This window comes from Planococcus beijingensis (genome assembly GCF_016820615.1).
Lineage (GTDB): Bacteria > Bacillota > Bacilli > Bacillales_A > Planococcaceae > Planococcus > Planococcus notacanthi.
The window spans coordinates 115343-173013 of sequence record NZ_JADHDZ010000002.1 but is presented as its reverse complement, the minus strand read 5'-3'; the positions used below and the strand labels follow the sequence as shown (position 1 = coordinate 173013).

Annotated in this window: 56 protein-coding genes, 1 other RNA gene, 1 pseudogene and 1 other annotated feature (2 of these 59 running past the window's edge); of the genes and pseudogenes, 5 read left to right on the top strand and 53 right to left on the bottom strand. The window is 46.8% G+C overall.

The window, feature by feature from the left end; translation table 11 throughout:
* The 15 genes from IRE19_RS07050 to lepA all read right to left on the bottom strand — a co-directional run.
* Positions 1-389, bottom strand: partial view of an HD family phosphohydrolase gene (locus tag IRE19_RS07050; protein WP_203339820.1) — the beginning only. 1735 nt of this gene lie to the left of the window's left edge; 389 of the gene's 2124 nt are visible here — the first part of the coding sequence; it begins with the start codon at positions 387-389; its stop codon lies off the left edge, out of view.
* A gap of 185 nt (positions 390-574) precedes the next feature.
* Positions 575-1534, bottom strand: coding sequence for a PhoH family protein (locus IRE19_RS07045; RefSeq protein ID WP_191715897.1), 960 nt, complete (start codon positions 1532-1534; stop codon positions 575-577).
* 244 nt (positions 1535-1778) lie between these two features.
* The gene (locus IRE19_RS07040) at positions 1779-2273 is read right to left on the bottom strand and encodes a YqfB family membrane protein (RefSeq protein ID WP_203339819.1); all 495 of its coding nucleotides are present in this window, start codon (positions 2271-2273) and stop codon (positions 1779-1781) included.
* A gap of 30 nt (positions 2274-2303) precedes the next feature.
* Complete coding sequence (gene floA, locus IRE19_RS07035; protein ID WP_191715899.1) at positions 2304-3290, bottom strand: flotillin-like protein FloA; 987 nt, start codon at positions 3288-3290, stop codon at positions 2304-2306.
* A gap of 4 nt (positions 3291-3294) precedes the next feature.
* Positions 3295-4620 (bottom strand): NfeD family protein, encoded by a 1326-nt coding sequence (locus tag IRE19_RS07030; RefSeq protein ID WP_203339818.1) that lies wholly within the window; start codon positions 4618-4620, stop codon positions 3295-3297.
* A gap of 230 nt (positions 4621-4850) precedes the next feature.
* Positions 4851-5024, bottom strand: coding sequence for a 30S ribosomal protein S21 (gene rpsU / locus IRE19_RS07025; RefSeq protein WP_008431605.1), 174 nt, complete (start codon positions 5022-5024; stop codon positions 4851-4853).
* A 95-nt stretch (positions 5025-5119) separates the two neighbouring features.
* Complete coding sequence (gene deoC, locus IRE19_RS07020) at positions 5120-5788, bottom strand: deoxyribose-phosphate aldolase (protein ID WP_203339817.1); 669 nt, start codon at positions 5786-5788, stop codon at positions 5120-5122.
* Positions 5789-5910: 122 nt separating this feature from the next.
* Positions 5911-6648: a 16S rRNA (uracil(1498)-N(3))-methyltransferase gene (locus tag IRE19_RS07015; RefSeq protein WP_203339816.1), complete on the bottom strand. Its 738-nt coding sequence runs from the start codon at positions 6646-6648 to the stop codon at positions 5911-5913.
* Positions 6649-6660: 12 nt separating this feature from the next.
* Positions 6661-7602, bottom strand: coding sequence for a 50S ribosomal protein L11 methyltransferase (gene prmA / locus IRE19_RS07010; protein WP_191715903.1), 942 nt, complete (start codon positions 7600-7602; stop codon positions 6661-6663).
* A 122-nt stretch (positions 7603-7724) separates the two neighbouring features.
* Positions 7725-8843 (bottom strand): molecular chaperone DnaJ, encoded by a 1119-nt coding sequence (gene dnaJ, locus IRE19_RS07005; RefSeq protein WP_203339815.1) that lies wholly within the window; start codon positions 8841-8843, stop codon positions 7725-7727.
* Positions 8844-8956: 113 nt separating this feature from the next.
* Positions 8957-10783, bottom strand: a complete 1827-nt coding sequence (gene dnaK / locus IRE19_RS07000) for a molecular chaperone DnaK (RefSeq protein ID WP_203339814.1) — start codon at positions 10781-10783, stop codon at positions 8957-8959.
* Positions 10784-10805: 22 nt separating this feature from the next.
* The gene (gene grpE, locus IRE19_RS06995; protein ID WP_238943115.1) at positions 10806-11411 is read right to left on the bottom strand and encodes a nucleotide exchange factor GrpE; all 606 of its coding nucleotides are present in this window, start codon (positions 11409-11411) and stop codon (positions 10806-10808) included.
* 17 nt (positions 11412-11428) lie between these two features.
* Positions 11429-12463, bottom strand: a complete 1035-nt coding sequence (gene hrcA, locus IRE19_RS06990; RefSeq protein ID WP_203339813.1) for a heat-inducible transcriptional repressor HrcA — start codon at positions 12461-12463, stop codon at positions 11429-11431.
* Between the two features lie 90 nt (positions 12464-12553).
* A complete protein-coding gene (gene hemW, locus IRE19_RS06985) occupies positions 12554-13693 on the bottom strand; it encodes a radical SAM family heme chaperone HemW (protein ID WP_203339812.1) in 1140 nt (379 codons plus the stop codon).
* 60 nt (positions 13694-13753) lie between these two features.
* Complete coding sequence (gene lepA / locus IRE19_RS06980; protein WP_203339811.1) at positions 13754-15583, bottom strand: translation elongation factor 4; 1830 nt, start codon at positions 15581-15583, stop codon at positions 13754-13756.
* A 215-nt stretch (positions 15584-15798) separates the two neighbouring features.
* Here lepA and rpsT point away from each other — a divergent pair, with 215 nt between their 5' ends.
* The gene (gene rpsT / locus IRE19_RS06975) at positions 15799-16047 is read left to right on the top strand and encodes a 30S ribosomal protein S20 (RefSeq protein ID WP_191715909.1); all 249 of its coding nucleotides are present in this window, start codon (positions 15799-15801) and stop codon (positions 16045-16047) included.
* 52 nt (positions 16048-16099) lie between these two features.
* Here rpsT and holA read toward each other — a convergent pair whose 3' ends face one another.
* Complete coding sequence (gene holA, locus IRE19_RS06970; RefSeq protein ID WP_191715910.1) at positions 16100-17128, bottom strand: DNA polymerase III subunit delta; 1029 nt, start codon at positions 17126-17128, stop codon at positions 16100-16102.
* A 156-nt stretch (positions 17129-17284) separates the two neighbouring features.
* On the opposite strand from holA, the gene IRE19_RS06965 reads away from it, so the two are divergent.
* Positions 17285-17419 carry a YqzM family protein gene (locus tag IRE19_RS06965; protein ID WP_008431587.1) on the top strand — a complete coding sequence of 45 codons (135 nt, stop codon included), beginning with the start codon at positions 17285-17287 and terminating at the stop codon, positions 17417-17419.
* Positions 17420-17482: 63 nt separating this feature from the next.
* Here the strand turns inward: IRE19_RS06965 and IRE19_RS06960 are convergent, their stop codons facing one another.
* The 12 genes from IRE19_RS06960 to IRE19_RS06905 form a co-directional block, all read right to left on the bottom strand.
* Entirely contained in the window at positions 17483-19627 is a 2145-nt protein-coding gene (locus tag IRE19_RS06960; protein ID WP_238943114.1) for a DNA internalization-related competence protein ComEC/Rec2, read from the bottom strand.
* 128 nt (positions 19628-19755) lie between these two features.
* Positions 19756-20328 carry a ComE operon protein 2 gene (locus tag IRE19_RS06955; protein ID WP_203339810.1) on the bottom strand — a complete coding sequence of 191 codons (573 nt, stop codon included), beginning with the start codon at positions 20326-20328 and terminating at the stop codon, positions 19756-19758.
* Between the two features lie 81 nt (positions 20329-20409).
* Complete coding sequence (locus IRE19_RS06950; RefSeq protein ID WP_238943113.1) at positions 20410-20994, bottom strand: helix-hairpin-helix domain-containing protein; 585 nt, start codon at positions 20992-20994, stop codon at positions 20410-20412.
* Positions 20995-21171: 177 nt separating this feature from the next.
* Positions 21172-21894: a class I SAM-dependent DNA methyltransferase gene (locus IRE19_RS06945; protein WP_203339809.1), complete on the bottom strand. Its 723-nt coding sequence runs from the start codon at positions 21892-21894 to the stop codon at positions 21172-21174.
* Complete coding sequence (rsfS, locus tag IRE19_RS06940) at positions 21891-22229, bottom strand: ribosome silencing factor (protein WP_142827773.1); 339 nt, start codon at positions 22227-22229, stop codon at positions 21891-21893. Before rsfS ends, IRE19_RS06945 begins: the two co-directional genes overlap by 4 nt.
* Entirely contained in the window at positions 22226-22801 is a 576-nt protein-coding gene (gene yqeK, locus IRE19_RS06935) for a bis(5'-nucleosyl)-tetraphosphatase (symmetrical) YqeK (RefSeq protein ID WP_203339808.1), read from the bottom strand. The genes rsfS and yqeK overlap by 4 nt, the downstream gene beginning before the upstream one ends.
* Positions 22770-23357, bottom strand: a complete 588-nt coding sequence (locus IRE19_RS06930; protein WP_203339807.1) for a nicotinate-nucleotide adenylyltransferase — start codon at positions 23355-23357, stop codon at positions 22770-22772. Before IRE19_RS06930 ends, yqeK begins: the two co-directional genes overlap by 32 nt.
* Positions 23354-23653, bottom strand: coding sequence for a ribosome assembly RNA-binding protein YhbY (gene yhbY / locus IRE19_RS06925; protein ID WP_191715915.1), 300 nt, complete (start codon positions 23651-23653; stop codon positions 23354-23356). Before yhbY ends, IRE19_RS06930 begins: the two co-directional genes overlap by 4 nt.
* Entirely contained in the window at positions 23640-24467 is an 828-nt protein-coding gene (gene aroE, locus IRE19_RS06920; protein ID WP_191715916.1) for a shikimate dehydrogenase, read from the bottom strand. Before aroE ends, yhbY begins: the two co-directional genes overlap by 14 nt.
* Before the next feature lie 11 nt (positions 24468-24478).
* Positions 24479-25582: a ribosome biogenesis GTPase YqeH gene (yqeH, locus tag IRE19_RS06915; RefSeq protein WP_191715917.1), complete on the bottom strand. Its 1104-nt coding sequence runs from the start codon at positions 25580-25582 to the stop codon at positions 24479-24481.
* Complete coding sequence (locus IRE19_RS06910) at positions 25579-26100, bottom strand: YqeG family HAD IIIA-type phosphatase (RefSeq protein ID WP_191715918.1); 522 nt, start codon at positions 26098-26100, stop codon at positions 25579-25581. Before IRE19_RS06910 ends, yqeH begins: the two co-directional genes overlap by 4 nt.
* Positions 26101-26138: 38 nt before the next feature.
* Positions 26139-26912, bottom strand: coding sequence for a phosphatidylserine decarboxylase (locus tag IRE19_RS06905; protein ID WP_203339806.1), 774 nt, complete (start codon positions 26910-26912; stop codon positions 26139-26141).
* A gap of 95 nt (positions 26913-27007) precedes the next feature.
* Between IRE19_RS06905 and pssA the strand changes: the two genes are divergently transcribed.
* Positions 27008-27547, top strand: coding sequence for a CDP-diacylglycerol--serine O-phosphatidyltransferase (pssA, locus tag IRE19_RS06900; protein WP_203339805.1), 540 nt, complete (start codon positions 27008-27010; stop codon positions 27545-27547).
* A gap of 57 nt (positions 27548-27604) precedes the next feature.
* On the opposite strand, the gene mtnN is transcribed toward pssA, so the two are convergent.
* The 15 genes and pseudogenes from mtnN to cymR all read right to left on the bottom strand — a co-directional run bounded on the left by mtnN (position 27605) and on the right by cymR (position 42614).
* Positions 27605-28309, bottom strand: a complete 705-nt coding sequence (gene mtnN, locus IRE19_RS06895) for a 5'-methylthioadenosine/S-adenosylhomocysteine nucleosidase (RefSeq protein WP_191715921.1) — start codon at positions 28307-28309, stop codon at positions 27605-27607.
* Positions 28310-28387: 78 nt separating this feature from the next.
* Positions 28388-29119, bottom strand: coding sequence for a DUF1510 family protein (locus IRE19_RS06890; RefSeq protein ID WP_203339804.1), 732 nt, complete (start codon positions 29117-29119; stop codon positions 28388-28390).
* Between the two features lie 132 nt (positions 29120-29251).
* Positions 29252-29728 (bottom strand): transcription elongation factor GreA, encoded by a 477-nt coding sequence (gene greA / locus IRE19_RS06885; RefSeq protein WP_203339803.1) that lies wholly within the window; start codon positions 29726-29728, stop codon positions 29252-29254.
* Positions 29729-29808: 80 nt separating this feature from the next.
* A pseudogene (gene udk / locus IRE19_RS06880) lies at positions 29809-30453 on the bottom strand (uridine kinase); the annotation flags it as partial.
* Between the two features lie 16 nt (positions 30454-30469).
* On the bottom strand, positions 30470-31075 hold the full coding sequence (locus tag IRE19_RS06875; protein ID WP_203339801.1) for an O-methyltransferase: 606 nt from the start codon (positions 31073-31075) through the stop codon (positions 30470-30472).
* 91 nt (positions 31076-31166) lie between these two features.
* Positions 31167-32291: an endolytic transglycosylase MltG gene (gene mltG, locus IRE19_RS06870; protein WP_203339800.1), complete on the bottom strand. Its 1125-nt coding sequence runs from the start codon at positions 32289-32291 to the stop codon at positions 31167-31169.
* A 125-nt stretch (positions 32292-32416) separates the two neighbouring features.
* Positions 32417-32725, bottom strand: coding sequence for a DUF1292 domain-containing protein (locus IRE19_RS06865; RefSeq protein WP_191715927.1), 309 nt, complete (start codon positions 32723-32725; stop codon positions 32417-32419).
* Between the two features lie 13 nt (positions 32726-32738).
* On the bottom strand, positions 32739-33155 hold the full coding sequence (ruvX, locus tag IRE19_RS06860; protein WP_191715928.1) for a Holliday junction resolvase RuvX: 417 nt from the start codon (positions 33153-33155) through the stop codon (positions 32739-32741).
* A gap of 2 nt (positions 33156-33157) precedes the next feature.
* Entirely contained in the window at positions 33158-33424 is a 267-nt protein-coding gene (locus IRE19_RS06855) for an IreB family regulatory phosphoprotein (protein WP_191715929.1), read from the bottom strand.
* A gap of 89 nt (positions 33425-33513) precedes the next feature.
* Positions 33514-36138: an alanine--tRNA ligase gene (gene alaS, locus IRE19_RS06850; protein WP_203339799.1), complete on the bottom strand. Its 2625-nt coding sequence runs from the start codon at positions 36136-36138 to the stop codon at positions 33514-33516.
* Between the two features lie 661 nt (positions 36139-36799).
* A complete protein-coding gene (recD2, locus tag IRE19_RS06845; protein ID WP_203339798.1) occupies positions 36800-39217 on the bottom strand; it encodes an SF1B family DNA helicase RecD2 in 2418 nt (805 codons plus the stop codon).
* Between the two features lie 24 nt (positions 39218-39241).
* Entirely contained in the window at positions 39242-39901 is a 660-nt protein-coding gene (locus IRE19_RS06840) for a tetratricopeptide repeat protein (RefSeq protein ID WP_203339797.1), read from the bottom strand.
* Positions 39902-39915: 14 nt separating this feature from the next.
* On the bottom strand, positions 39916-41034 hold the full coding sequence (mnmA, locus tag IRE19_RS06835) for a tRNA 2-thiouridine(34) synthase MnmA (RefSeq protein WP_203339796.1): 1119 nt from the start codon (positions 41032-41034) through the stop codon (positions 39916-39918).
* A 14-nt stretch (positions 41035-41048) separates the two neighbouring features.
* On the bottom strand, positions 41049-42182 hold the full coding sequence (locus tag IRE19_RS06830; RefSeq protein WP_203339795.1) for a cysteine desulfurase family protein: 1134 nt from the start codon (positions 42180-42182) through the stop codon (positions 41049-41051).
* 15 nt (positions 42183-42197) lie between these two features.
* Positions 42198-42614, bottom strand: a complete 417-nt coding sequence (cymR, locus tag IRE19_RS06825; protein WP_191716070.1) for a cysteine metabolism transcriptional regulator CymR — start codon at positions 42612-42614, stop codon at positions 42198-42200.
* A gap of 273 nt (positions 42615-42887) precedes the next feature.
* Here cymR and IRE19_RS06820 point away from each other — a divergent pair, with 273 nt between their 5' ends.
* Positions 42888-44177, top strand: coding sequence for a replication-associated recombination protein A (locus IRE19_RS06820; RefSeq protein ID WP_203339794.1), 1290 nt, complete (start codon positions 42888-42890; stop codon positions 44175-44177).
* 107 nt (positions 44178-44284) lie between these two features.
* Here the strand turns inward: IRE19_RS06820 and IRE19_RS06815 are convergent, their stop codons facing one another.
* The 4 genes from IRE19_RS06815 to hisS all read right to left on the bottom strand — a co-directional run bounded on the left by IRE19_RS06815 (position 44285) and on the right by hisS (position 48449).
* Complete coding sequence (locus IRE19_RS06815; protein WP_191715936.1) at positions 44285-45049, bottom strand: tRNA threonylcarbamoyladenosine dehydratase; 765 nt, start codon at positions 45047-45049, stop codon at positions 44285-44287.
* A 102-nt stretch (positions 45050-45151) separates the two neighbouring features.
* Positions 45152-45334: non-coding RNA, 6S RNA (ssrS, locus tag IRE19_RS06810), on the bottom strand.
* A 44-nt stretch (positions 45335-45378) separates the two neighbouring features.
* The gene (gene aspS, locus IRE19_RS06805; RefSeq protein WP_191715937.1) at positions 45379-47163 is read right to left on the bottom strand and encodes an aspartate--tRNA ligase; all 1785 of its coding nucleotides are present in this window, start codon (positions 47161-47163) and stop codon (positions 45379-45381) included.
* A gap of 2 nt (positions 47164-47165) precedes the next feature.
* Positions 47166-48449 carry a histidine--tRNA ligase gene (gene hisS, locus IRE19_RS06800; protein ID WP_203339793.1) on the bottom strand — a complete coding sequence of 428 codons (1284 nt, stop codon included), beginning with the start codon at positions 48447-48449 and terminating at the stop codon, positions 47166-47168.
* 52 nt (positions 48450-48501) lie between these two features.
* Positions 48502-48741: a binding site (T-box leader), on the bottom strand.
* 299 nt (positions 48742-49040) lie between these two features.
* Here hisS and IRE19_RS06795 point away from each other — a divergent pair.
* The gene (locus tag IRE19_RS06795) at positions 49041-50612 is read left to right on the top strand and encodes an N-acetylmuramoyl-L-alanine amidase family protein (protein WP_203339792.1); all 1572 of its coding nucleotides are present in this window, start codon (positions 49041-49043) and stop codon (positions 50610-50612) included.
* A gap of 290 nt (positions 50613-50902) precedes the next feature.
* Here the strand turns inward: IRE19_RS06795 and dtd are convergent, their stop codons facing one another.
* The 6 genes from dtd to recJ form a co-directional block, all read right to left on the bottom strand.
* Positions 50903-51343, bottom strand: a complete 441-nt coding sequence (dtd, locus tag IRE19_RS06790) for a D-aminoacyl-tRNA deacylase (RefSeq protein WP_203339791.1) — start codon at positions 51341-51343, stop codon at positions 50903-50905.
* Positions 51344-51352: 9 nt separating this feature from the next.
* Positions 51353-53545, bottom strand: coding sequence for a RelA/SpoT family protein (locus IRE19_RS06785; RefSeq protein ID WP_203339790.1), 2193 nt, complete (start codon positions 53543-53545; stop codon positions 51353-51355).
* 80 nt (positions 53546-53625) lie between these two features.
* On the bottom strand, positions 53626-54150 hold the full coding sequence (locus IRE19_RS06780) for a type 1 glutamine amidotransferase domain-containing protein (RefSeq protein ID WP_203339789.1): 525 nt from the start codon (positions 54148-54150) through the stop codon (positions 53626-53628).
* 25 nt (positions 54151-54175) lie between these two features.
* Entirely contained in the window at positions 54176-55729 is a 1554-nt protein-coding gene (locus tag IRE19_RS06775) for a glycoside hydrolase family 55 protein (protein WP_203339788.1), read from the bottom strand.
* A 93-nt stretch (positions 55730-55822) separates the two neighbouring features.
* Positions 55823-56335, bottom strand: coding sequence for an adenine phosphoribosyltransferase (locus IRE19_RS06770; RefSeq protein WP_191715944.1), 513 nt, complete (start codon positions 56333-56335; stop codon positions 55823-55825).
* A protein-coding gene (recJ, locus tag IRE19_RS06765; protein WP_203339787.1) for a single-stranded-DNA-specific exonuclease RecJ crosses the window boundary here: on the bottom strand, positions 56326-57671 show its 3' portion. Its footprint extends 997 nt past the window's final position; 1346 of the gene's 2343 nt are visible here — the last part of the coding sequence; its start codon lies off the right edge, out of view; the stop codon is at positions 56326-56328. The genes IRE19_RS06770 and recJ overlap by 10 nt, the downstream gene beginning before the upstream one ends.

The following is a 57671-nucleotide window of genomic DNA, read 5'->3' as shown; positions in this document are numbered from 1 at the left end:
CGAAGGTCTTCTCTCAACTGAGAGACCATGGCATCCGGAAAACGTTCCTCTTTTTCATTTTCAGGCGCAGCTTTTGCGTCCAGGATATAGCCGAACAGCGATTCGATCAACGCCACCTGATTGGCGGCAATTTCATCTATAAACTGATAGCTTGGCGCAACTTCTTCTGCCAAACGCTGTTTTTCCAATTCTGTTTTAATCGGATCTTCCACTGTTTTTTCTGAGCGAATCGTTTCCGATGACAATTGAAAAAGGTTGATGTCGTATGTATTGCCCTGAACCGATTCCACTAAAGCGGCATATAGGATTAGCCCGGTCAATAAAATGGCCACCACCATTATTTTTCGGTAGCCTAATTTATCAAAGATTTTCTGTGCCCGTTGACGCATGCCTCCACCCCGCTTTTCTACTTCCATCATAACAACTTAAGAAATAGATTTCACCGTGTATTTCTAAAAATTTGAAATTATCTCTATCCTTATGACAACAGATTGAACAGAGCTATCCGAGTCTGCAGCTATCACATAAAAAAGCACACAGGATTTTCATCCCGTGCGCCTTTATTCCACATCAGTCAGCTTGGCTGATTTTCATAAGCTTCAATTATTTTGGCTACCAATGGATGGCGGACAACATCCCCGCTTTCAAGGTACTGGAAGTGGATGTTGCGGACTCCTTTCAAAATTGTTTCTGCCGCAATCAATCCGGATTCCGCTCCACGCGGCAAATCGATTTGAGTTTTGTCTCCGGTAATGATCATTTTCGATCCGAAACCAAGACGCGTCAAAAACATTTTCATTTGTGCTTTAGTCGTATTTTGCGCTTCGTCGAGAATAACAAAAGCTTCATCCAGTGTCCGCCCTCTCATATAGGCCAGAGGAGCGATTTCAATGGTGCCGCGTTCGATAAAACGATTGGTTTGCTCAAGGCCGAGTACATCGTGCAGGGAATCATAGAGCGGACGCAGGTATGGATCCACTTTTTCTTTCAAGTCGCCCGGCAGAAAACCAAGGCTTTCTCCCGCTTCTACAGCAGGCCGTGTCAAAATGATCTTTTTCACATGGCCGTTTTTCAGTGCCTGGACAGCCATCACTACAGCTAAATAGGTCTTGCCTGTCCCAGCCGGTCCGATCCCAAATACCAGGTCCTTGCTGCGTACAGCATGGATGTAATGCCGCTGGCCAATGGTCTTCGCCCGTATCGATTTGCCGTTTGCATTGCGTGCCACTTCTTCGTCGTATAATTCCGCGAAGTATTCAATCGTTCCGTTTTTGGCCATCTCGATGGCAGAGACGATATCGCGTTGATCGATATTGATATTTTTGCGAATCACCCGCAATAATTGTTCAATCAATAATTTCCCAGTCTGCTTGCCCTCTTCGGAACCTGATAATTTAATAACGTCACCACGGGTAATAATATGGATGTCGAACGCTTCTTCAATTAAAGTTAAGTGGTTATCTGATATCCCGAGCAGCTGAACCGCTTCATTTGGGTCTTTCACATGTAATTCTAGTAGGTTGTTTTCTGTCATGTGGACGCTCCTTGGAATCGAGTATTTACTGCTATTTTTACTCTATCATTAAAGATTATCCTTTGTAAAATATTTGTATTAGATAATTCGAACTATAGGATTTTGTTTTCTCGGAATGCGTAAATTTCGCTGGAGTTTGAATCGATTTTCTGTGTAAACCAAAGTTTTATTCCAGCTCTTTTTGTTTACATAATAAAGTTATTAGAAACATAAAAAGGTCGGCCAGTAAAAACTGGCCGACCTTTTATCTTTTGGATTTGGGCGGCATCAAAATCTCCGCCATGATGATCCCTCTTCTGACATCCTCATCAGTCAACGGCAGGAAGTCATCTGCGTCTTTTTCTTTCTGTGCAACGGATGGCTGATTTCTCACTGACCGTAAACCGCCGGTAGTGATGCGGTCTTCTATTTCATCTTGCACTTCACGGGACGACACTCGGCGTTGGACTTCCTGGCGCGCTTCCCGGAGAGGCGTTCGATTTACCGCTTCTTCCACTTGTTTTTTCACTTGCTGTGTTCGTTCAGGTCGCTGGGTTTGCTGTTTCTGCAGTTCCCCGTAAATCTCTTTGGCATAATCTTCTACTCGCTTAAACGTTTTTTGACCAGAACGCCTGTCATCACCAGTGGATGATCTTGTCGGGACGGGGCGTTTCGGAACATCGTCAGCCGAGTCTTTTTTGTTCTTATTGAAAAAAGCACTAATCGCCATGATTACAAGCCCAAATATGAGAGCTTCCATACGAAAAACCTCCCTTATGGTTATCGCCGATTATTTATCGTCGGATTTGTCCATACCGGTTTTTGAAATGGACTCTCGCATACCTGTATCTGCTTGAACATTTTTATAGTTGATATAATCCATAACACCGATATTTCCTGAACGAAGCGCTTCGGACATCGCAAGCGGCACTTCCGCTTCCGCTTCGACAACTTTCGATCTCATTTCCACAACTTTCGCTTTCATTTCCTGTTCACTTGCAACAGCCATCGCTCTGCGTTCTTCAGCTTTAGCCTGGGCAATTTTCTTATCTGCTTCAGCTTGTTCAGTCTGCAGTTCCGCGCCGATGTTTTTGCCGATATCAACGTCAGCAATATCAATCGATAGGATTTCAAAGGCCGTACCTGAGTCCAAGCCTTTTGAAAGAACAGTTTGAGAAATCAAGTCCGGGTTTTCAAGAACTTTTTTGTGGCTTGTGCTTGAACCGAGTGTTGATACGATACCTTCACCAACACGGGCAACGATCGTTTCTTCACCCGCACCACCGACTAGACGGTCGATGTTCGCACGAACCGTGATACGCGCTTTCGCTTTCACTTCGATTCCGTCCATCGCAACACCGGCGATAAATGGTGTTTCAATAACTTTCGGGTTAACCGACATTTGAACAGCTTCCAACACGTCACGCCCTGCCAAGTCAATTGCAGCTGCACGTTCAAATGGCAATTCAATGTTTGCGCGATGCGCAGCAATCAATGCGTTAACTACACGGTCAACGTTACCGCCTGCCAAGTAATGGCTTTCCAGTTGGTTGATGCTGACTGTCAAACCTGCTTTTGACGCTTTGATCAACGGATTTACAATCCGTGATGGAATAACACGGCGCAATCTCATCCCGATCAGTGTAAAGATACTGATTTTAACGCCTGCTGCCAATGCTGAAATCCATAATGTAATTGGCACAAATGTGAAGAAAATTGCCAAAACAATGATGATACCTATTATCGCTGCGCCTAAACCAATTGCTTCAATTCCCATTCTCTTATTCCTCCTCTTGTTTTTCAAGTTCGCGAACAACTATGCGCGAACCCTCTACCTTGATTATCTTAACATCTTTCCCATTGTCGATAAACCTGCCCTCCGAAACGGCGTCAATGCGCTCGTCATCCAGCTTGATTGTGCCTGAAGGGCGAAGCGCCGTTACAGTCCGGGCAATTTTGCCGACAAGTTCCGGGCGATTTGTAGTCGATACATATCCACTTTCTGTATCGGTGGCATCCGTCAAGATAATCCGTTTGAACAAATCCAGCCGCTTACCAAAGAATTTCACTACAATCACCATCCCTACTGTTGCTACTATCATTGCAATAAGTACCGCTATGGCGGTGGACTTTAAATCGCCTCCAGCCAATAAAATGCTGCCAAGAATAGCGGCGATCCCCAGGAATCCGGCAACACCGCCCGGAATAATGAACTCGGCCACCAAAAGCCCGAAGCCGATGACCAATAAAATGATGGACTCGTATCCTGCCAAGCCTGCCACCAAGTGACCATAAAAAAACAGCAACAAGGAAGCCAGCCCAATAATCCCAGGAATCCCGACTCCTGGTGTAAACAGTTCAAGCAACAAACCCAAGCCTGCAATTGACAAAAGGATCGGTACAACGATCGGATTGGTCAGGAAACGAGCTAGACTTTCTGAAAATGTTTCATCGACTGTAACAACCGATGCATTTTCATAGCCTTTTAACGCCAGCAACTCGTCAAGAGAAGATACAGTCCCTTGCGAATAGCCAACCTGTTCAGCTTCCTGCGCTCCCAACGTCAGCAGCTCACCTTCTGCAACTCCCAGCTCCGGGAGAGCCATTGAAGCATCAGCCATTGCCAATGCATACTCAGGATCCCGACCGGCTGTCTGAGCTGCATTCTTCATAGAAGCGAGCCATGCGCTGTTCGCCTTATCCGCAGCCGCATTCCCCGCCTGGTCGATCACCTGAGCAGCGCCCATGCGGCCGTTTGGATGCATATAGATTTCATCGTTATGCAAGGCCAGGAAAGCACCAGCTGATAAAGCATCTTGGTTGACGAATGCCATTGTTTCCAGCTGTGTTTTATTGAGCAGCCGAGCAATGCCATCTGCCGCATCCACAAAACCGCCTGGCGTATCGATTTCAAAGATGATGGCCTCTGCTCCAGCATCTTCAGCTTCTTCAATGCCCCGTTCGATAAAAGCTTGCAGTCCTCGTTCAACTTCATCTTCGATCGGAATTACATACACTGTCGAAGTGTCCGCCTGGATCGCCGGGAGCATGAGCAGAAAAGATAACAGTAAAAGTCCAAATCCTGTATAGACTTTGACTCTGCTCAATGGGATCTCTCCTTTCGCAAGTTAAATTTACTGTTTGTATATATACGGATGAAACTGGATTCGGTTTCATTTTTTTGAGCTATTTCCATTATAAATGATTGGCTGCCCAATAACGAAAGAATGCGCTTACAAATATGACAATTAGAAAAGCCGCCAACACATTTACTGTGTTGGCGGCTTAGGCTGGTCGTTCATATTTTTTAAAAGTCGATTATACTTCTTAATGTCAATTAAAATTTACGTTTACGCGCAGCTTCTGATTTTAATTTACGTTTCACGCTCGGCTTATCATAGTACTCGCGCTTTCTTACCTCTTGCATTGTTCCAGATTTAGAAACAGTGCGTTTGAAGCGGCGAAGAGCATCTTCAATCGATTCGTTTTTACGAACTGTAGTTTTTGTCATCTCTTTTTCCCTCCCTCCGAACACACGTTGAAGCGAAGAACAACAAGTGTTATATACTCAAAAATTATATCGTATTCTCAAAGAAAGGTCAATAGTTAATAATCGGAATCTGAAGTTAAGCCCTGCATAATTTTTACGCCTGAGCTTGCACCGATGCGCGTTGCTCCTGCTTCGATCATCGCTTGAACATCTTCCAGACTGCGAACGCCGCCTGAAGCTTTAACACCCAGATCAGGACCTACTGTCTCGCGCATCAATTTTACGTCTTCGACAGTCGCTCCACCAGTTGAGAAACCGGTTGAAGTTTTAACAAAGTCAGCTCCTGCTTCTTTAGACAGCCGGGAAGCCGCCGCTTTTTCTTCGTCGGTCAGCAGGCATGTTTCAAGGATCACTTTCACGATTGCTTTTCCTTTTGCCGCATTGACAACCGCTTCGATATCTTTTTTCACATGGTCCGTGTTGCCGCTTTTAAGGGCGCCTATATTCAACACCATGTCAATTTCGCCTGCACCTTTTGAAATAGCGTCAGTTGTTTCGAAAGCTTTTGTTTCCGGAGTCGATGCACCAAGCGGAAAGCCGATAACTGTACATACTTTGACTTCAGTTCCTGCCAATTCAGCTGCAGCAGCTTCAACCCAAGTCGGATTGACACATACAGAAGCGAACTTGAATTCAGCAGCTTCTTTGCAAAGCTGGATAACTTGGCTTTCGGTCGATTCCGGTTTTAGTAATGTGTGGTCGATATATGATGCAATGTTCGTCATAATAGAAAATCTCCATTCTTGTTTAAAGTCAGTTACTCATCAGGCCAGTTCCCCCAACCGGGAAATGCCGCCGATCACTGTTCTGAGCGTTTTGGATGCCTTGTACAGGCATAGCCCCATTCCTATTCAAACTCACAGGAAATAGCGGCCAGTGCGTACAAAGGCGCAGTTTCTGTCCGCAGAATCCGCGGGCCAAGCGAAGTGAAAACCGCCCCGAAGTTTTTCAAAGCAGCCACTTCAGACTCTGAAATCCCGCCTTCCGGGCCAAAGACAATCAGGACTGAATCTTTATCATACAACGCTTTTAAAATTTCAGCAAACCGCGTCCGGTTCCCGTCCCGCGCCTCTTCTTCATAAGCGACGATAACGGTGTCATAGGTTTCAGCTTGGACCATCAATTGCTTGAAACTGTGGACGGGATGGATTTCAGGGATGTGGGTTCTGTGAGATTGTTCAGCTGCCTCCTTAGCGATTTTTTGGAGCCTGCCGATTTTTTTCCCGCTTTTGGAACTGTCCCATTTGACAATCGAACGCTCTGCTGCAAATGGCAGCAGCGCGTACATTCCCAGCTCTGTTGCTTTTTGTGTAATCAAATCAAGCTTATCGCCTTTCGGCAACCCACAAGCAATGGTCACTTTTTTTGGCAATTCAACTTGCGTTTCCAATTTCTCGCCAAGCTCCACTTCCACATCGAAATCCGCCGTGACGATTTTTGAAAGGTGCGCTTCGCCTTCCATTACTGCGATCAAATAATCTCCTGCAGTTTGGCGCATAACTTTGGCGATGTGCTTAGCATCATCGCCGGTTATTGCCACTATTCGATTTTCAGGAATTTTGCCTTCTATAAAATATCGTTGCATCGTGGCACCCCGTTATTCAGGTTTTTTGGAAATGATGGTGACCCAATCTTCCATCATCATGACGTCTTCAATGACAAAGCCAGATGCTTCGAGCGCTTCTTTGACATTGTTCTTTTTCGCTGCAATGATGCCGGATGTGATGTACTGGCCACCTGGTTTCACGACCTTGAACGCATCATCTGTAAAGGACATGATGACTTCCGCCAGAATATTGGCGACGACCACGTCACCCGGTTCCTTGATTTTATCGACCAGGTTGCCTTCTTCTACGGTCACAGTGTTTTGAACTTTATTCAGCTTGACGTTGATTGTTGCTGATTTTACAGCAATGTCATCCAAATCCAGCGCATAGACTTCTTTGGCAGAAAGCAAAGCCGCTCCAATCGCCAGCACTCCTGATCCCGTACCTATATCAATGACTCGGTCTCCCGGCTTAACTGTCTTTTCAAGTGCCTGTAGGCTCATAACAGTAGTTGGATGCGTGCCTGTACCAAAAGCCATTCCAGGATCCAATTCAATGATCAATTCATCGCTTGATACCGGATTATAAGTTTCCCATGTCGGCACAATTGTGAAACGTTTGGAGATTTTGACGGGATGATAATATTTTTTCCATGAAGTCGCCCATTCCTCTTCGTTCACTTCGCTGATGGTCACTTCGTTTTTGCCCAAATTAATATCAAATGCCACCAGGTTATTGATAGCCAACTTAATGGCCTCAACCGTTTCGCCTAAAAAACTATTGACCGGCAAATAAGCTTTTAAGATCACGCCGTCCACCGGAAAATCTTCCGGATCCAACGAATAGATTTCACCAAAACGATCTTCCCGTTCTTTCGTCAAATCTTCCGAATCCTCGATGACTACTCCGCTGGCACCTGCTTCGTGCATGATATTGGAAACTGCTTCAATCGCTTCATTCGTGGTATGGATTGCTAATTCTGACCATTTCAATTCCGTCCAGCTCCTTTTTCGCTTCCACAATCAGCAAGACTCCCGCATTACGCAAGAGTCTACTGGTTGCAAAAACTGGATTAATTACTGACAGCAACTTCCCCATCAGTCCAGGTTCTCACTTATTCGCCTTTAATGGTCCGTTTGATTTTATCAAACAGCGAGCTGCTGTGTTCTTCTGGAATATCCCCGCTGATTTCAGCAAACTCACGCAGCAGCTGTTTTTGCTTCTCGCTGAGTTTTGTTTGTGTTTTGACGCGCACAATGACATGTTGATCTCCGGTTCCATAGCCATGAACGTTTTTGACGCCTTTGCCTTTCAGTCGGAAACGGGCTCCACTTTGTGTACCAGCTGGAATCTTCAACTTCACTTTACCTGAAATTGTCGGAACTTCGATTTCATCCCCTAATGCGGCCTGTGGATAGGTGATGGAAATATCCAGATAGATATCGTCCCCTTCACGCTGGAACTGTTTATGCGGTCTGACGCGGAATACAACATAGAGATCCCCTGCTGGTCCTCCGTTGATTCCCGGTCCACCTTGTCCAGTAACGCGCAATTGCTGGCCATCGTCTACACCGGCTGGAATCGTGACTTTGATTTTCTTGACTTTACGCACTTTTCCTTCGCCGTGGCATGTCTGGCATTTTTCTTCGATGATTTGGCCAGAGCCTTCACAATGATGGCAGGCACGGCGGTTGACCATACGGCCAAATGGCGTATCCTGCGTCACATTCAGCTGGCCGGAGCCTTCACAATATGGACATGTCTTCTTCTTCGTACCTGGCTTAGCGCCAGAACCGTCACATGTTCCGCATGTTTCGTCTTTCGGCAATTCAACTTCCGATTCCTTGCCGAATACGGCATCCATGAAATCGATGGTCATGGAGTACTGAAGATCATCGCCTTTACGTGGTGCGTTCGGATCGCGGCGTCTTGAACCTCCACCGAAGAAAGTGCTGAAAATATCATCGAAACCGAATCCCTCAGCTCCGCCGAATCCGCCGCCAAAGCCTTGGTTCGGATCCTGATGGCCAAACTGATCGTATTGTGCACGTTTTTGCTCATCGCTTAATACTTCATATGCCTCTTTAACTTCCTGGAACTTAGCAGAAGCATCTTTATCTTTATTGATGTCCGGATGAAACTTTTTGGATAAGGTCCGGTATGCTTTTTTAATTTCTTCTTTAGAAGCGGACTTGGATACGCCCAATACTTCATAATAATCTCGCTTATTCATAAGTCACTCTCCCTCTAGCAATCAACTGTAATTGTACACGGTTTAAATCACTGATGCAAAGACATTGAAAAAGCCAAAGCATGTTGCTTTGCTTTGACTTTTCAAGTTCTTGCTTATTTTTTATCGTCGTTAACTTCTTCAAATTCAGCATCGACTACATCGTCGTTGCCTGGAGCTGCGCCTTCTTCTTGGGCAGCTTGTTGAGCTGCTGCTGCCTGCTCGTACGCTTTCATGGAGAGGCCTTGAAGAATCTCCTGCAATTTATCTTTTTTCTCACGGATGTCTTCGATGTTGTCAGACTCCAATGCCGCTTTTAGTTCGTCGCGCGCATCTTCCGCTTGTTTTTTCTCTTCTTCAGAGACAACTTCACCAAGGTCAGTGATTGTTTTGTCAGTTGTGAAGACAGCTTGGTCCGCTTCGTTGCGAAGTTCAACTTCTTCTTTTACTTTAGCATCCGCTTCAGCGTTTTCTTCTGCTTCTTTGATCATGCGTTCGATTTCATCGTCCGTCAAAGAAGTGTTGGATTGAATTGTAATTGTCTGCTCTTTTTGTGTCCCAAGATCTTTCGCTTTAACGCTGACGATACCGTTTTTATCGATATCGAAGCTTACTTCGATTTGCGGCACGCCGCGTGGAGCTGGCGGAATATCTGCCAATTGGAAACGGCCAAGCGTTTTGTTGGCTGCTGCCATCGGGCGCTCCCCTTGCAATACATGAATATCTACAGCCGGCTGGTTGTCAGCAGCAGTTGAGAATGTTTGCGATTTTGAAGTCGGGATTGTCGTGTTGCGTTCAATCAATTTAGTGAATACGCCGCCCATTGTTTCAATACCAAGAGATAATGGCGTTACGTCCAATAGGACAACATCTTTAACGTCACCAGTCAATACGCCGCCTTGGACTGCTGCACCCATAGCTACAACTTCATCCGGGTTAACGCCTTTATGCGGGTCTTTGCCTGTTTCTTTCTTAACAGCTTCCTGTACGGCTGGAATACGAGTAGATCCACCGACAAGGATAACACGGTCAATTTCAGAAGCAGAAATGCCAGCATCTTTCAACGCCTGGCGAGTCGGCCCCATTGTGCGTTCAACTAATGAAGAAGTCAATTCATCGAACTTCGCACGGCTCAATGTAACTTCCAAGTGAAGAGGTCCAGCTTCTCCTGCTGTGATAAACGGCAGTGAAATTTGAGTTGACGATACGCCAGACAAATCTTTTTTCGCTTTTTCAGCCGCATCTTTCAAACGCTGTGTCGCCATCTTGTCTTTCGACAAGTCAACGCCGTTTTCTTTTTTGAATTCCTGCACCAAGTAATCGATGACCAATTTATCGAAGTCATCGCCACCCAGACGGTTGTCGCCGGCAGTTGATTTTACTTCAAAAACGCCGTCGCCCAGTTCAAGGATCGATACGTCGAACGTACCGCCGCCAAGGTCATAAACAAGGATTGTTTCATCTGTCTCTGTTTTGTCCAAACCGTATGCAAGTGCTGCAGCAGTAGGCTCATTGATGATGCGTTCCACTTCTAAGCCTGCGATACGCCCAGCATCTTTTGTTGCCTGGCGTTCTGCATCGTTGAAATAAGCTGGAACTGTGATAACCGCTTTTGTTACTTTTTCGCCTAAGTATTCTTCAGCATAGCCTTTAAGATATTGAAGAATCATTGCAGAAACTTCTTGTGGCGTATATTCTTTGCCTTCAGCTGTTACTTTTTGCTGAGTACCCATCAAACGTTTTACGGATTGGATGGTGTTCGGGTTTGTGATCGATTGGCGTTTTGCCACTTCGCCGACTTGGCGTTCACCATTTTTGAAAGCGACAACAGAAGGTGTTGTACGGTTGCCTTCTGGGTTTGGAATGATTTTTGGCTCGCCGCCTTCTAATACTGCGACTGCTGAGTTTGTTGTACCTAAGTCAATACCGATAATTTTGCTCATTATGAATTCCTCCAATAATTTTTTATTCGTTTACTTTTACCATTGCCGGACGGAGAACCCGTCCTTTTAAGATATAGCCTTTTTGCAATTCCTGCAGGACAGTTCCCGGTTCAGCGGAATCATCTTTTTCCTGCATGACTGCCTGATGGAAGTTCGGGTCGAAAGGTTCGCCAACCGCCTTGATTTCTTCCAAGCCTTCGCGGCTGACAGCTTCAATCAAGGATTTTTGGACCATTTCGACACCCTTCATTACAGAAGCCGATTCTTCGCTGGTGGTTTGAAGCGATAATGCACGCTCGAAATTATCCAAAACTGGCAGGATATCTGATAGCAGGGATTGAGAGCGGAATTTATTGGCTAAATCTTTGTCTATTTGCGTACGCCGTTTGAAATTATCATAATCGGCAAGCAGGCGCAAATATTTGTTCTGTTCTGCTTCCAACTGTTTGCGCAGCTCTTCAGCTTCGTCAACCGTTTCTTCCTCTTGCTCAGCGGAAAGGTCGACTTCCGGAGTTTCTGTATCCGCGAATTCTGTTTCCTCTTCAGCAACAGGCGCTTTCGCTTTTTCTTCCACTTCTTCAGCCATATCTTGTTTTTCAGTTTTTAATGGTTCATTTTTTTTTGACAAGTCTATTCCTCCTTTGTTCACGTTCCTTTAAACATGCGGGTCAACTCTTTCGATAAATCACCGCTTAATAGGTCCAATATGGAAACAATACGTTTGTAATCCATTCGTTTTGGTCCGATTATGGCAATTGACCCTGTTTGTTCTTCACCGATATCGTACGACACCGTAATGACACTGCAATCTTCCATTGCCGACAGCGTATTTTCCGAGCCGATGCGGATGTGGAGGCCTTGGCTTCCCACTGGCAAGATCATCGGAATATGCTTGGCTTCTTCCATAACATCCATCAAATTTCTGATTTTCTGGAGATCGTGAAAATCAGGTTGCTTGAGGATGTTCAATTTCCCACCGTAAAAGACGTTTTCATCTTCATGCGGCAATAAAACCGCTTTTCTGAACGTATGGAATAATTCTCCATAGTGTTCAACATGCTGTTTCAAGATCATCAGCGTTTCCTGTTCCAACCGCAGATGCAGGTTGTTCAGCGAGACGCCAACCAGCCGTTCATTGAGGATATTGGCCATCTTCTCAATATCTGATGGGTTAAGACCAGGCGGAATGGAAAACACGCGATTCTCCACATGCCCCGAATCGGTTACGATAATCGCAACCGCAGCATTTTCCGTCAACGGCACGATCGACAATTTCTTAACGATATGCATGCGCACATCAGGCCCCAAAAGAATGGATGTGTAATTGGTCAACTCCGAAAGAATCATCGCCGAGCGCTTAATGATTTCTTCAGTCTCTGTCAATTTTTCTTCAAAGATGGAACGCAATTGCACGATATCCTGTTGCGGCAATGGCCTTGGCGTCAGCAGGTGATCGACATAATAGCGGTACCCCTTTTCGGAAGGAATGCGTCCGGAAGACGTATGGGTTTTTTCCAGGAAGCCCATTCTTTCAAGCTCGGCCATCTCGTTGCGGATGGTTGCCGAACTATAGGAAATCCCAGGCTTCTTGGAGAGTTGGTTCGATCCTACCGGCTGAGCTGATTGAATATAATCATCCACTGTCACCTTTAAGATGAGCAGTTGCCGTTTAGTTAACATGATCATCACCTCTGTTAGCACTCTAAGTACCCGAGTGCTAATACTACATTAAAATTAACAAATATAACGACCCTTGTCAACGCAAGACCCCTATGCCAATAAAAATTGTTCAAATACTTCGTTGCCGACAAACCGGCCTTTTCTGGTCAACCGGACAAAGTCTCCGGCGATCTCCAAATTTTTCTTTTCGATTTCCTTTTCCAATATGCTGCCGTATACATCCTGTATCGGTTTTTGGAACTTATCCTGGAAATGCAGCAGTGATACACCGTTTGTCTTCCGCAGCCCTAAAAACATTTCCTCTTCCATTTTTTCATGGACTGGCACTTCATGTGTATTGAGGATCGGGCGCTGGCCTGAATCCAGCGGTTCCATGTATTTTTTCAACGGTCCGGCATTCGAATAACGGATACCGTCTACATAACCATGCGCGCCTGCTCCAACACCAATGTATTCAACATTGTCCCAATACAGGAGGTTATGCCGGGACTCATGGCCTGGGCGCGCGAAGTTGGAGATTTCATACTGTTTCAGTCCCCGGCCGTCCATTTCATTCATCAATCGTTCGTACATATCCGCTTCCAAATCTTCTGTGACAGTATTCAACTTGCCTTTTGTCATCAAGTTGTAGAAGACCGTCTTCGGTTCAATGATCAGCGAATATGCGGAGAAATGCGGCAAGTCGAAAGCGAATGCCTGTGCGAGCGTATCTTCCCATTGCTGCATGCTCTGGCCCGGCAGCCCGTACATCAAATCAAAACTCAAGTTTTTGAAGCCGACTTGGCGCGCCGATTCGACCGCCCGCCCAACATCGGTATTGCTGTGTGTCCGGCCAAGCCGTTTCAGCAGGTCTTCATCAAATGACTGGACGCCCATGCTCAAACGGTTGACGCCTCCGTCAAACAACACCTGCATTTTGTCGCGTGTCAGTTCATCCGGATTGGCTTCTGAAGTCCATTCCAAGTCGTCTGCCATCGGCACATAGCGGTGGATATAGGACAACAGCTTCTCCAGCTGAACAGGTGTCAGCGAAGTTGGCGTGCCGCCTCCCAGAAAAATCGTTTCAAGCGGCTGGTCAAGTGCTCCTTGTTCTTTCCATAAAGCCAGCTCCTTCCCGACAGAATCGATATAGGCATCTACGGGCTGGTCTTTGAAAAAGACTTTATTGAAATCACAGTAAAAGCAGATCTGGTGGCAGAATGGAATATGGATATACAATCCTTTAACCATTTTTATTTCCTCTTTTCTAATAAGAAAAGGAGGCTGAAATTCCCGCCCCCTTTTTTCCGTTTATTTTGATTGGTCATCCATTTTCAGGATCGCCATGAATGCTTCTTGTGGAACTTCAACAGATCCAACTTGCTTCATGCGTTTTTTACCTTCTTTTTGCTTGTCCAAAAGTTTGCGTTTTCGGGAGATATCCCCGCCGTAACACTTGGCAAGAACGTTTTTGCGCATGGCACTGATGGTCTGGCGTGCAACAATCTTCTGGCCGATGGCGGCTTGGATCGGCACTTCGAACTGCTGGCGCGGGATCAGGCTTCTCAACTTATCAACGATCACTTTGCCGCGTTCATAGGCAAAATCACGATGGACGATAAAGCTTAAGGCGTCGACTTGTTCGGAATTCAGTAGAATATCCATCTTCACAAGTTTCGACTCTTTGTAGCCGATCAATTCATAATCAAATGAAGCGTAGCCTTTTGTTCCCGATTTCAGCTGATCAAAGAAATCATAGACGATTTCAGCAAGCGGCAGCTCATAGATGATGCTGACACGTGTGTCGTCGACATAATCCATTGTCATGAAATTGCCTCGCTTGCGCTGGCAGATTTCCATAACTGCGCCGACATAATCATTCGGGACCATGACAGTCGCTTTGACATAAGGTTCTTCAACCATTTGGATTTTCTGCGCGTCCGGCATCATGGCAGGGTTATCGATTTTCAGGATTTCCCCGTCCGTCATGTGTACGTCGTAGATTACACTTGGTGCTGTTGTGATCAAATCAATGTTGAATTCACGCTCGATGCGTTCCTGAATGATTTCCATATGCAACAAGCCGAGGAAACCACAACGGTAACCAAAGCCAAGCGCCTGGGAAGATTCCGGTTCAAATTGCAGAGCGGCATCGTTCAACTCCAATTTCTCCAGCGCATCACGCAAGTCGTTGTATTTGGATGTATCGATCGGATACAATCCGCAATAAACCATCGGATTCAAACGGCGATAACCTGGCAATGCTTCTTTTGCCGGGTTATTGGCCAATGTAATGGTATCTCCGACGGTGGAATCGCCGACATTTTTGATGGCCGCGGTCAAAAATCCGACATCGCCAACCGTCAATTCATTACGAAGCGTTGCATGAGGAGTGAAAACCCCTGCTTCAATCACTTCAAATTCTTTTCCGGAAGCCATCATCTGGATGCGGTCTCCAGGCTTCACAGTTCCTTCCACAATCCGGATATAAGCGACGACGCCACGGTATGGATCGTAAAGGGAGTCAAAGATCAATGCTTTTAACGGCGCATTCGGGTCGCCTGTTGGTGCAGGAACTTTTTCGACAATCTGTTCAAGAATATCCTCGATGCCGATACCCGCTTTTGCTGAAGCCAATACAGCTTCAGAAGCATCCAATCCGATGACATCTTCGATTTCCTGGCGAACACGCTCCGGATCGGCAGCAGGCAAATCGATTTTATTGATAACTGGCAGGATTTCCAAGTCATTGTCCAATGCCAAGTAAACGTTCGCTAAAGTCTGGGCTTCTATGCCTTGAGCCGCATCGACAACCAGTACAGCGCCTTCACAGGCGGCCAGGCTGCGTGATACTTCGTAAGTGAAGTCGACATGGCCCGGTGTGTCGATCAAATGCATAATATAGATTTCTCCGTCTTTGGCTTTATAATTCAGCTGGACAGCATTTAATTTGATGGTAATGCCACGTTCCCGTTCAAGATCCATGGAATCCAGTGACTGTGCTTTCATTTCACGGGAAGTCAGCGCTTCCGTCTTTTCTAAAATTCGGTCAGCAAGCGTAGACTTGCCGTGGTCAATATGCGCAATAATTGAGAAGTTGCGGATTTTGCTTTGACGGGATAATCTTTCCTCATTATTCATTCTCTTCACTCCTAAATAAACTACTATGAATTATAGCAGTACAGCACGGATTGAGCAATGAAAGCCCCAGAAATCATTTCAGTGTCAAGTGAAACTTCTTTGCACGTAACTATTGCATTCCTGTCGTTGATTTGATAAAATAACTCTTGTTGTATAGAGACATTAAAGAGTTGGGATGATTTCCCCTCTTACATATTGTCTAGGAGGTGAAAGATATGCCAAACATTAAATCTGCAATCAAACGTGTGCGCACGAACGAAACTAAAAACGCTCAAAACTCACATGTGAAATCAGCAATGCGTTCTTCTATTAAGAAAGCTGAAACAGCTTTGACTAACAAAGACGATAACGCTAGCGATTCTGTAAAAGCTGCGATTAAACAGGTGGAAAAAGCGGCTTCTAAAGGCTTGATCCATAAAAACACTGCAGCTCGTAAAAAATCGAGCTTGATGAAAAAAGCGTAAAACCTTTTAAAAAGCCGGTTCCTCCAGGGGAACCGGCTTTTTTCTATGCATGTTAACGTTTCATTTGAGACGCGCGCTTCATCAGGAAAAATTCCAGGATGCGTTCGCGGTTGCCGCTGACTGTCTTCAGCTGCAGATCGATCGCCGCCAAATCCCCCAATACTTGAAGCAGCCGCTTCTCGGAAATCTGTTGGCGCTTTTCCACCAGCAGCTTGACCCGGTACGGATGGGCTTTCAATTGTTTGGAGATCTGCTGCGCATGATAGCCTTTTTTCTGCAAGTAATAGACTTGGATCATGAAGCGAATCTGCGAAGCCAGCAAAGCCGTCAGCGCCACAGGTTCTTCTTTTTGCCTCAACAAATCATAATAGACACTGAGTGCGCCGCTGACATCGCCGTCCAAATAAGATTGCAGCATTTTGAAGGCATCCTGTTCGAGCGTCCGCGCAGTCATTCTTTCTACAAGGTCTACCGTGATATCGCCTTCCGCTGCACCAAGGTACAACGACATCTTCTCAATTTCCGAAGACAGCAGAGTCAGATTGGTGCCTGCCATTTCCATCAGCCGCTGCGCCGCTTTCAAATCGATGCCTTTTCCAAAACTTTTCGCTTCATGCATCAGCCAGCTTTCCAGATCATTTGTCTGCAAAGATTTCGCTTCCACCAGAACGGTATGCTGTTTCATCAGCTTGGTGACTTTTTTCCGCTCATCCAGCTTTTCATAAGGTGCAACAAAAATCGTCACAGAACTGCCCGGTGGATTTTCAAGCCACGCTTCCAAAGCCTTCAAGTCATGATTGATCTTTTCCTTGCCGCGTTCCGCCGCTTTCAGAAACGAAGCATTGCGAGCGATTATGAGCTTCCGGTCGCTGAAGAAAGGAATGGTATCCGCTTCATCGATGACGTGGTCAACAGGAACTTCATCCAAATCAAAAAATGTCAGTTCCAATTCCCCGCCGTCCGTTAATTTATCTTTTAATAAGTCCAATGTTTTTTCAATGAAATAGCTTTCTGTTCCCACTATGAGATAAACAGGGTCTATTTGCCCGCTGCGTATGGATTTCCACACGGATGTAATCATCGTATCAGCCTCCCTCTCTCTACTATATCGGATTTTTGCCCATTTGGGTATTTGACAGTTATGTGTCAGCGCAGAAATTCGTTTGTTAAAGTCCACTTCAATCTAGATTTTTATTCAGACTTCGCTTATAATTAGAAGGAATTAGGAGGGATTTCAATGAATGAATTTGAACAGAATGTACAGTCCAAACGTAACGATGCAATCGACGCGGGAATGGGCTTTGTCGTATCCTTTGGATTTTTCGCCCTTATCTTTATCATCGCTGGACTTGTACAGTTCGCTGCACGGTAATTAAATCAAAAAAGGTTCCGGAGTTTCATATCCGGAACCTTTTTTTGTTGCTCAATACATCAGTCAACGCATAGTCTCCAACTCCACCTGTCCATCATTATATAACAGCCGGATGGTGCCGTTTTCAGCAGTGTTCAATGTACGGAGTTCCAATTCACTAAAGCGCTCGACCACTTCCAGGCTCGGATGTCCGTAACGGTTATCAGCACCCGTCGAAAATATCGACAGTGCAGGCTTGAGGGCAGCCAGGAAGCCTTCGCTGCTGGATGTTTTGCTGCCATGATGACCGACTTTCAATACTGTCAGCCCGGCAAGATCAGGTTCGTAAGACTCCAGCAGACGCGCTTCGCCTTCCGCTTCCAGGTCTCCCGTAAACAAAATTCGGTAATCGCCCGTTTTCATCAGCAATACCAAGGAATCATTATTGCCTTCGTACTCCTCATCATCCGGCGACAGATACGCAAAGTGCGTTTGTCCTACGGTCCAGTTTGATCCCTTAGCCGGAAATGCCACTTCCGTCTGCGCCGCATCAGGAGCCAGTTCGACCATCAACGCGTTCGCCGCTGACCCTGGCGTCAAATGCAACTGATCAATAGGAAACAGCTTGAAAATCTCCTCTGCTCCTTCTGCGTGATCGGCATCCGGATGCGAAATGATGAACAGATCCAGTGAAGAGATTCCACTCCCCTTTAAATAAGGTGCTACAACCTGCCTGCCAATTTCGTAAGGTCGCTTCTTCTCCTTAAAAGCTTCAGTATCGAATCGCAGCAAGCCCCCGCTGTCGATCAAATAGACCGCTTCCCGGTAAGGCAATTCAATTACTGCACTGTCCCCTTGGCCAACGTCCAAAAATGTCACTTTCAAACGCGGATCCAAATAAGGCAACGCTGTGAAAAGCAGGGCCGGAAAGATCAAAATCAACAATTGGCGCCAATGGAACCCTAACTCTGCAACACAATAAAATACATAAACACTGGCAATGAGCAAACAGACGGCCAGAACTCCCGGCTTTCCAGGATTCCATAATTGATAAGGCAAATCCGCCAGCCACAGCATTAATTGCCCAACCAGCCCACGCAAAGGTTCGTAAAAATAAAACATGAAATCTGCCGCCGGCTGGTACAGCAGAGTCAGAAACAACAGCAAAAAATTCATCGGCAGAATCAGCAAGGTGAACAGCGGGACAAACAGGCTATTCACCAGGAATGCAGACAGAGACAATTCATAAAAATGAAACAGCAGCAACGGATACAAGGTCACTTGAGATATGAAGGTGATGACAAATCCCGTTTTCAAAGCAGACTGGATTCCCGCCAACAATTTCAACGAGTAAATAATACCGAATGTCGCGCCATAGGACAGTTGGAATCCAATTTTGAAGAGGACATACGGATTCCATAACAGCAAAAGAATCATACTAGTTAACATAACATTTGCAATAGGCAACCGGAATCCAAGCAACTTTCCTGTTAATACAAGAGTTACCATGCTGACAGCCCGCCAAACTGAAGGGGCACCACCAGCCATGACTGCGTAAAGCGGCAGAATGATGAGCAGAATGACTGTAGCCGACTCTTTTCGGACATGCAGGCGGGTAAGGATGAAATACAGCATCCCTGATGCGATTCCCACATGCAATCCCGAAATGGCAAACAGATGAGAAATTCCAAGCGTTTGATAAATGCGTTGATCTTCCGGGTCCATGTTTTCCCGCTCCCCGATCAGCAGCGCTTCCGCTTCCACTGACAAGCTTTCGGGAAAATGTTCACGGATATGGCGCTTGAGTGCATCACGCCTCCCCAACAGCCCTGTAAACCACGAATCGTTTTCGCTGATGCCTTCAATCGACTGAACAACCAGTAACTGGGAAGCTCCATTGTGGATCAGATATTCTTCCATATTGAACGAATAACGATGGGAAGGCGGTGACGGAACCTCAAATACCCCCTTTACCAGAAAGTCCGACCGGTCCACCAGGCCTTCCAGCTGATTTTTTTGCTCTTCCGAAGCTATTCGATAACGGGCATAGACGACCGTCCCATCCGCGATTACCGCAAAGCCTCTTAGGCTGTCACCATCGACAGCTGATCCTGCACGGAATGTCAGTTCACCCGAATAGGGAAGCGAGTAATCAAAATGGTCCTGGCTCCGGAAATCCTGCAAAAGGTAAATCGCGCCAGCAACTAAAAAGATACTGAGAATAAGCATCGGACTTTCTCTTTTCCAACACATCCAACAAAAAAGCAGCGCCATGAACACGAGTTGAACCGGTGTTTCATGCGCTGCATATGTGGCAAGAGCTGTAGCAGTTGCCAGGTACAAAAATAGATTGGCTGTTACACTTCGACTTCTCCGAATAATTGGTTCACCCGTTCGTTATAATGGGCCAATTCTTCCTCGCTTCCGCCTTTTTCACGTAATTTTTCCAGCAGCTCCATGTATAGAGCTGACTTTTCGACACTTAAAAAGTCGATTTTACGCTCATCGAATACCACTTGCACCACTTCCACACCAGCCTGTTCCAGTAATTCAATGGCGTATTCGTGATTTTTGTAGTCAGTTGCGTAATACAGACGGGAAATGCCTGACTGAATGATCGACTTGGTACATTGCAGACACGGGAAATGACTGACATACATGTCGGCGCCATTTACGCTGACGCCGTATTTGGCGCATTGCAACAGTGCATTCATTTCTGCATGGATGGTACGGACACAATGCCCATCGACGACATAACAGCCTTTATCGATGCAATGGTCGCCGCCTGAAATCGATCCGTTATAACCGCCGGCCATGATTCTGCGGTCGCGCACAATGGTCGCTCCGACCGACAGACGTGTACAAGTACTTCTAAGTGCCAGTAAATGGCTTTGCGCCATGAAGAATTGATCCCAAGTTATTCGCTTCATCTAATTGCCTCCTGCAAGTGTAGTTAAAATAAGTGTAGCAGAGGCAGTCGTTTCGTCAACCGTCTTTTCAAGCCGGTTCCGTTATTTAGTGGTGATCAACTCTTTTAATTGTTCGAAGGTTTTATCGCCGATGCCTGAGACTTCGGTCAATTCCTCCGGTGTTTTGAAGCTGCCGGCTTCTTCCCGGTAAGCAAGGATCGCAGCGGCTTTGGAAGGGCCGATGCCCGGCAACTCCATCAACTCGGTTTCAGTTGCCTGATTGATGTTGATCAAACTGCTGCCGCCCGCTGAAGCTGTCTGTTCCAATGCGGGCAGGACGATTTCTTCACCGGCCGCCGGTACGTATAAACTGGTTTCATCAGCAACAATCAATGCCAAATTGATGGCGCGGCTGTCGGCTTCAGACGTAAATCCACCAGCTGCGTCTATAGCATCCTGCATACGGGAGCCTGGCGCGAGCTCATAAACGCCGGGATTGGCCACTTGGCCTTTCATATCAATCATTACAGTAGATTCGATTACAGGGTCTTCGTTTTCAGGAGTTTCTGTCTGCTGAGGGGATTCAGCGTTGATCAGTTCTAGAGAAGGAACAGGAGTTTTTTCAGGGTTTCCTTGAGGAAATAAAAAATAAATCAACAGCAGCGCAATGGCGGCAGCGGGGATCAACAGCCATGCGGTTTTATTCTGAAGCTGGGAAAGTTTCAGCTGGCATTCCTCGTTTCTTCAGAAGGCAATTAAATAGAAGCTGTTTGAATTATATATTAATTCCATTTCACTTGTCCATCCTTTTCGAAATAGAAAAAAGCCCCCTGCATCAGGCAGGAGGCTGTGGAGAATCAGTGCTTATTTTTTTGCATGAAAGAAAATGCGTTCACTTTCTTCATCTGGAGCCTGATCCGAAAAATCGGCTGTAATCGATTCTATGGAAAATCCGGCTTCTTCCAGCCACTTGATGTAAACATCCACCGGGAAAGTCAATTGTTCGTGCGTTTCTTCGAAGCGCTCAAACAAGCCATTCTGGCGGACAAAAAAAGTCATGTCATGAATCACACTATGTTCTGCCTCTCCAGGCTCGGTATGCCAAATATAAGCGATTTCCTCTGCATCATAAACAAACGGACTGTCCATATAAACTGTATCCACTTTGAAAACGGAATGCACATCAAAGAAAAAATGGCCTCCTGAGTTCAAGGCTTCATAAGCTTCCCTGAACGTCTGCCGGACCTGTTTGCCGCTCTGCAGATAATTTAAGGAATCGATTGCAATCGTGACGATATCGAAACCGGCAAGCCCTTCCAAGTTGTCCATGGACAATTGAAGCACCGGAATAGACTGGTTTGCCTCTTGAAACCGTTGATTGGCGACCGTCAGCATGTCTTCAGACAAATCGCTTGCGGTCACTTCATAGCCCATTTCAGCAAAAAGCTGTGACAATGTGCCGGTTCCGCACGCCACGTCCAGCAATTTGCCGGACAGGACGTGGGAAGCGACCCACTCCACATACTTTTCATAAGGAATATCTTCCATCAGTCCATCATAGACTGCGGCAAATTTTCCGTATTTCATATTTCCATTTGCGGAGCTTCTCTCCACAGGCGTTCAAGGTTATAGTACGAGCGTTCGTCTTTATGGAAAACGTGGGCTACCACATCTCCAAGGTCAACAAGGATCCAGCGTGCTGAATCGAATCCTTCAACACTTTTCACTTCGTGGCCTTCTTCGTGTGCTTTGTCCATGATTTCTTTTGCAATCGATTGGACTTGGCGATCGGAGTTCCCTGTACAAATAACGAAGAAATCAGCCAAAAGCGAAATCCCCTCCATATTCAAGACAACGATGTCTTCCGCTTTTTTGTCTTCCGCAGCATTATAAGCTACTTGCAGTAAAGTTTCTTTAGTCATTCTTTCACTTTCCCTTTCTGTTGCACGAAGTAGTTGTAGCACTTCAGTGAATCCGGAAATACCGGTTGATTTTTTGATACTAAAAATTCGATGGAATGTTTAACCGAGGCTTCCATCATAACATCCAATCCCCGATCTTTTAATTGTCGCAATTCTTCAACACCGGAAAACTTTCGGTTGGGCTCGATCAAATCGGCAATATAGACGACTTTTTCCAAGTCAGACATCGCTTCGCGCCCCGTCGTATGGTAACGGATGGCATTCAGGACATCTTCATCCTCCACTCCGAATTCGGTAGTTGCCAAATAAGCGCCAACCGGTGCATGCCAAAGTTCCGCATGGTATTCAAGCAAGAGCGGGTCCATCTCTTCAGAGACAATGATGGATTTCATCCAGTCACGATCCGAAAACTTCGCAACGTCGTGAAGAATGGCAGCAATTTCAGCTTTGGATTCAGAAACATTGAATTCCTTTGCCAGTTCAATCGCCGTATCCACTACCCCAAGCACATGCGTAAAACGATTGTCAGGCAGCCGTTCTTTAACTTTCTCCAACATTTGGCTTGGCTCCATACAACCCCTCCTCTCGAATAAATGCTTCCACTTTGTCAGGCACCAAAAATGCCAGCGGCCGCCCAACAGCAGCACGTTCTCTCAACATGGTCGATGACAGCAGCAATTCAGGTGAATCGATCATCATGACCGGATAAGGCGTTTCTGTATTATACCCCGGACGCTTGACTCCGATAAAGCGAACCAACTTCACCAAATCATCGATGCGATACCAGGAAGGCAAACCTTCCACCATATCTCCGCCGATGATGAAGTAAAATTCCGCATCCGGTTCTTTTTCTGTCAGCTTTGTCAATGTATCAAACGAATAGGAAACGCCGCCGCTGTTGATTTCGAATTCCTCCACCCGGAATTGCGGATGGCCGGATATCGCCAGTCGTGTCATTTCCAGCCGCTGCTCAGCACTGGCTCCCGCTACATCTTTATGAGGTGCAATAAAATTCGGCATGAAGCGCACTTCATCCAGTTTCGCTGAATGGTATGCTTCGCTGGCCATAATCAGATGGCCGAGATGAGGTGGATTGAATGTTCCGCCCAATATCCCGACTTTTTTCATCGTTTGACCGGCAGCTCGATTCGTTTGTTGTTGACCGATTGCTTGTAAAGGACCACCGTATGACCAATCAATTGGACCAATTCCGATTTGGTGCCTTTTGCAAGAGCTTTCGCCACTTCATCTTTGCCGTCTTCATTGTTTTGCAGAATGCTGATTTTTACCAATTCGCGTTTTTCTAATGCTTCTTTGATTTGTACAAGCATCGCTTCATTGACGCCGCCTTTTCCTACCTGGAAAATCGGATCAAGATGATGTGCTTCGCTTCTCAAAAAGCTTTTTTGTTTAGTTGTTAACATAAGTGCCTCCTAGTTTTTCTGTGATCAATTGAATCATTTTCTCGGTGTTCGGCTGAACGCCCGTCCATTTCTCAAATGCAATTGCACCTTGATAGACGAACATGCCGACTCCGTTTACTGTCACGCAGTTTTTTTCTTTTGCTTTTTCTAAAAAAGGGGTAACCAAAGGTGTGTAGATGATATCCGCCGCTACTGTCCCAGCCTTGATCCGTTCCAAGGAAATCGGCAACGCTTCCCCTGTCGACAAACCGACTGAAGTGGTTTGGATGACAACAGAGAATTCTGCCAGCCGCTCTTCAGATTCCAAAAGAGTCACAGCGCTGGCACCGATTTCAGCAGCCAATTCCTCGGCTCTCCGGAATGTCCGGTTGGTGATGGTAATATCGGCAAAACCTGCACGTTTTAATGCAAAAGCGATGCCTCTTGCAGCGCCACCGGCACCAATCAGCAACACTTTCGCTGTCTTATCGACCGGATGCACGAGCAATGACCGGACAAAACCATCGCCATCGGTATTTGAACCCACAAATTCTTTGCCATCAAAATGCACGGTATTGACCGTATTCATCTGCATGGCGCTTTCGTCCAGGCTGCCGAGAAACGGCACAATGGACTGCTTATGCGGCAAGGTGATATTGAAACCGCTGATACCCAAGGTTTTCATGGCTTCAAAAGATTTTTCCAAATGTTCCGGTTCCACATGGATCGGAATATAGGCCGCATCGATGCCATGCTCGTCAAACCATGTTTCATGCATAAACGGGGATAGGGAGTGGGCAATCGGATCACCGATTACCGCGTACCATTTCTTCATCCAAAAACCTCCTAGATCAGCGATGGGCGCAACATGACTTCTACACCTTTAGGGGCATGGGCAGCAATAACTGCGTTGCCGTGCTGAATCGTGATCCAGCCAAGCCCGGAAAATACGATATCTGTTTTGGCATCTTTAACACGGAATTCATGGCGCACCAATTCAGGGAATTCGTCTTTATATTCAGCTGAAGGCGGCGCCAGCATATCTCCCAGATGCTGCTCATAGAGGGCATCTGCATTTTCCAATTTCGTACGGTGTATCGGCAGGTCATTGGCAACATGGACCGTAAACGATGAACGCTCCCCCTGAATAAAGTCAAAGCGCGCCAACCCTCCCACAAACAAGGTCTGCTCGGCATTCAGCTGGAACACACGCGGCTTGATTTCTTTTTTCGGCATGATCTGCTTTAGATCTGCTGTTTTTAAATGATGAGCCAATTGGTGATGGTTGATGATTCCCGGCGTATCAAATAATGAACGTTTGTCATCCAAAGGAATTTCAATCATATCCAATGTCGTTCCAGGGAAATGTGACGTTGTGATGACATCCGATTGGCCAGTCGCCTGTTTGATGACACGGTTGATGAACGTCGATTTCCCAACGTTTGTACAGCCGACCACGTAAACGTCTTTGCCTTTGCGGTACTTTTCAATGGCTTCCATCGCTTCCGGAACTCCTGTCCCTTTATGGGCACTGACCGTCAAGACATCGATTGGGTGCAAGCCCAATTTTTTGGCTTCCTGCTTCATCCAATTGACGAGTTTCTGTTGTTTGACCGACTTCGGCAGAAGATCCGCTTTGTTGGCAACTAATAAAATATCATTATTCCCTACAAAACGGTGAAGGCCTGGAAGCCAGCTGCCGTTGAAATCGAAAATATCGACGATTTTCACGATCAGTCCATCACGTTCGCCCAATCCATTTAAAATACGCAGGAAATCATCATCCGTCAACGATACCGGCTGAAGTTCATTGTAATTCTTTAAACGGAAACAGCGTTGGCAAATAATTTCTTCTTTTTCCAATGAAGACGGCGGAGCGTAACCTACCTCTTCTTTGTTTTCAGTTTGAATCTGTACACCGCATCCGATGCAAGTTGGCATTTCACTCAATTTTCTTCCTCCCACATCAATTGTCCTTTTTCTTTCAATCTCTTCATGATTCTGCGCTCGACTCTCCGGTTAAAACGGGTGAAAAACCCATCTGATTGCGCTACTGGCAATACCAGGATCGTATGCATCTTATTTAAGTTGCCTCCGAAAATATCCGTCAGCATCTGATCCCCGATCACCACTACCTGATCGCGTTTTGCTTCCATGATCCGAAGCGCCTTGCGGAAAGCGCGGCCCATCGGTTTGCGTGCCTGGTGAATAAATGGAATACCTAAAGGATCCGCAAAAGATTTAACGCGCAATTCCTTGTTGTTGGAAACGATGACGACTTGAATGCCGGCTTCCTTCATTGATTTAAGCCATTCAATCAATTTTGGCGTCGCATCCGGACGGTCCCATTCCACCAGCGTATTATCCAAATCCGTAATGATTCCTTTAATATTCTTTTCAATTAATGTTTCCGGTTTAATGTCAAAAACGTCTTTTACATATTGGCTTGGTACAAAATTCTGATACACGGCAACCCACTCCTGTTTTCCTAACTTAATTCTACTGATTATACCATAATTCCTAACGGTTCTCCCACCTTGATCCGATTGCCATTCGACATATCTTCAACAAATTCAATGGAGTTCGCCTCAAAAAACAAAACAACTGTGGAACCAAAACTGAAATACCCCACTTCGTTTCCTTTTTGCCATTCGCCGCCAGTTTCGGTCAATTTGATGGAATTGACGAACATGGCGCCGACTTTGACTACCAGCATATTGCCGAAAGCGGTATAGAGTTCAGTGACCATTCGGTAATTGCCACTGATCGGCGCTTTGCCATATTGTAATCCGGCAGCATTAACCGGGTAGGATTTTTTTCCAAGTACATACTGCCTGTTGACCTTGCCGTCAGCAGGGCTGTGGATCCGGTGGTAATCGGCCGGAGACAAATAAAGCACTGCGTATTTTCCATCCTGATAGCGATCGGCTAAAGCCTTATCCCCTAAAAGGTCAGCTAACGAGTAATGCTGTCCTTTTACAAGAAAATGGACATTTTCATGCAGGTCACCGGCAATTTCAATTTTTCCATCGACAGGAGAAACTACTGGTGCCGGAGCGACTGGGCGGCTCCCGGGCGACAATTTCCGCACGAAGAAATCATGGAGAGTCGAAAAAGAGTCTAACGGTTTTTCAACATCATCCGTTAAAATCTGATAGGCTTTAATATACCCCGGAATAAATCTGCGGCTGTTTTTAGATTGGGCAAATTTGCGGATTAAATTTGAAGTATAAGCTCCATTGGTCAATTCGATGGAGCGCTGGTACAAATATTTTTTCATAGAGATGCCTCCGTTGCTAAAATAGTCTACCATTTTTTTACCTTTCACAGTATAATAGAGTGAACAAGTTTACAAAAAAGAAGGAGTGTTTTCCATTGTTAATTACAGAAAGAATGGATCACACCATAAAAAAATTGAGGTCACAGACAGCGAACATTATTACAATCGGTAATATGCTGTTTGGTGGTGCCTCTCTTATGGCCACTTTAAATGGATCATATAGCTATAGTGTGCTATTTATATTTATCGCGGCTTTTTTGGACCGCTTTGACGGTATGGTGGCAAGAAAGTTCAATCAGGAATCCGATTTAGGCAAACAGCTCGATTCAATGAGTGACATATTATCCTTTGGTGTTGCACCCGCAATTTTAATGTACCAGCTCGTTTTATCAGATTTCGGTTTTGTCGGAATGGTTTTTACTGTTATCTACATTTCGTGCGGCGCTTTCCGTCTGGCACGCTTCAACATTTCAGATGCGACAGGTTATTTTACCGGTTTGCCGATTACTGCAGCAGGTACTGTCATCACCCTTTCATACTTTGGGGTGCCAGCTTTTTCACCGGTCGTCTTTATGTTCCTGTTCATCCTTTGTTCATTGCTGATGGTCAGCACATTCACCTTGAGAAAAGTTTAAAAAAGCTGAGCGACGTTGAGAAAACGTCCTCAGCTTTTTTGTTGTCTTTCGGGAAGCTTAAATGCGTGCTGCCAATTGGCTGATGACATTAAAGACGATTTCCGTTGAATGTTTAGCTGCCACTGGCAGGAACTCATCGAAAGATACCGATGATTCCTTTCCGGCAATGTCTGATAAAGCACGGATTACCACAAAGGCAACATCGAATTGATAGCAGACCTGTGCAACCGCAGCCGCTTCCATTTCAGCTGCTTTCATCGTCGGGAAATATTCACGCACTTTGGCAACACGTTCAGGATCGTTCATGAACGAATCGCCAGTTGCGATCAATCCGACTGCATAATCATGCTGTCCCATTTCCTTGACTGCTTTAATTGCCAGTTCAATCAATTCTTCGTTCGAAGTGAATGCAGCCGGCAATTGAGGGACTTGTCCCATTTCATAGCCGAAGACTGTAACATCCACGTCGTGATGGCGAACTTCATCCGATATGACGACTGCCCCAACTTCGAGTTCTTCATCAAAACCTCCTGCAGAGCCGATATTGATGACGATATCCGGCTGGTATTGCTGAAGGAGAATCGTTGTAGACATTGCAGCATTCACCTTGCCGATGCCGCTTTTCAACAACACGATCTCCTGGCCTGCGTATGTACCTAAAGTGAATTCACATTTAGCGATTTCTTCAGTCTGCGGACTTTCCAGTCGGCTTCTCAATAATTGAACTTCTTCTTCCATCGCACCAATCACACCGATTTTCATTTTTGCATTCCTCATTCCAGCGTCGATTTATATTACCTGTTTCAATTACTCATACTAGCAAAGAAAAAGACGCCTTTATCAATAGGCGCCTTGCAGCGTTTTCAATACATCCATCTTCACTGGTTTCCAGCCTTCGCCATCCACCCACTCCAAATGGACACGGTATTTCTCAGATTCGTCTTTAGACTGTACAGTCGCAATCGATTTCTGAGGGCCTCCGCCATTTTTGATCATCATGACGTACATATTGTTTGAGTCAAGGCCAGTTGCATAGGAAACAGCTTTGACTTTTTCATTCCAGTCAACAGAATCCTTCTGGTAAACGGAAACATGGTCTCCTTTTTGCTTGGTGCCAACCGGCTCCCAGCTTGTATTGATCACTGTTTCGTCTACAATCGGATCGCTCGAATCTTCACGTGTGATGGTTCCGCCTTTTGTGACAGATCCCTCTTCTTCTTTTTCTTTTTCTTCTTTAGCTTTCTTGGCTGCTTCTTCTTTAGCTTTTGCTTCTTCTTCAGCTTTCTTGGCTGCTTCTTCTTCAGCTTTTGCTTCAGCGTCTTCATCCTCGTCACCGGCACTTGCGCTTTCACCGTCATCAGAGCCACTCGTTTGTTCTTCGGTACCAGTTGAGATTGCCACTTCTTCAGACTCGTTGGCCTGATCGTCCCCTCCGCTAAATAGCATAGAAACTCCAATAATGAGAATCAATGCAAATACCAGACCGATCATGATGTTCAAAATGGAATTTGACCGATTTTTTTCTTTCTTTTTCTTCAAACGAGAGGGATACGGTTTTTCTTCGTTCGTCATTGGATGTCCCCCTTTCTTGTAAGTTTAACATATAATCTTCATGACAAATTTGACGTTTCAACGATAATTTCGTTTCATATCGGGTAAAGTTAATGAAAAACGGCCATCCTGCATGCAGAATGGCCGCTTCCATCACGTGATAGAAAGAATTTTGATTTCCATTTCTCCGCCAGGCGTCAATACTTTCACATTTTCACCAATTGTGCGGCCGATCATGCTTTTCGCAATAGGAGAATCATTAGAAATGCGGCCTTCTAAAGGATCCGCTTCTGCTGATCCGACGATTGTATAAGATTCTTTATCGCCATCTGGAACTTCTATAAATGTCACAGTCGTCCCCAAACGAACGATATCCTTATTTGATTCGTTTTCATTTATGATAACGGCGTTACGGATCATCGATTCAAGCGTCGAAATACGGCCTTCTACAAAAGCCTGATCTTCTTTCGCAGAATCATACTCTGAGTTCTCGGACAAATCTCCGAAACTGCGGGCTACTTTAATCCGTTCCACTACTTCTTTTCTTTTTACCGTTTTTAAGAAATCCAGTTCGTCTTCCAACTTCTGCTTTCCTGCAGCTGTCATTGGAAATTGTTTTTCGTTAGCCATTCTTTCCACTCCTTCAACTGCTGACCTGGATGCATAGGTGCAACCGTCAGTCTGGTCTCATCATATTATAGTTTAACAATCTATTCAAGAATAGTTTTGATTTTTGTGACCATTAAATCAATCGCCACTTCGTTTTGCCCGCCTTCTGGAATAATTACATCTGCATAACGTTTTGTCGGCTCGATAAATTGGTTGTGCATTGGGCGGACAACCGTCAAATATTGCTCGATGACGGAATCGATGGTACGGCCGCGTTCATTGATATCGCGCAACAAACGGCGAATGATCCGCAAATCGCCATCCGTGTCGACAAACAGCTTGATGTCCATCAAATCGCGCAGGCGTGAATCTTCAAGCACTAAAATGCCTTCCAGTATGATAACATCTTTTGGGTCAATTAGCACCGTTTCTTCTGCACGGGTGTGCAAAGCGTAATTATAGACCGGCTTTTCGATTGGTCTGCGTTCAAGCAAATCATTGATGTGTTCAATCAGCAGATCTGTATCAAATGCCAATGGATGATCATAGTTTGTTTCCAGGCGTTCTTGGAAGGCCAAATGGCTTTGGTCTTTGTAATAATAGTCCTGTTCGATTACCACCACTGAGTTTTCTTTAAATACTTCATAAATGGAGTTCGTGACACTCGTTTTCCCCGAGCCCGAACCCCCTGCGATCCCAATAACGACCGGCCGATTCTTAGACATGTTGTTTAGCTCCTTGCAAACCTCGTTTTTAGTGTGTTCATTTCTTTTTGCAAATCATAATGCCATCGCCCACTGACAATAATTGCGTGTCATAAGCAGGGTGATGGAGCATATGTTCTTTAAATGATGCAAGATTACGGATCATTGTACGTTTTCTTCTGGGAACTTCGGACAGTGGAATGTCAGAGAGTCCATGCATCGCCATGTTATCGCAATATATAATTCCGCCTGTTGCCAATAAGCTTTCGTACTTGTCGAAAAAGCGTTCATACTGGCCTTTGGCGGCATCGATAAAAATAGCGTCATACTGTGGTTTCAGTTCCGATAAGGCAAGTTCCAATGCATCTGCATGATAAATGCGGATCTGTTCCCCGAAACCTGATTGCGCAATAAATTCAACCGCTTTTTCATAGCGGGAAGCATCCCGTTCAACCGTATCCACTGTACATTCCGGCAGTGCCTCAGCCATTTTAATTGCTGAAAATCCAATGGCTGAACCGATTTCCAAAATCCGTTCGGGTTGTTGTGCTTTCAGTAAATCCACCAGCTCCCGGATTCCCTGATCTTCCATAATCGGCACATGATGTGCCGCTGCATAAGCTTGAACCGCTTTAAGCGTCGTTGATAATTGATTGTTCACCATACTGGAAAGCTCCTTTTCGGCTAAGCAAAAATTACTTCAAATCTTACCATAAAAAGAGAAGGAAAGCGAGGGCGCTTCCTTCTCGATGGCTTTACTTACCGATATGTTCATCCCGGTTGGCCAAATGTTCTTCATAGGTCTTGGCAAAATGATTCGTACCTGTAGAATCAGCCAAGAAATAGAAATATTCGGTTTCAGCGGGATCCAACACCGCTTCAATCGAAGAACCTCCAGCATTTGCAATCGGTCCAGGCGGCAGTCCTTTATTCTTGTAAGTACTGAATGGATGTTCAAACTCATAATCTGTATTGAAGAGACGATCCTTGTGTTCGCCCATCGCATAAATGACCGTTGGATCCGTCTGCAATGGCATGTCATCGTTCAGTCGGTTATAGAATACGCTGGCGATGGTCTGGCGGTCTGATTGAGCCGTTGCCTCTTCTTCCAGTAGGGAAGCGAATGTCAGAAGCCAATGTGGGGTCTCGCCTTGTTCTTCCAAAACGCTTTGGTATTGCATGACATTTGCTTGTGTCGTATCGAGCATTTGCTCAATAATCAGCGTCAGCGATGGGTCTTCATCGTAGATCGGATAAGTTGCTGGGAACAAATAACCTTCCAACGCATAGCGGATGTCTTCATTCAAAATCTCATCCGTCAGCAGATCGGGGTATTTGACCATCAGTTCTTCGATGTAAGCAGGATCCTGAATTTTCTCCAAGAACTCTTCTGCCGTAAACGATGTTTTCTTCGCGATGACATTTTCAGCAATTTCTTCTACAGTCAAACCTTCCGGAACATTGATGGTGAATAACGGCTCGCGGTAGACTTTTCCGCTTTTCAGGCTTTCCGTAATTTCATCCAATGTCATGGATGGCAACAAGTCGTATGTCCCTGCCTGAAATTCGGATTCATTGTTGAATTTAACGTAATATTTGTAGATGCGGGCATCTTCGATAATGCCGTTTTCTTCAAGCAATGCTGCAATACTGTCCAGACTCGAACCGATTGGAACTTCGACAGTAACCACTTCTTCAGAATCCGGATCAACCGGTTCCAGGCCGTTCGTGATGTAATTGTAGGTTTGAAAGCCTGCGATTCCGATGATGACCAATAGGATCAGCGCGACTATTAAGACGATGCGTCGGACGACTCTCACTTCCTTCTTTTTTTCTTTCATGCGTTCAAACATGATCTCTTTTTTTGACGGTTTCTCCACGGGTTCCCCCCCCAGCTTTTCTCTTCTGCAAAAGTTGATTTAATTCTCTCAACTTCTATCAGTATACAAGAAAAGTGCACAAAAGAAAAAGACGGAATCAGCAAACAATTCCGTCCCTTCCACTTTTATAGTTCTTCGTTTTCTTCTTCTTCGTCAAGGAACGTATTCAACATCTCTTCGATCATGTCCCACTCTTCATCAGTTTCAACCGGGCGAAGTTCTCCGCCGCCAACAGTTTCGTCTGATTCAGGGTTTTCCGTGAAGGAAGATGCATGAATTTCAATTTCGCCTTCTTCATCTTCTTCAGCGCCTACCGGGAAATACAAAACATATGATTTTCCGAAGTCTTCTGATTCAAATGTGAACAATACTTCAAATAATTGTTCGTTGCCGTTTTCGTCCACGACTGTAATGTGCTCTTGTCCGTGTTCCATTTGTGTCACCTCATCATTTTTTAAAATCAAGATAGCCTTGCAAAATCATGACTGCCGCCATCTTGTCGATCACTTTTTTGCGATTTTTGCGGCTGACGTCCGCGGAGATCAACATCTTTTCTGCTGCCGACGTCGTAAGCCGTTCATCCCATAGGACCACCGGTATACTATACGCTTCTTTCAGCAAAGCTGCAAATCTTTCGGAAGCTTCAGCGCGCGGCCCGATAGAGTTATTCATGTTTTTCGGGTAGCCGACGACCGCTTCGGTCACTTCATATTGCTTGATCAGCTCGCCAAGGCGGGCCATTCCGAATTCTTCGATCGCTTCATTTATTTTGACGGTTTCGATTCCTTGAGCTGTCCAGCCCATCGGGTCGCTGATTGCGACGCCGACTGTCTTCGATCCGACATCAAGTCCCATTATACGCATGATTATTCCCCGTTATTCTTTTTAATATAGAACTTTACAAGCTCTTCCAGAATTTCATCCCGTTCCAGTTTGCGAATCATATTTCGCGCATCCTGATGGCGAGGAATATAAGCCGGATCACCTGATAATAAATATCCGACAATCTGATTGATCGGGTTATAGCCTTTTTCTTCAAGTGCAGCATGGACTTGAAGCATCACTTGCTTCACATCTTGCTCCATCGACTCATCAGAAGAATCGAATTTCATAGTTCGATCAAATGAACTCACGACAAGCACCTCGCTTTCGGATTTTGAATAGGAATACTTACTCCTGCTGTCTGATTTCCATTATAACCGATAGCGTCGATTTATTAAACCTATTTCACTAAGCTATAGACTGATTCGAGCGCCGCGTCCAATTTTCCAGGATCTTTGGCGCCTGCCATTGCCATATCCGGACGTCCGCCGCCTTTGCCGCCGCACAGTTCTGCCACATGTTTGACGATTTGGCCAGCGTGATATTCCCCACCGGCTAAATCTTTCGTAACACCTGCCGCCAGCATGACTTTTTCTCCATCTGTTGCCCCAAGAACGATCACCGCTTTATCGATTTTCGTTTTCAGGTCATCCATCATCTGGCGCAGCTGGTTATTATCCTTCGCTTCAACTTTAACAGAGAGGACAGTAATATCGCCTACTTTTTGCGCGCTGTCTAGAATGCCGGCAGATTGGGCATTGGAAATTTTTGCAAGCAGCGATTCGTTTTCACGCTGCAGCGATTTCATTTCCGCTTGGACAGACTGGACTTTTTGGACCATGTCTTTTGGAGATGATTTCAGGAGGCCGGATGCCTGTTCCAAGATATGTTCACTGTCTTTCAAACTTTCGTAAGCGCCTTTTCCTGTAACAGCTTCAATTCTGCGGATGCCGGCGCCGATGCCGCCTTCTGAAACAATTTTGAACAAACCGATTTCCGATGTATTCGTTACATGGACACCGCCGCATAGTTCAAGTGAGTACCCGCCAATTTCAACGACACGGACAACATCTCCGTATTTCTCGCCGAATAAAGCCATCGCACCCATTTCTTTTGCTTCCTGCAAATTATGGTAGCCGGTCTGGACGGCAATGCCTTCCCAGACTTTTTCATTGACGATTTTTTCGATCGTCTCCAATTCTTCTGTCGTCACCTGGCCGAAATGCGAGAAGTCGAAACGCAGACGGTCTGGCCCTACGTAAGATCCTGCCTGGTTAACATGCGTGCCTAGAACATCTTTTAGTGCTTGATGCAGAAGATGCGTCGCTGTATGATTCTTGACCGTGTGGCGGCGCTCTGAAGCATCGACTTGTGCGTGGACAGTGGATTTCGTCAATTCACCGGTTTCAACTCGTACAGAATGAAGATTCTGGCCATTCGGCGCTTTTTTGACATCCAGTACAGCTGCTTGAACCAAATCGTTGCTCAATGTCCCGTGGTCTGCAATCTGCCCGCCGCTTTCCGCATAGAATGGCGTCTGGTCCAGGATAACTTGAACTTCTTCCCCTTCGTGGGCACTTTCTGCCAATTCGCCATCTTTAATGATAAACAGCACTTGCGCATCGGCTACCGTTTGGCTATAGCCGATAAATTCACTGTTGTCTTTAATATTGCCCAATACTTCCGATTGCGTCTGCATTGAATTGACATTTTGACGCGCATTTCTTGCACGGTCACGCTGTGCCTGCATCGCTGCTTCGAATCCCTTATGGTCAATCGCCATGCCTTCCTCTTCCGCATATTCTTCTGTAAGCTCCACAGGGAAGCCATAAGTGTCATACAAACGGAATGCGTCTTCGCCTGGAATTTCCGTCTGGCCAGCCGCTTTTTGTTTTTCTACAACGGACGATAATATAGCCAAGCCATCATGCAACGTTTCGTGGAAACGTTCTTCTTCAAGCTTCATGACGCGGATAATAAAGTCCTGTTTGTCGCTGACTTCCGGGTAGAAGTTTTTCATGATGTCCCCGACCACTGGAACCAGTTCAAACAAGAACGGTTTCTCGACGCCCAGCTTTTTCGCATAGCGTACAGCACGGCGCAGCAAGCGGCGCAATACATAGCCACGGCCTTCATTCGACGGAAGCGCTCCGTCCCCGATTGCAAATGCCACGGTGCGGATGTGGTCAGCGATTACTTTGAAAGCCATATCCATATCGGCATCTTGGCCATATTTCTTACCTGAAATTTCTTCGGTTTTCTGGATAATCGGAATGAACAGATCCGTGTCATAGTTTGTCGGTACGTCTTGGACAACGGAAGTGATGCGTTCCAAGCCCATTCCTGTATCGATGTTCTGTTTCGGAAGCGGTGTGTACGTATGGTCGGGATTGTGGTTGAACTGAGAGAAAACCAAATTCCAGATTTCCAAATAGCGATCATTTTCGCCCCCTGGATACAATTCAGGGTCATTCAAATCATTGCCATAGCTCTCACCGCGGTCGTAGAAAATTTCCGAGTTCGGGCCACTCGGGCCTTCGCCGATGTCCCAGAAGTTGCCTTCCAGGCGGATGATGCGTTCAGCAGGAACGCCGACTTCATTCAACCAAATGCCATATGCTTCTTCATCTTCCGGATGGATCGTTACGGATAATTTCTCCGGATCGAAACCAATCCATTTGTCATCAGTCAGGAATTCCCACGCCCAGTGGATCGCTTCGGTTTTAAAGTATTCACCGATGGAGAAATTGCCGAGCATCTCAAAGAATGTATGGTGGCGTGCTGTTTTGCCGACGTTTTCGATATCGTTCGTCCGGATTGATTTTTGCGCATTGACGATCCGTGGATTCTCAGGAATGACGCGGCCGTCGAAATATTTCTTCAATGTCGCCACGCCGCTGTTGATCCACAATAGGGACGGATCTTCAAACGGCACAAGCGGTGCGCTCGGTTCCTGGTCATGGCCTTTTTCTTTAAAGAAATCAATATACATTTGTCTGATGTCTTCAGCTTTCAAGTTTTTCATCTTTTTTTCCTCCTCAACAATATAAAAAGCCCTCATCCCAAAAAAGGGACGAAGGCTTTATTTCGCGGTACCACCCTAGTTACACAAAGCCGGAAGCTTCATGTCTCTCGAACACCTTAACGCGGTTCAACGGCAGGGATTAGCTGCACTCCGGAGTAGCTTTCTAAAATCAAATCTCGTCGGGGCCTTTCAGCCTGGGGCCCTGTTTCTGTCCGGATGCGATTTTATACTGTCTCCATCAATGTGTTTGTCTATCAGTCTAATTTGAATTATAGAAAAAGCCTGGAGTGATGTCAATAGAAGGGTGAAGAAATCGCTTCAGGCGGATGTTTTTGAACATGAATCAAAAATCTTCCCAATTGGAGTGGTTGCTTTCCGTTTCGGCGCTCGCTTTCCGCGGGTTAGCGCCCAAGCAACCGGTATGAAAAAACAAACTTTTTACGTGTACATCTTGAACCGCTCAGTTCGCTAGGTTCTATCCATGTTCTTTAGCTTGTACCAATTCCACAGGAAGATACCGACCAATATAGATCAATCAATATTATTCAGACAAAGCTGGCTTCGCTATGCAGAAGCAATCAATTTCTCCGCTGCTCCCGCGGAATAGCTAAGCAGTTTTGAGAAATAGCAACATCGCAATCTATCTTTGCAATTTACTACATCAAGCTTCCATGAATTTCTGTGGTGTGATGCCCTCCATGCCGATCATCGGGTGGATGGCGTGGACGTTTTCCGTGGTCAGGCTGACCGGTCCGCTCTGGACGGCTTCGGCTTTTTTCATGGTTTGCTGTTCGGTTTTCGGTTCTTCTGCTGCAACTGCCAGACGGTTTTTCAAGGTAGTCATCCGCTGCATGTCATCCGTCCGTTCAACACCGTAACGGAAAACGCTAGGGTCTCCGCACAGGATCAGAAAATCCCTGCTGCGGGTGATGCCGGTGTAAAGTAGGTTGCGACGCAGCATTTTCATATAGCCGCGGACAACCGGCATGATGACGGTCGGGAACTCCGACCCTTGCGATTTATGGATCGAGCAGCAATAGGCCAACGTCAGCTGGTTCAGGTCGCTGCGTTCGTAGGTCACTTCGATGCCATCGAATGACGCCACCAGCATGTCCTGCTTTTCGACTGTTTCTTTCGCTTTGAGAATGGCTACAACTTCGCCCATGTCGCCATTGAAGACGTTGCTTTCCGGCTGGTTGACCAGCTGCAGGATTTTGTCGCCGATGCGGTAGGTGATGTCGCCGAATACCAGTTCTTTGCGTTTGCCGTCGGCATTCGGATTGACCATTTCCTGGATCAGCCGGTTCAAGGCATCGATTCCTGCCGGTCCTTTATACATCGGCGCCAGCACTTGGATATCCTTGATTGAATGGCCTTTCGACAAGGCACTTTTCACGACTTTTTCAACCACTGATGGAATTTGATCCGCTCCCGCTTTGATGAATGAGCGGTCTGCTGTTTTCGCGGTAATGTCTTCCGGCAATTTGCCTTTTTTCATTTGGTGCGCCAGCTCGATGATGGAAGATCCTGAAGACTGGCGGTAAATCTCGGTCAATTCCACCGTAGGAATCCGTTTTGATTCAAGCAGGTCCCGCAGCACTTGCCCCGGTCCTACCGGCGGCAATTGGTCTTGGTCCCCGACAAAAATCAATTGGGCATCTTCCGGAACGGCTTTCAGGAGCTGGTGCGCAAGCCAAGTGTCGACCATGGACATTTCGTCGATGATGATCAATTTGCCTTCGATTTCCTTTTCGGTTTCTTCGTCTTTTTCCTGTCCGTTAAAACCCAACAAGCGGTGGATGGTCATCGCCGGCAAATCGGTCGATTCGCTCAAGCGTTTGGCCGCCCGTCCTGTCGGTGCTGCCAGGATGATTGGAAATGGTTCTTTTTTCTTGGCGTACTCTTTTGGATCCAGAGATAAACCATGCAGCTCTGCGTAGATTTCAACCAATCCGCGGACTACGGTCGTCTTGCCGGTACCCGGGCCGCCCGTCAGAATCATGACCGATGAGTTGATGCTGTTTTCAATGGCATCCACCTGCGTTTCAGCGTAATTGACGCCCAGCCGCTCTTCCGCTTCTCCGAGTGCTTTGCGGACTTCTGAACTCGGGAATTTCGTGCGGGTTTCCTGCTCTGCCAGCAAGGTTTCCAGTTTGGTCGCAATGCCCACTTCCGAATAATAAAGCGATGGCAAATAGAGCCGCGTTTCTTCCCCTGCGACTTTGCCTTCTTCGTTCAATTCGATGGCCGCTTTGGAGATCGCATCAATCGGAATTTCTGCCTGCTGGCGCGATTCAAGCATTTCTTTAACCATTGGGATCAAGGTTTTAGCATCGACATAAACATGCCCATCCGACAAGGATGCCTGGTTAAGGATATGCAGGATAGATGCTTTGATGCGGTCGGGGTGGGCGCCGGTGATGCCGAGTTTCATTCCCAGTTCATCGGCACGCTGGAAACCGATGCCTTCGATTTCTTCGATCAGCTGGAAAGGGTTTTTCGTCAAAATATCAATGGTTTCTTCACGGTAAGCCTGGTAGATCCGCATCCCGATTTGCGGGCCAAATCCCCAGTCGTTGAGCTGGATCATAACGCGCTCAAGTCCGAGATTCATCTGCAGCGTCGCACGGATCGTGTCTTTTTTATCGTCCGACAGACGCGGCACTTTGTCCAATGCATCCGGATCTTCCAAAATCTTTTTAATGGCGTCTTTGCCAAGTTTTTTGACGATGGTTTCAGCCGTCTTGCGGCCGATGCCATTGAACATATCACTCGACAGATAATGGATAATGCCTTGTTCAGTTTCGGGCACTTCCTTGGTGAAGGTTTCCACCTGGAACTGGACGCCGTATCGCGGGTGGTTTTTCACCACGCCGGTAAACCGGTATTGCTCTTCCATGGTCAGCATCGGGAAATAGCCCGATACGATGATTTCTTTTTCGGTATAAGGGGTGTTGGTTTCCTGGATTTTCACTTTCGCGATGGAGAATAAATTTTGGGGATTGTGAAAAATCGAGACGACAGGACGCCCTAATACAAACTGTTTTTCTTCTTGAAATAAATCGATTTGTCCGGTCATTTCTGTCGTCTCCTTTTCACGTGGCTATTCCAGTGTTGTTGCGATCATATCGTACGCGTAGCGCGCCATTTCATTGCGGTCATCAAGTGTATATGCATGTTTCAGGTGATGCATGGCATCTTCCGTGCGGTTGGTGGAAACCGCATAAAGAACACCCAGGTTATAATGGGCGTCCGAGTGGTTCGGATCCTGTTCAAGCACCTGTAGAAATTGCGGTTCTGCCAGCTCGAACAATTCCAATGATGCCAGAGTGATGCCATAGCTCAAGCGAGCCTGGACATCGCCTTCATCCAGCTCTACTGCACGCTGCAGATAAGGCAGCGCCAATTTAGGCTGCTCCAGCTTTTCGAAGCATTTGCCGATCATGAAATGCGCATCTGCGCCTTCCAATTCGTATTGCAGCGCTTTTTCGTATAACTTCAATGCTTCTTCGTAACGCTCTGAATTGAAATAAAGATTGGCGAGGCCGTAATAAGCCGTCGCCGAGGTTTCAGAAAGCGTGATTGCTTTTTGGAAAAAGCGTTCTGCACGGTCGATTTCGTCCATGGAAGTCAACACATGGCCAAAGTTGATGTAGCCAAGCGGATTATCCGGCTGCTCTTCAATCGCTTGTGTAAAAGCTTTGATCGCTTCTTCCGTGTTGCCTTCCTGTAAAGCCTGTATGCCGATTTCGTTGTAATTCATCGCTGTCTCTCCCATTACCCTACATATTCCAAACGCGCACCATTTTTAAAGACACGGTCGATGGTTCCGCCGCCCAGACATTCTTCGCCGTCATAAAAAACAACGGCTTGTCCTGGTGTAATGGCACGGACCGGTTCTGCAAATGTCACGATGGCTTCCTCGCCTTTAAATTCCACTGTAACGCCGACATCCTGTTGGCGGTAGCGGAATTTCGCTGTGCACTCCAAAATGCCGGTCGGTGCTGTATTTGACGTGAAGCTTAAGTTTACTGCAGTCAGGCTATCCGAGAATAGAGCATCGTGATGGATATTTTGCCCAACGTATAAAACATTCTTTTTCAAATCTTTACCGATGACGAACCAAGGGTCGCCGGCGCCGCCGATGCCAAGCCCTTGCCGTTGGCCGATCGTGTAATACATCAAACCGTCATGCGTGCCCATTTTGACGCCTTCCAACGTCTCCATCTGGCCGGGTTGAGCCGGCAAGTATTGCCCAAGGAATTCCTTGAAATTGCGTTCGCCAATGAAACAGATGCCTGTGGAATCTTTTTTCGTTGCTGTTGCAAGTCCAGCTTCCAATGCGATTTCACGGACCTTTTTCTTTTCCATATGGCCGATCGGGAACATCACTTTAGACAATTGGCTTTGATCCAATTGGTTCAGGAAATACGTCTGGTCTTTGTTGTTGTCTTTGCCGCGCAGCATTTTTGTTTCCCCGTTTGCCGCGTGTTCTACCTGTGCGTAATGGCCGGTCGCCAAATAATCTGCACCCAGGCTCAAAGCGTGTTCAAGGAATGCTTTAAATTTGATTTCCTTGTTGCACATGACATCAGGATTCGGTGTACGCCCTGCTTTGTACTCTTCCAGGAAATATGTGAAAACCTTATCCCAGTACTGCTTTTCAAAATTGACGGCATAATACGGAATGCCAATCTGGTTGCAGACACGGATAACATCTTCGTAATCTTCCGTCGCTGTACAGACGCCGTTTTCATCGGTGTCATCCCAGTTCTTCATGAAGATGCCAATGACATCATAACCCTGTTCTTTCAATAAATAAGCGGCAACCGAAGAGTCGACCCCTCCGGACATGCCGACGACAACACGTGTATCTTGTGGTGCTTTTGCAGTCATTATCTCTCACCTTTTCATTTTAACGCCAAACGCTGGCTGATTTGAGCTGTCTTTGCAGCAGCTTGTTCAATATCCTCAGGCGCCAATCCGAATCCGAAACTGAATCGGATGGAATTGCGGATTTCAGCAGCTTGTTCACCGTACATGGCCACGAGCACATGGGAAGGATCAATTGACCCGGCTGTGCAGGCGGACCCGCTTGAAGCTGAAATTCCCGCTAAATCCAGATTGACCAGAAACGATTCGATCTCGATGCCTGGAATGCTGAGATTTAAAATATGCGGCAGTTGATTGCTGCCGTTTTCCTTGTAATCAATGCCTTGCTGATTCAATGCGGATTTGAAGATGGTTTTGTAGTACTCATATGCCGCAGTTTTCTCTTCCATCGTCGACAATGAAATTTCTGCAGCTTTGGCAAATGCGGAAATTGCCGGTACGTTTTCTGTTCCTGCACGGCGTTTGCGTTCCTGTTCTCCGCCATACAACAATGGACTTACCGCTGTTCCTTTACGCTGGTATAGAAAACCGACGCCTTTCGGTCCATTCAGCTTGTGTGCGGATACGGACAATAAATCGACGTTCAATTTCTCAACATCAATCGGCAGCACACCATATGCCTGGACAGCATCCGTGTGGAACGTAATGCCTGTCCCTTTCAGCAGTTCACCGATTTCAGCGACCGGCTGAATGGTGCCGACTTCATTGTTGCCCAGCATCACCGACACTAGAATTGTATCGTCACGCAACGCATTTTTCACGTCTTCTGCTTGGACCTGGCCATTTTCATCAACCGCCAGATAAGTAATGTCGTAGCCTTCCCGTTCCAATTTCTCACAAGCATGCAGAACTGCATGATGTTCGATCACTGTCGTGATGATGTGTTTGCCGCTTTTTTTGGCAGCAGTGCCGAAAACCGCCAAATTGTCCGCTTCGGTTCCGCCGCTGGTGAAAATGATCTCTGTGTCATCAGCGTGGATGCTGTCAGCCAGTAATTTGCGGGCGTCGTCCAATGCCTTGCGGGCGGCTCTTCCGGTCCCGTGTATGCTCGACGGATTGCCATAGACCGTTCCAAGTGCTTCTGAAAAAGTGGAGACCACTTCAGGATGCATCGGAGAAGTCGCTGCATGGTCTAGATAAATTCGATTCATGATTTGCTAACTCCCTTATATATAATACATATAACTTTCAGTTTCACCGTTATTGGCTTTGGCCAAATCTTCAATAGTCGTTGTATCGAGTACATTTTTCACTGCATCACGGATGCGCACCCATAGCTCGCGCTGGGGCTGTTTCTCGTCTTCAATGCCTTCGACCGGCTGTATCGGCCCTTCCAGGACACGAATGACATCTCCTGCAGAAATCTCCCGAGGATGGCGGGTCAACATATAACCGCCATATGCTCCGCGGACACTTTTCACAAGTCCCGAGTTGCGGAGTGGTCCGACGAGCTGTTCCAGGTAGGCTTCCGATAAATCATTTTCTGCAGCAATCTTGCGCAGCGGAAGCGGGCCTTCCCCGTATTGTTTTCCTAATTCGATCATTATGGTCAGACCGTAACGGCCTTTGGTTGATATTTTCATCATTGCACCTCTGAGTTTAATAAATTGAATTTATAATTAGCCGGTCAAGAAATGAAGCAAAACAGTTGTGCCACCAGTAATCCTGCAAAAGCACAGCCGATTTAAAGTATGAAATTAGCAGAATAATGCTAATAATAAATAACTGATCCATGCTAAACAAACACCGATATTCTTCAAAACAGTATAGCATAAATTGGGCCGAATGGACTTGCAATGACTTTTGAAACTTCAAACGCTATACTGATAGAACGAATGTACGGAAGGAGTTTTCTTATGCACAACGAACCTTTAGCTTTCCGTATGCGCCCCCGCACCATCGACGAAGTGGTCGGACAAAAAGATGTTATCGGACCGCATACGGCTCTTTATAAAATGATCAGCAACGGCCACGTGCCGTCTATGCTGCTATACGGTGAACCCGGAATCGGCAAGACCTCCATCGCCCACGCGATCGCAGGCACATCCAATTTGCCGTTCATCGCCTTGAATGCCACCACTTCCGGCAAGAAAGATGTCGAAGAGGTGGTGACCGAGTCACGGATGACCGGGAAAGTCTTGCTGTTTTTGGATGAAATCCATCGTTTCAACAAACTCCAGCAAGATGCTTTGCTTCCGCATGTCGAAAGTGGATCGATCGTCCTCATCGGTGCGACAACGGAAAACCCATTCCATGATGTCAACCCCGCAATCCGCTCTCGCTGTGGTGAAATCAAACAGCTGAAGCGATTAACGCAGGAAGATATCGTTCAGCTCTTGAATGCGGCTTTGACCGACACCAAGCGCGGCCTTGGCAGTGAAGAAATCGCCATTTCTGCAAAACAAGTCGAACGCATCGCAGAAGGCACCAACGGAGATGCACGCAAAGCATTGACGATGCTAGAGTCGATCGTCATCGCTTCTGATGAACGCGATGGCAAATACATCGTGGAAGACCAGATGGTCGAACAGATGATCAAGCGCGTCGGCGTATTCGGCGACAAAAAAGGATCCCACTTCTTCAACCTGCTGTCTGCCCTCCAAAAATCCGTTCGCGGCAGCGATGTCAATGCCGCTATGTATTATTTGGCGCATCTGCTGGAAAACGGAGATTTGACGGCAGTCACACGTCGCTTATTGGTCATGGCCTACGAAGACATTGGGCTAGCCAATCCGGCAGTCGGCGGACACGTGCTGGCAGCTTGCCAGGCTGCAGACCGGCTCGGCCTTCCTGAAGCGCGCATCCCGCTCGCCCAAGCTGTAGCAGAAATGTGTTTGTCCGAAAAATCCAATTCAGCTTACAAAGCAATCGATGCTGCCACTGCAGCCATCAACAAAGGCCAAGTTGGCGACATCCCGCTGCATCTGCGTGATACCCATTACGCAGGCAGTGCGGAACTTGGGCACGGCGGCTACCGCTATCCTCACGACTCTCCGATCGGTTCGTTTGGGGGCTGGGTCGATCAGGACTATTTGCCGAAAGAAGTAAAATCGGCAGAGTTCTACAAACCGGTCATTGCCGGTGAAGAAAAGAAATTTGCCGGGATCTATGAAAAACTGAAGAGTTTCCGGAAAAATAAAAAATGATGTTTTCTTAGCAAAGCCATTTCCTTCGTTGGAAATGGCTTTTTCTCTGTCTGGAATCTTTAAAACAGCACAGAAAAGCCGGCTCAAGGTTAAGAGCCGGCGGCTGGTCAGTTCATGCGGACACGCGTGATGGGAATGGACTTTGTGATGTCGTTGACTACCCAGCTCGCTGCAATCAAGCCGACTGTCGATGGCGTGAAGGCATTTGAGGACGGCGGCATCTGCGCTTTGCGGATGGCTGCATCGGGCTTGCCGACATTTTCTACGACATCTTCGCGGACGATGATCGGGCTTTCATCCGAAAAGATAACTGGAATGCCTTTGTAGATTCCAGCTTGGCGCAGCTTCTTGCGGATGATTTTCGCAAGTGGGTCGGTATGTGTCTTGGAAATATCCGCAATTTTGAAGCGTGTTGGGTCGGTTTTATTGGCCGCTCCCATGCTTGCGATGATTTTGATGCCGCGCTTATAGCATTCTTCCATCAAGTGGACTTTGTAGATCATTGTATCGGAGGCATCAATTACATAGTCCGGATTATAGCTGAAGAATTCCTCATACGTTTCTTCGGTATAGAACATATGCAAGGAAATTACTTTGCATTCAGTGTTGATGTCCGCAATGCGGTCTTTCATGACACCTGCTTTTGACTGCCCAACAGTGGACAGATTGGCGACCAACTGGCGATTGATGTTGGTGATGTCAACATTGTCTTTATCCACCAGGATGATGGTGCCGACGCCGCTGCGTGCGCATGCTTCTGCTGCAAATGAGCCTACGCCTCCGATGCCAAGAATGGCGACTGTCGCGTTTTTCAATAAATCGATTCCTTCTTTTCCTACTGCTAATTCATTTCTGGAGAATTGGTGTAACATTAAGCCACTGCCTTTCAAAGTTGATACGCATAATAGGAATTATACACAATAAAAATCCCTCCGACAATTAATTGCCGGAGGGATAAAAATGATTTTTTAATTAGGAATCCCAATCGTGCCGTCTTTGTTGGTGCGCATCGTTTGAACCCGCTGAAAGCAGGTGGGTGACCTCTTCACCACTTATAACTTCCCGTTAAGGCATGTTAGCCATGGTGAAATCCGATCTCCCGACGACATAATGTTGGGTCAAAATCGAATTGCTTAAAACGAACACATCAGGATTCTCTATAAACGTATGTTAGCACACCTTTTTTATTTAGACAAGCTTTTTACTCTGATACTTTTTTATTATTCTGAATGTTCAACGATAGGCTCAATTCATCAAGCTGTGCACCTGAAACCGGGCTCGGCGCATCCGTCAGCAAATCACTGGCGCTAGCTGTTTTCGGGAAAGCAATGGTGTCGCGCAAGTTTGTGCGTCCTGCAAGAAGCATCACAAGACGGTCGAGGCCGAATGCAATCCCGCCATGCGGAGGCGTTCCGTATTCGAAAGCTTCCATAAGGAAACCGAATTGCGCATTGGCTTCTTCTTTGCTGAAGCCCAGTACTTCAAACATTTGCTCCTGAATTTCGCGGCGGTAAATACGCGAAGATCCCCCACCCAATTCATAGCCGTTCAACACAAGATCGTAGGCTTGTGCACGGACATTTTGCGGTTCTGTCGCCAATTTTTCCAAGTCTTCTTCGAATGGCATTGTGAAAGGATGATGGGCTGCATAATAGCGGCCGTCTTTGTCATCGTATTCCAATAGCGGCCAGTCCGTAATCCAAAGGAATTTGTAGATCGAGTTGTCGATCAGGCCAAGTTCTTTGCCGAACTTCAAGCGAAGAGCGCCAAGCGCATCTGCGACCACCGTTTTCTTATCAGCTACAAACAGCAATAAATCCCCTGCTTCCGCTTCTGCACGTTCGGTCAAAGCAGTTGCTGCTTCGCCTTCGAAGAATTTTGCAATCGGCCCTTTGACGCCTTCTTCTTCAACTTTCAGCCAAGCTAATCCTTTTGCTCCGTAAACTGCAGCGAATGCACCCAGTGCATCGATGTCTTTGCGTGAATAATTGGCAGCTTGCCCTTTAACGTTGATCAGCTTCACTTGGCCGCCATTTTCAATTGCACCAGTGAAAACCTTGAATGCTGAATCTTTTACCAAATCCGATACATCGACCAATTCCAGGCCGAAGCGGACATCCGGTTTATCAGAACCAAAGCGGTCCATCGCTTCTGTGTAGCTCATGCGCTGGAAAGTCGGTTCGATGTCGATATTTTTGACGTCTTTCATCATTTGCACCATTAAACGTTCATTCATTCCGATAATGTCTTCCATCGTCTGGAAACTCATTTCCATATCGATTTGCGTGAATTCCGGCTGGCGGTCAGCACGCAGATCTTCGTCACGGAAACAACGGGCAATCTGGTAATATTTATCGAATCCGGAAACCATCAGCATTTGCTTGAAAAGCTGCGGCGATTGCGGCAAGGCGTAGAATTCCCCGTCATGGACACGGCTCGGCACCAGGTAATCACGTGCGCCTTCAGGAGTCGATTTCGTCAAAATTGGTGTTTCGACTTCAATGAAACCTTCTTCATCCAAGAAGCGGCGGATCGATTTGGTGACGTCTGAACGCATTTTGAACGTTTCGTACATCGCCGGACGGCGCAAGTCCAAATAACGGTATTTCAAGCGCAGATCTTCATTGACATCGTTATTGTCGTCGATGGCGAACGGCGGGTTTTTCGCTGCATTGATGATGGCTGCGTGATCCACCTGCACTTCAATTTTCCCGGTCTTCATCGCTGCGTTGATCTGGCCTTCTGACCGTGCCACGACTAAGCCGTCGATGTGGACTACGAATTCGTTCCGCAGGGATTCACCGATTGCAGCAGCTTCTGTTGAAATTTCCGGATTGAAGACCACTTGGACAATTCCTGAACGGTCACGGACGTCGACAAAGATCAAACCGCCAAGGTCCCGGCGTTTTTGTACCCATCCTTTTAATGTAACACGTTGTCCAATAACAGTTTCGTTGACTTCCCCACAATAATGCGTTCTTGACATGTCTATTCCTCCAGTGATTTCTTTTTCAATATGGTTCCAGCGATTTCTTCGAATGCCATTTCCTGTTGTTCACCCGTCGCCATTTCTTTCAATGCCACTTTTCCGCTTTCCAGCTCCGTTTCGCCAATGACAATGACAAATCCGGCGCCTTTGCGGTCTGCAGATTTCATCTGCGCTTTCACTTTGCGGCCTGTGAAATCCATATCCGCTGAAATGCCGTTCATCCGCAGATCGCGAACGACTGAAAAAGCTTTTTTCTTCGTCGACTCGTCCATCGCTACGACGTAGACTTCCAAGTTATTGGATTGGCCGATTTCCACTTTTTCCATTTCAAGCGCCAATAATAAGCGCTCGATGCTCATCGCAAAACCGATCCCCGGAGATTCCGGTCCGCCAAGATCTTCGACAAGGCCGTTATAGCGTCCCCCGCCCGCCAAAGTCGTAATGGCGCCAAAACCTTCTGCATCGCTCATGATTTCAAAGGCGGTGTGGTTATAGTAATCAAGGCCGCGCACCAAGTTGGGATCGACTACGAAGTCGATGTCCATGCTCGACAGATACGATTGCACTTCATCGAAATAAGCCTGCGATTCTTCATTTAAATAATCAGCCAGTGACGGCGCAGTAGCCATCAACGGGTGGTTGCGGTCCACTTTGCAATCAAGGATGCGCAAAGGGTTTTTCTCAAGGCGTGTTTGGCAGTCACCGCAGAATTCATTGATGCTTGGTTCAAAGTGCTTGATCAATGCCTCTTTGTGCGCCACACGGCTTTCCGTGTCACCAAGCGAATTGATGACCAGACGCAATTGTTTCAGACCGACAGAACGGTAAAGGTCCATTGCGAGTGAAATGACTTCCGCATCGATAGCCGGGTCTTTCGAGCCGATCGCTTCTACACCGAATTGAACGAATTGGCGCATGCGGCCTGCCTGCGGACGTTCGTAGCGGAACATCGGGCCGGTATAGAATAATTTTACCGGCTGGTCCGGCATGCCGAATAATTTATTTTCCACGTATGAACGGACAACTGAAGCTGTGCCTTCCGGACGCAGCGTCAGTGAGCGGTCGCCGCGGTCCTGGAAAGTATACATTTCCTTTTGGACAATATCCGTCGTGTCGCCGACACCGCGCTGGAATAATTCCGTGTGTTCAAAAATCGGTGTGCGGATTTCCTTGTATTGGTAGAGCCTGCACAAATCATTGATTTTTTGTTCTACTTCCTGCCATTTGGCGGATTGGTCGGGCAGCACATCGTAAGTGCCGCGTGGTGCTTGAATATTAGCCATGTTTTCACTCCTCTGTTTTTCCATACAAAAAAGCTCCCGCCCCTTGCTTTACGCAAGGGACGAGAGCCTGTATTAGCTTCCGCGGTTCCACCCTAGTTGATGCAAAATGATGCATCCTCTCATTCCGGGTAACGGCCGGTTCCGTTTTTCCCTAATAGGCGGCATGCGCTTTTCAGAAAAAAGCCTCGAAAGTGTTTTTCATCGCAGTTGTCTGCAGGAAAGTTTACAGCCCAAGACTTTCCTTCTCTTTTCAGCCAAATCATGCAATTACTTTCTTCGTCGTCAGCAAATATATAAGTATAATAAAGAGAAACTTCACTCAGTGAGGATTCTTTATCCCGCACTGAAGAAAAGCGGAACATAGGCTAAGAACGCCGCATCCTGCGGCAACGCCTATGTAACCGACATCCTGTCGGCCTCAATCGGACTGTTACGGGCAGTGGATCTCCATCTTTTTTAAGTGGGAGTCTTACTGCCCGGTAAAGCGGGATAAATCAATCTTAATAACTCACTGGAGGCTTGTCAACCTTTTTGACACAAGGCGTCAGTTTTTTGATACTATTGTAGAGAACTTTGTTTAGGAGGTATTGAATGAGGCACAAATGGTTAATCGTACTTATATTATTCTTTTTATTCATAGCCGGCAGCTTTCCGCCACTTAACCACGGCCATGTATCCGCTGACAATGGCTCTGTCGAAATTACCGGCACAACTGTCAATATCCGCTCAGGCCCTGGCCTGTCTTACAGCGTAACCGGTGATTTGGAACAGGGGCAGACCGCTTCTGTCCTTTCAAAAGAAGGTGACTGGCTGGAAGTTCAGGTTGATGGCAAAGAAGGCTGGATCGCTTCTTGGCTAACGACCGGCGAAGGCGAGGAACAGACAGCCGCCGGCCAGACAGCCGTTTCATCCGTCAATGGCTTGAATGTCCGTGCGCAGGCTGATCTCTCGGCGGCCGTATTGACGAAAATGAATGCCGGCCACGAAGCCCAAGTGATCAGCACAGCCGGTGACTGGGTTGAAATCGACTTCCGCAACACACGAGGGTTCGTGTCCAAACAGTATTTGAATGTCACCGACGAAGCAGCGAAAAAAGAGCAGCCGGCTGACGAAGAAAAGCCGGAAGAGAAAAAAGATGCACTTTCCAAAGTCGCCTCTTTTGAAATTGCTGTCAGTGCATTAAATGTCCGCTCGAAACCCGACCTCAGCTCGAAGATTCAACAGACGGTCAATAAAGGCGAAGTTTTCCCTGTCGTTTCCATGGCAGGCAATTGGGTTGAGATCCAATTGGCCAAAGACAAAAACGGATGGGTCTATGCATTTCATGGCCAATTGTCCGATCAGACCGCAGAAACGGTAACAAGTGACACCAATGAGTCTGTCACAATCCTAACCGACGGCACGAATCTGCGGACTGAGGCAACGACTGCATCCGAAGTTGCCAGCCGCGCGAATGCCGGCGACGAATTAGCGGTGATCGATAAACAAGGCGAATGGTACCACGTTTCATTGCCGGATGGCCAAAAAGCCTTTGTGGCTGAATGGGTTGTATCAGCAGAAGAAGCAATTGTTGAAAAAGAACAAAAAGACGTGCCTGACCGCAAAAAAGGCACGTTGAACGGCGTCACCATCGTGCTTGATCCGGGGCATGGCGGAAATGACGGCGGCACAGTCGGCGTCCGCAAAACAGAAGAAAAAGAATTGACGCTGAAAACAGCTGAAATCCTGTCCCACCATTTGAACGCGGCAGGTGCTGAAGTCGTCATGACGCGGCAATCCGATACCTACGTGGATCTCCGCAAACGTGTAGCTGGAAGCCACCAAGCTGGAGCAGATGCTTTTATCAGCATCCATTACGATTCCACTGAAGACAGCAGTATTTCTGGATTCACCTCATATTACCAGCAGGATTACCAAAAAGAATTGGCCGAATACCTGAATGCCGGTCTTGGCGGTAAATTGACTTTGCATGACCGGGGCGTCCAACGCGGCAACTACCTGGTTCTCCGTGAAAACCGGCAGCCCGCCGTTCTTGTCGAACTTGGCTTCCTGAGCAACTTCAACGAAGAACGCGTCCTGACTACCGATCAATTCAGAGAACAAGCGGCGCTTGGCCTCTACACCGGCGTCATCAATTATTTCGATGCCCAATTAGGCGAATAAAGAGAGACTTTAATTAGTGGGATTCTTCATCCTCCACTGAAGAAAAGCGGGATAAAAAAGCGCGGAGAATTTTTCTCCGCGCTTTTTTTGTGCGCATTTTTGCGTTGCGTGCGTATTTCTTGTTGAACGTGCGCAAAATCTGTTGAACGTGCGCATTTTCCTATGAACGTGCGTATTTCTTAAAAAGCGAGCGTATCCGGCCACAATCCATGCGTATATCCCAGGATTCGCCTATATTCAAGCGAAAAAAAGAAGCACAGGCCATTTCGCCCGTACTTCTCAACATTTTTCTATTTAGACTCCACTAAAATCGTCACCGGGCCATCATTGACCAATTGGACGTCCATCATAGCGCCGAAGACGCCAGTTTCGACTACGAGGCCTTGGTGGCGCAAAGCGTCGTTAAAGGCCTGCCAAAGCGGTTCAGCCGTTTCCGGGCGCGCAGCCGACGTAAAACTTGGCCGGCGCCCTTTTTTGACGTTGCCGTAAAGCGTGAACTGGGAGATCGACAGGATCTCGCCGCCGTTGTCGAGGATCGACCGGTTCATTTTGCCTTCTTCGTCTTCAAACAGGCGAAGTTGCGCAATTTTGCCGGCCAGATATTCAGCGTCTTTTTCTGTATCTTCATGAGTGATGCCGACGAGCAGCACATATCCGGAACTGATGGCTCCGGTTATATCGCCTTCGACTGTCACTGATGCTTTTTTGGAACGTTGCAGAACTACTCTCATAGTGCCTCCTTAATTCGTCACACGCTCGACCGAATACACATCCGGGATCGATTTGATCCGTTCAACGACACGGTTTAAGTGTGTGATATGCGGAATCATAATGGAAAGGTTGATCGTCGCAATCTTGTCTTTGTCCGCACGGCCGCTCACTGCGGTGATGGTCGTTTTCGTTTCACTGACCATGTGCATGACTTCATTGATCAAACCGGTACGGTCGTATGCCTGGACTTCAATATCGATTTGATAGGATTTGTTATCCCCTGCGCCGTCGATTTCCCATTCAACCGGAATCAGCCGATCGTTTTCATCGGCATGGATATTCGGGCAATCGGTGCGGTGTACAGATACCCCGCGGCCTTTGGTGATGAACCCGATGATATCGTCTCCTGGCACCGGGTTGCAGCATTTGGACAAGCGGATCATCATATTGTCGATGCCTCTGACGATGACACCTGATTCCGTTTGTTTTTTCGGTGTGTTGGATTTCATTTCAACGGTGATTTTCTCGATGGCTTCTTCTTGCTCACGCTTTTTGCGCATTTTTTCAGCCAATCGGTTGACGACTTGCTGTGCCGTGATGCCGTTAAAGCCGACCGCCGCGTACATATCGTCTTCGCCCGCAAAATTGAACTTCTCGCAGACGCGCTTGATGTTTTCGTTGGTCAGCACTTCTTTCACCGGGAACTCCTGCGATTTTATTTCTTTCTCGATCAAATCGCGGCCTTTTTGGACGTTGTCTTCACGCAATTGCTTTTTGAAGAATTGCTTGATCTTATTTTTGGTCTGTGTCGATTTAGCGATTTTCAGCCAGTCGCGGCTAGGTCCGAAAGATTGCTTGGACGTCAAAATTTCAACGATGTCCCCTGTATGCAATTCGGTATCGAGCGGTGCCATCTTGCCGTTTATTTTGGCGCCGATGGTTTTATTGCCGATTTCCGAATGGACACGGTAAGCAAAATCGATTGGACAAGATCCAGCCGGCATTTCGATGACGTCGCCTTTTGGCGAAAAGACATAGACCATATCGGAAAACAAGTCGTATTTCAACGACTCCATGAATTCTTCCGCGTTATCGGATTCATTTTGGAAATCCAAAATTTCACGGAACCAGGACAGGCGCGAATCGACGGAGCTTTTCGGCTTGTCGATGGTTTTGCCTTCTTTGTAAGCCCAATGCGCCGCTACCCCGTATTCGGCAATCCGGTGCATTTCTTCTGTACGGATCTGCACTTCCAATGGATCGCCTTGAGGCCCGATGACTGTCGTATGAAGCGACTGGTACAGGTTTTGTTTTGGCATGGCGATGTAGTCCTTGAAACGTCCCGGCATCGGCTTCCACGTGGAATGGATGATTCCCAGCACTGCGTAGCAGTCCTTAATGCTTTCGACCGTAATGCGGACAGCCAATAAATCATAGATTTCATTAAATTGCTTGTTTTGCATCGCCATTTTCCGATAGATGCTGTAAATGTGTTTCGGCCGCCCGAAAAGATCCGCTTTGATGTCGACTTCGTCGAGCTGCGTGCGGATCTCCCCCATAACGTTATTCAAATATTCTTCCCGTTCGGTCCGTTTCTTTTTCATCAAATTGACGATCCGGTAATACTGCTGCGGATTCAAGTAACGCAGCGCGGTATCTTCCAATTCCCATTTGATGGTGTTGATCCCAAGGCGGTGCGCAATCGGGGCAAAAATTTCCAGTGTCTCGTTTGCTTTGATGCGCTGCTTTTCGACAGACTGGTATTTCAATGTCCGAAGATTGTGCAGGCGGTCAGCCAATTTGATCAAAATGACACGGATGTCCTGTGCCATTGCCACAAACATTTTGCGGTGGTTTTCCGCTTGCTGTTCTTCTTTTGATAAATACTTGATTTTGCTCAGCTTGGTCACGCCGTCGACCAGCATTGCCACTTCTTCATCAAAATCGCGGACGATGTCTTCACGGCTGACTTCCGTGTCTTCAACCACATCATGCAAAAAGCCCGCTGCTACGGTAGCTGGATCCATCTGCAACTCTGCCAGGATTCCAGCCACCTGCACCGGATGCACAATATAAGGTTCTCCAGATTTCCGGAACTGTCCCATGTGGGCATCGTACGCAACTTGGTACGCCTTCTTAATCGTTTTCACGTGTTCGGCATTCATATAAGACGCAACCATCTCGAATACATCTTCAGCTGTTCTCACTAGATCTTTCGCCATAATTGCCCACCTTGCTTTAAATTTTTCCAAAAGTATATCTTTCTATTATAAAAAACAAAGTGGCTAAATGTAAAGCTTTGTTAGCTGTTCTCAATCACTTTAATGAATTCACGGAGATAATCCGGCAGATCCGGCGGCCGGCGGCTTGATACCAAGTGTCCGTCGACCACAACCGGTTCATCCAGCCACTCCGCGCCGGCGTTGACCATATCGTCTTTTATGCCTGGTGTGCTGGTGACTTTTCGGCCGTTTAAAATATTGGCGGAAATAAGCACCCAACCAGCATGGCAAATTTGGCCGATGGGCTTTTGCCGGTCGTCCATATGGCAAACCATTTCCAAAACCTCAGGAAAACGCCTGATTTTATCAGGTGCCCAACCGCCGGGAACTAAAATCGCGTCGTATCGATTGGCAAGAGCTTCCCCGTATGTCATGTCGGATTTTGCGGGAACGCCATATTTGCCGATATAATTGACGCCCGCTTCTTCCCCGGCAATGTCGACATGGGCACCTTCTTCGCGGAGCCTTAAAATCGGATACCAAAGTTCCAAATCTTCAAATTCATGATGAACAAAACTCAGCACTTTCTTTCCAGCTAATCTCATGGTATTTCCTCCTTTTAGCATCGATTCACAATAAATGAGAACTGCGCTTTCTGATGCCCTCTAGTTGCACCAGTTCACTGCCTCTGCCAACAGTTACAGCCTGTTCCGCTGAAGCCAGGCTGACAAGATTCTGAACCCTGACATTTCGCGCGCTTTGTTCGCCTCCTGCAATCGATAGGTCTGCTCCAGCGGTCGTGAAGTCCCTCACGACGCCATTGGCCAGCAAAACACAGGCAGCCCGGTATTGAATAGCGGCTGCCGGCTGCCGTTTATAATCGTAATCCGGGTTTCCGACAAACAGAAAACGGTTGATGGCAACATTGCGGTAGCCTGAAACAACCAGCGAGCGGGGCGCAGACCCTTCATAAAGAGCAGTTTCGATCGGTTCGATCGACACCAGCCGCTGAGCGCGGATATTGAAAGCCGAACGCGATTCGGGATCTTCTTTTTTATGGTGGCCGATATGACGGAAATTGAACGAACGGTTGTCATGGACCGACAGATGCCCTGAAATATGGACACCAGTAGCAGCAGAAGAATTGGCATGGGCTTTAATTTCAATTCCACCAAAGCAGCGCGTGCTGGAATTATCGGAAAGCCAGACATGCCTTGAGCCATCATCCACTTCAAAACCATTGGAGTTGGAGAATCCACGCTTATGTGCCCGTCCGCTCGGATCGCTGAAATGAGAGTTGGAAACGAAAATATAGTCGCTGTGATGCGTCGTCAGCCCATCATCGCCGAATCCCGACCCCGTTACCCCGTCCAGCCAGACAAAGCGGCTGCCGCGTTTCCCGCGCAATCCGTCTCCTGCATAATTATATAATGAAGCCGTAATATCGAAGCAATGAAGCCCAGGGTTTAGCGCATCGACGTCTATGACCCAACCGTACGTGACATGGGCATAGGTCAGGCAACTGGAATAGTTCCCACCAGCACTGGTCATTTCAATGTCACCGAGACGCTCGACATTCCAGTCCAAAGTCAGTTTTTCCACGGCAATATTGCGGTTGCCGGATACATAATTACGGTTGGTCAGCAACCGGGTTTTTCGGGAAGCTTTCGGATGCAGTTTTAAAACGGTACGCCCTTTTCCTGCTCCGACCAAACGGGTCCATGATGGCAAGCGCAAACCCTCCACTACAAAAATGCCTGCAGGGACTTTCACTTCCACGGCCCCGGCGCCGAAAGCTTTTTTGAATGCTTCTGTACAATCCGTTTCTCCGTCTCCTACAGCTCCGTAATCCCGAACATTGACACGGCGCTGAATCGTCGCACCAAGTTTGCGGTATTCGGCATCCAACCGATCTTTCCATTCCGGCACTGCCTGGTTTCCTTCAACTTTTGTTCCAAAATTGTGCTCATCTTCAATCGAGAACGGTTCAGCAAACAAAGACCACAATCTTTCGGTGAACGTCATTTTTCGCCGTGCGTGTTCGCTGAGGGCAAAATCCTTTTTGATGGCTGTAAAGAATTGTTCAGTTTCGCGGGTAATTTTTTCAAGAGGTGTGCGATCGTCCAAGTATTGGCTGATCCATGCAGCATTTAATCGGGGGTCGTGATCTTTTTCCAGTTTCATTTTCCCGTCACCTCCACAATCCAGTTATTATGTATCCATACCCTTGATGCTAGAAAAAAATCCCCCCGCCCCAAAAGGCGAAGAGATTCGTTATTAATATTGCATTAAAGTCGTTACGTCATAGCCGTTCAAGTTCTTGCGGCCATCCAAATAAGTCAGTTCGATCAAAAATGCGCAGCCGACGACGATTCCGCCCAGTTTTTCAACCAGATTGATTGTCGCGCCGATTGTTCCGCCTGTAGCAAGCAAGTCATCAGTGATCAGGACGCGCTGTCCCGGTTTGATGGCGTCTTTGTGCATAGTCAACACATCAGATCCGTATTCAAGGCCATATTGTGCACGAATGACTTCGCGCGGCAATTTTCCTTCTTTGCGGACAGGGGCAAAGCCAAGCTCAAGTGCATAAGCAACTGGACATCCAATGATGAATCCACGTGCTTCCGGTCCTACAATAATTTCAGCATTTACTTTTTTTGCGTATTCAACGATCTGGTCTGTTGCATACTTATAGGCAGTTCCATTGTCCATCAACGAAGTGATGTCCTTAAACTGGATTCCTGGTTTCGGCCAATCTTCAACAATAGTGATGTACTTCTTCAAATCCATATTTCTTCCTCCTTGGCAGACACTTTCGCATCGAACCACTCTTTTAAATCTTTATAAGACGCATACAAAAGCTTCTGCTCCAGGGCAACCTGCTGTTCGCGCTTTTTGTAGATCGGCGCTTCCGACAAATCCTTTTTGCTCGGCGATTGTGCAATCTCGGTAACGCCATTGTTAAGTGTAACAAAACCGAGTTCAAAAAACACCTGCAGCATGAAAAATAATGCATCCCGTGTCCAACCTTTGTGTTTTGCCAGTTCGTCACAATGTTTATTGAAATCGAATGTACCGCGTTTTTTGATGAAAGCAAACAGCCATTTGAATTGTTCACGGGTCGGAATCTGCTCAAAATACTGAGAGTCCTTGGCATGGAAATGTGCATAGATGCGCTTGGGCTTCAATTTTGTCAGCACTTCAGCCAATTGTTCTTCCGATTCCGGCAAGTCCAACAGCACCAAGTGATGTTTGTTGCCGGGAAGTTCATCCAATTGAGAAGCCATGCAGATCGGCTGCGGCAGGAATGACTGGAAAAGAGCCGGCGTTTCATCTTTGAAAGCCAAGTAAACCTGATTTTCCTGAGGAATCAGCTTCGACCAGCGCGACACTTGGCGGATGCCGCGGATATCAAACAATTGCCATTGATCCGTGCGGACATCCTCCACCATCAGCTGCGGCTTTTTGCGGCCGTTCCACTCATTGATCTGCAAATCACCGATCACGTCGATCTTGACATCAGGGGTCAACTCGTCACCGACCGGTCCGATACCAAAACCAACAGCGTCCAGTGAAGCGGCATGCTGCGTCAATTCCATCTTCAAGTGATTTTGCGCGGCTCCGATTTTTCGGATAGATGCCACTTTAACGCCTTCCAGATAAAACTTCGGTTTGGCAAAGCCCATGCCATATGGCGCTAAAAGACGCATGGATTCGATGGCTGTAATATCAATTTCATCCAAACGGAGTGGAATATCGATCTCCACGACCGGCAGCAAGTCTTCTTCCGTCAGGCTGGTTTCAGCTTGTTTGTTGAGCCGTTCGCGCAATTCGTCGACATCTTTCGCTTCTAGGGTCATACCGGCTGCCATCGGGTGCCCGCCAAAATGAGGCAGGATGTCCCGGTTCTTGGCGAGCTCGTTATACAAATGAAAACCATCGATGCTGCGGGCCGAACCTTTTGCTTTGCCGGTTTCCGGATTCAGCGACAAGACAATCGACGGACGGTAGAATTTCTCTGTCAGTTTCGAAGCAACAATGCCGACAACTCCTGGATTCCAACCTTCCTGAGCCACCACGATGACACGTGGTGAACCGTTCGGATAGCAGTGCTCCACTTGCTGCA

Excerpts from the sequence above, each read along its gene's own strand:
- IRE19_RS07045 (WP_191715897.1), bottom strand. The coding sequence starts at position 1,534 with ATGACAGAAAACAACCTACTAGAATTACATGTGAAAGACCCAAATGAA.
- IRE19_RS07040 (WP_203339819.1), bottom strand. The coding sequence starts at position 2,273 with ATGGAAGCTCTCATATTTGGGCTTGTAATCATGGCGATTAGTGCTTTT.
- floA (WP_191715899.1), bottom strand. The coding sequence starts at position 3,290 with ATGGGAATTGAAGCAATTGGTTTAGGCGCAGCGATAATAGGTATCATC.
- rpsU (WP_008431605.1), bottom strand. The coding sequence starts at position 5,024 with ATGACAAAAACTACAGTTCGTAAAAACGAATCGATTGAAGATGCTCTT.
- deoC (WP_203339817.1), bottom strand. The coding sequence starts at position 5,788 with ATGACGAACATTGCATCATATATCGACCACACATTACTAAAACCGGAA.
- IRE19_RS07015 (WP_203339816.1), bottom strand. The coding sequence starts at position 6,648 with ATGCAACGATATTTTATAGAAGGCAAAATTCCTGAAAATCGAATAGTG.
- dnaJ (WP_203339815.1), bottom strand. The coding sequence starts at position 8,843 with ATGAATAAGCGAGATTATTATGAAGTATTGGGCGTATCCAAGTCCGCT.
- dnaK (WP_203339814.1), bottom strand. The coding sequence starts at position 10,783 with ATGAGCAAAATTATCGGTATTGACTTAGGTACAACAAACTCAGCAGTC.
- hrcA (WP_203339813.1), bottom strand. The coding sequence starts at position 12,463 with ATGTTAACTAAACGGCAACTGCTCATCTTAAAGGTGACAGTGGATGAT.
- hemW (WP_203339812.1), bottom strand. The coding sequence starts at position 13,693 with ATGGTTAAAGGATTGTATATCCATATTCCATTCTGCCACCAGATCTGC.
- lepA (WP_203339811.1), bottom strand. The coding sequence starts at position 15,583 with ATGAATAATGAGGAAAGATTATCCCGTCAAAGCAAAATCCGCAACTTC.
- rpsT (WP_191715909.1), top strand. The coding sequence starts at position 15,799 with ATGCCAAACATTAAATCTGCAATCAAACGTGTGCGCACGAACGAAACT.
- holA (WP_191715910.1), bottom strand. The coding sequence starts at position 17,128 with ATGATTACATCCGTGTGGAAATCCATACGCAGCGGGCAAATAGACCCT.
- IRE19_RS06965 (WP_008431587.1), top strand. The coding sequence starts at position 17,285 with ATGAATGAATTTGAACAGAATGTACAGTCCAAACGTAACGATGCAATC.
- IRE19_RS06960 (WP_238943114.1), bottom strand. The coding sequence starts at position 19,627 with ATGCTTATTCTCAGTATCTTTTTAGTTGCTGGCGCGATTTACCTTTTG.
- IRE19_RS06955 (WP_203339810.1), bottom strand. The coding sequence starts at position 20,328 with ATGAAGCGAATAACTTGGGATCAATTCTTCATGGCGCAAAGCCATTTA.
- IRE19_RS06945 (WP_203339809.1), bottom strand. The coding sequence starts at position 21,894 with ATGAAATACGGAAAATTTGCCGCAGTCTATGATGGACTGATGGAAGAT.
- rsfS (WP_142827773.1), bottom strand. The coding sequence starts at position 22,229 with ATGACTAAAGAAACTTTACTGCAAGTAGCTTATAATGCTGCGGAAGAC.
- yqeK (WP_203339808.1), bottom strand. The coding sequence starts at position 22,801 with ATGGAGCCAAGCCAAATGTTGGAGAAAGTTAAAGAACGGCTGCCTGAC.
- IRE19_RS06930 (WP_203339807.1), bottom strand. The coding sequence starts at position 23,357 with ATGAAAAAAGTCGGGATATTGGGCGGAACATTCAATCCACCTCATCTC.
- yhbY (WP_191715915.1), bottom strand. The coding sequence starts at position 23,653 with ATGTTAACAACTAAACAAAAAAGCTTTTTGAGAAGCGAAGCACATCAT.
- aroE (WP_191715916.1), bottom strand. The coding sequence starts at position 24,467 with ATGAAGAAATGGTACGCGGTAATCGGTGATCCGATTGCCCACTCCCTA.
- IRE19_RS06905 (WP_203339806.1), bottom strand. The coding sequence starts at position 26,912 with ATGAAAAAATATTTGTACCAGCGCTCCATCGAATTGACCAATGGAGCT.
- mtnN (WP_191715921.1), bottom strand. The coding sequence starts at position 28,309 with ATGAAAATCGGTGTGATTGGTGCGATGGAAGAAGAAGTTCAATTATTG.
- IRE19_RS06890 (WP_203339804.1), bottom strand. The coding sequence starts at position 29,119 with ATGACGAACGAAGAAAAACCGTATCCCTCTCGTTTGAAGAAAAAGAAA.
- greA (WP_203339803.1), bottom strand. The coding sequence starts at position 29,728 with ATGGCTAACGAAAAACAATTTCCAATGACAGCTGCAGGAAAGCAGAAG.
- IRE19_RS06875 (WP_203339801.1), bottom strand. The coding sequence starts at position 31,075 with ATGGTGAACAATCAATTATCAACGACGCTTAAAGCGGTTCAAGCTTAT.
- IRE19_RS06865 (WP_191715927.1), bottom strand. The coding sequence starts at position 32,725 with ATGGAACACGGACAAGAGCACATTACAGTCGTGGACGAAAACGGCAAC.
- ruvX (WP_191715928.1), bottom strand. The coding sequence starts at position 33,155 with ATGCGTATAATGGGACTTGATGTCGGATCGAAGACAGTCGGCGTCGCA.
- alaS (WP_203339799.1), bottom strand. The coding sequence starts at position 36,138 with ATGAAAAACTTGAAAGCTGAAGACATCAGACAAATGTATATTGATTTC.
- recD2 (WP_203339798.1), bottom strand. The coding sequence starts at position 39,217 with ATGACCGGACAAATCGATTTATTTCAAGAAGAAAAACAGTTTGTATTA.
- IRE19_RS06840 (WP_203339797.1), bottom strand. The coding sequence starts at position 39,901 with ATGAATTACAACGAAATCGGCATACAGGCTTTACAGGAAGGCAACACG.
- mnmA (WP_203339796.1), bottom strand. The coding sequence starts at position 41,034 with ATGACTGCAAAAGCACCACAAGATACACGTGTTGTCGTCGGCATGTCC.
- IRE19_RS06830 (WP_203339795.1), bottom strand. The coding sequence starts at position 42,182 with ATGAATCGAATTTATCTAGACCATGCAGCGACTTCTCCGATGCATCCT.
- cymR (WP_191716070.1), bottom strand. The coding sequence starts at position 42,614 with ATGAAAATATCAACCAAAGGCCGTTACGGTCTGACCATAATGATCGAA.
- IRE19_RS06820 (WP_203339794.1), top strand. The coding sequence starts at position 42,888 with ATGCACAACGAACCTTTAGCTTTCCGTATGCGCCCCCGCACCATCGAC.
- IRE19_RS06815 (WP_191715936.1), bottom strand. The coding sequence starts at position 45,049 with ATGTTACACCAATTCTCCAGAAATGAATTAGCAGTAGGAAAAGAAGGA.
- aspS (WP_191715937.1), bottom strand. The coding sequence starts at position 47,163 with ATGTCAAGAACGCATTATTGTGGGGAAGTCAACGAAACTGTTATTGGA.
- hisS (WP_203339793.1), bottom strand. The coding sequence starts at position 48,449 with ATGGCTAATATTCAAGCACCACGCGGCACTTACGATGTGCTGCCCGAC.
- IRE19_RS06795 (WP_203339792.1), top strand. The coding sequence starts at position 49,041 with ATGAGGCACAAATGGTTAATCGTACTTATATTATTCTTTTTATTCATA.
- dtd (WP_203339791.1), bottom strand. The coding sequence starts at position 51,343 with ATGAGAGTAGTTCTGCAACGTTCCAAAAAAGCATCAGTGACAGTCGAA.
- IRE19_RS06785 (WP_203339790.1), bottom strand. The coding sequence starts at position 53,545 with ATGGCGAAAGATCTAGTGAGAACAGCTGAAGATGTATTCGAGATGGTT.
- IRE19_RS06780 (WP_203339789.1), bottom strand. The coding sequence starts at position 54,150 with ATGAGATTAGCTGGAAAGAAAGTGCTGAGTTTTGTTCATCATGAATTT.
- IRE19_RS06775 (WP_203339788.1), bottom strand. The coding sequence starts at position 55,729 with ATGAAACTGGAAAAAGATCACGACCCCCGATTAAATGCTGCATGGATC.
- IRE19_RS06770 (WP_191715944.1), bottom strand. The coding sequence starts at position 56,335 with ATGGATTTGAAGAAGTACATCACTATTGTTGAAGATTGGCCGAAACCA.